40 protein-coding genes and 3 tRNA genes (1 of these 43 running past the window's edge) are annotated in these 57,671 nt (G+C 37.8%); 33 read left to right on the forward strand and 10 right to left on the reverse strand.

What is annotated here, in order from left to right; translation table 11 throughout:
• Window positions 1–272 precede the first annotated feature (272 nt).
• Window positions 273–1,655, forward strand: coding sequence for a glucosyltransferase domain-containing protein (locus tag H3T44_RS09165; protein ID WP_255552125.1), 1,383 nt, complete (start codon window positions 273–275; stop codon window positions 1,653–1,655).
• 72 nt (window positions 1,656–1,727) lie between these two features.
• Here H3T44_RS09165 and H3T44_RS08155 read toward each other — a convergent pair whose 3' ends face one another.
• Together H3T44_RS08155 and H3T44_RS08160 are read right to left on the reverse strand one after the other, a co-directional pair.
• Window positions 1,728–2,915, reverse strand: a complete 1,188-nt coding sequence (locus H3T44_RS08155) for an aldose 1-epimerase family protein (RefSeq protein WP_198196884.1) — start codon at window positions 2,913–2,915, stop codon at window positions 1,728–1,730.
• A 56-nt stretch (window positions 2,916–2,971) separates the two neighbouring features.
• Window positions 2,972–4,327 carry a hypothetical protein gene (locus H3T44_RS08160; protein WP_198196883.1) on the reverse strand — a complete coding sequence of 452 codons (1,356 nt, stop codon included), beginning with the start codon at window positions 4,325–4,327 and terminating at the stop codon, window positions 2,972–2,974.
• 513 nt (window positions 4,328–4,840) lie between these two features.
• On the opposite strand from H3T44_RS08160, the gene H3T44_RS08165 reads away from it, so the two are divergent.
• Together H3T44_RS08165 and H3T44_RS08170 are read left to right on the forward strand one after the other, a co-directional pair.
• Window positions 4,841–6,046, forward strand: coding sequence for a pyridoxal phosphate-dependent aminotransferase (locus tag H3T44_RS08165; RefSeq protein ID WP_198196882.1), 1,206 nt, complete (start codon window positions 4,841–4,843; stop codon window positions 6,044–6,046).
• A 15-nt stretch (window positions 6,047–6,061) separates the two neighbouring features.
• The gene (locus tag H3T44_RS08170) at window positions 6,062–7,288 is read left to right on the forward strand and encodes a pyridoxal phosphate-dependent aminotransferase (protein ID WP_155579952.1); all 1,227 of its coding nucleotides are present in this window, start codon (window positions 6,062–6,064) and stop codon (window positions 7,286–7,288) included.
• 52 nt (window positions 7,289–7,340) lie between these two features.
• Here the strand turns inward: H3T44_RS08170 and H3T44_RS08175 are convergent, their stop codons facing one another.
• The 3 genes from H3T44_RS08175 to H3T44_RS08185 are packed head-to-tail and all read right to left on the reverse strand — an operon-like array spanning window position 7,341 to window position 10,926.
• Window positions 7,341–9,224, reverse strand: coding sequence for a cobaltochelatase CobT-related protein (locus tag H3T44_RS08175; protein ID WP_198196881.1), 1,884 nt, complete (start codon window positions 9,222–9,224; stop codon window positions 7,341–7,343).
• Between the two features lie 37 nt (window positions 9,225–9,261).
• Entirely contained in the window at window positions 9,262–10,284 is a 1,023-nt protein-coding gene (locus H3T44_RS08180) for an AAA family ATPase (protein ID WP_122122887.1), read from the reverse strand.
• Window positions 10,285–10,332: 48 nt separating this feature from the next.
• A complete protein-coding gene (locus H3T44_RS08185; protein WP_198196880.1) occupies window positions 10,333–10,926 on the reverse strand; it encodes a J domain-containing protein in 594 nt (197 codons plus the stop codon).
• Between the two features lie 183 nt (window positions 10,927–11,109).
• Here H3T44_RS08185 and H3T44_RS08190 point away from each other — a divergent pair, with 183 nt between their 5' ends.
• Entirely contained in the window at window positions 11,110–11,736 is a 627-nt protein-coding gene (locus tag H3T44_RS08190; protein WP_198196879.1) for an outer membrane lipoprotein carrier protein LolA, read from the forward strand.
• Here H3T44_RS08190 and lipB read toward each other — a convergent pair.
• Entirely contained in the window at window positions 11,714–12,421 is a 708-nt protein-coding gene (gene lipB, locus H3T44_RS08195; RefSeq protein ID WP_198196878.1) for a lipoyl(octanoyl) transferase LipB, read from the reverse strand. The two genes, H3T44_RS08190 and lipB, sit on opposite strands and share 23 nt — an antisense overlap.
• A 66-nt stretch (window positions 12,422–12,487) precedes the next feature.
• Here lipB and H3T44_RS08200 point away from each other — a divergent pair.
• Window positions 12,488–12,574: transfer RNA gene (locus tag H3T44_RS08200), tRNA-Leu, on the forward strand.
• A gap of 121 nt (window positions 12,575–12,695) precedes the next feature.
• Window positions 12,696–14,978 carry an NADP-dependent malic enzyme gene (locus H3T44_RS08205; RefSeq protein WP_198196877.1) on the forward strand — a complete coding sequence of 761 codons (2,283 nt, stop codon included), beginning with the start codon at window positions 12,696–12,698 and terminating at the stop codon, window positions 14,976–14,978.
• Window positions 14,979–15,147: 169 nt separating this feature from the next.
• Here H3T44_RS08205 and H3T44_RS08210 read toward each other — a convergent pair whose 3' ends face one another.
• Window positions 15,148–15,966 (reverse strand): toll/interleukin-1 receptor domain-containing protein, encoded by an 819-nt coding sequence (locus H3T44_RS08210; protein ID WP_198196876.1) that lies wholly within the window; start codon window positions 15,964–15,966, stop codon window positions 15,148–15,150.
• A gap of 722 nt (window positions 15,967–16,688) precedes the next feature.
• Here H3T44_RS08210 and galU point away from each other — a divergent pair.
• The 16 genes from galU (at window position 16,689) to H3T44_RS08290 (ending at window position 43,036) form a co-directional block, all read left to right on the forward strand.
• Window positions 16,689–17,573, forward strand: a complete 885-nt coding sequence (gene galU / locus H3T44_RS08215) for a UTP--glucose-1-phosphate uridylyltransferase GalU (RefSeq protein WP_198185439.1) — start codon at window positions 16,689–16,691, stop codon at window positions 17,571–17,573.
• Window positions 17,573–18,961 (forward strand): phosphoglucomutase/phosphomannomutase PgmG, encoded by a 1,389-nt coding sequence (gene pgmG, locus H3T44_RS08220; RefSeq protein WP_110439517.1) that lies wholly within the window; start codon window positions 17,573–17,575, stop codon window positions 18,959–18,961. The genes galU and pgmG overlap by 1 nt, the downstream gene beginning before the upstream one ends.
• 96 nt (window positions 18,962–19,057) lie before the next feature.
• The gene (locus H3T44_RS08225; RefSeq protein WP_198196875.1) at window positions 19,058–19,906 is read left to right on the forward strand and encodes a methyltransferase domain-containing protein; all 849 of its coding nucleotides are present in this window, start codon (window positions 19,058–19,060) and stop codon (window positions 19,904–19,906) included.
• A 382-nt stretch (window positions 19,907–20,288) separates the two neighbouring features.
• Window positions 20,289–21,518, forward strand: coding sequence for an argininosuccinate synthase (locus tag H3T44_RS08230; RefSeq protein WP_155564874.1), 1,230 nt, complete (start codon window positions 20,289–20,291; stop codon window positions 21,516–21,518).
• 24 nt (window positions 21,519–21,542) lie between these two features.
• Entirely contained in the window at window positions 21,543–22,025 is a 483-nt protein-coding gene (locus H3T44_RS08235) for an FKBP-type peptidyl-prolyl cis-trans isomerase (protein ID WP_110439519.1), read from the forward strand.
• 23 nt (window positions 22,026–22,048) lie between these two features.
• Window positions 22,049–23,062 (forward strand): tryptophan--tRNA ligase, encoded by a 1,014-nt coding sequence (gene trpS / locus H3T44_RS08240; protein WP_198196874.1) that lies wholly within the window; start codon window positions 22,049–22,051, stop codon window positions 23,060–23,062.
• 3 nt (window positions 23,063–23,065) lie between these two features.
• The gene (locus H3T44_RS08245; protein WP_110439521.1) at window positions 23,066–23,482 is read left to right on the forward strand and encodes a secondary thiamine-phosphate synthase enzyme YjbQ; all 417 of its coding nucleotides are present in this window, start codon (window positions 23,066–23,068) and stop codon (window positions 23,480–23,482) included.
• A 20-nt stretch (window positions 23,483–23,502) separates the two neighbouring features.
• A complete protein-coding gene (locus H3T44_RS08250; protein WP_155567582.1) occupies window positions 23,503–24,234 on the forward strand; it encodes a ComF family protein in 732 nt (243 codons plus the stop codon).
• A 90-nt stretch (window positions 24,235–24,324) separates the two neighbouring features.
• On the forward strand, window positions 24,325–24,579 hold the full coding sequence (gene grxC, locus H3T44_RS08255) for a glutaredoxin 3 (protein WP_198196873.1): 255 nt from the start codon (window positions 24,325–24,327) through the stop codon (window positions 24,577–24,579).
• Window positions 24,580–24,627: 48 nt separating this feature from the next.
• The gene (locus H3T44_RS08260; protein WP_198196872.1) at window positions 24,628–25,110 is read left to right on the forward strand and encodes a DUF2147 domain-containing protein; all 483 of its coding nucleotides are present in this window, start codon (window positions 24,628–24,630) and stop codon (window positions 25,108–25,110) included.
• Window positions 25,111–25,465: 355 nt separating this feature from the next.
• The gene (locus H3T44_RS08265) at window positions 25,466–25,807 is read left to right on the forward strand and encodes a DUF6616 family protein (RefSeq protein WP_110439525.1); all 342 of its coding nucleotides are present in this window, start codon (window positions 25,466–25,468) and stop codon (window positions 25,805–25,807) included.
• Window positions 25,808–25,889: 82 nt separating this feature from the next.
• Window positions 25,890–31,223 carry a Hint domain-containing protein gene (locus tag H3T44_RS08270; protein ID WP_198196871.1) on the forward strand — a complete coding sequence of 1,778 codons (5,334 nt, stop codon included), beginning with the start codon at window positions 25,890–25,892 and terminating at the stop codon, window positions 31,221–31,223.
• A gap of 93 nt (window positions 31,224–31,316) precedes the next feature.
• A complete protein-coding gene (locus H3T44_RS09130; RefSeq protein WP_198196870.1) occupies window positions 31,317–32,789 on the forward strand; it encodes a class I adenylate-forming enzyme family protein in 1,473 nt (490 codons plus the stop codon).
• A 75-nt stretch (window positions 32,790–32,864) separates the two neighbouring features.
• Window positions 32,865–39,407, forward strand: coding sequence for a type I polyketide synthase (locus tag H3T44_RS08280; protein WP_198196869.1), 6,543 nt, complete (start codon window positions 32,865–32,867; stop codon window positions 39,405–39,407).
• 60 nt (window positions 39,408–39,467) lie between these two features.
• Window positions 39,468–41,513, forward strand: a complete 2,046-nt coding sequence (locus H3T44_RS08285) for an AMP-binding protein (RefSeq protein ID WP_198196868.1) — start codon at window positions 39,468–39,470, stop codon at window positions 41,511–41,513.
• Window positions 41,514–41,743: 230 nt separating this feature from the next.
• Window positions 41,744–43,036: an autotransporter strand-loop-strand O-heptosyltransferase gene (locus tag H3T44_RS08290; protein ID WP_370552745.1), complete on the forward strand. Its 1,293-nt coding sequence runs from the start codon at window positions 41,744–41,746 to the stop codon at window positions 43,034–43,036.
• Window positions 43,037–43,178: 142 nt separating this feature from the next.
• On the opposite strand, the gene ubiG is transcribed toward H3T44_RS08290, so the two are convergent.
• Window positions 43,179–43,931: a bifunctional 2-polyprenyl-6-hydroxyphenol methylase/3-demethylubiquinol 3-O-methyltransferase UbiG gene (gene ubiG / locus H3T44_RS08295; RefSeq protein ID WP_155567590.1), complete on the reverse strand. Its 753-nt coding sequence runs from the start codon at window positions 43,929–43,931 to the stop codon at window positions 43,179–43,181.
• A 158-nt stretch (window positions 43,932–44,089) separates the two neighbouring features.
• On the opposite strand from ubiG, the gene H3T44_RS08300 reads away from it, so the two are divergent.
• From H3T44_RS08300 to H3T44_RS08340, 9 genes are all read left to right on the forward strand, one after another.
• Complete coding sequence (locus tag H3T44_RS08300; RefSeq protein ID WP_198196866.1) at window positions 44,090–45,349, forward strand: aspartate kinase; 1,260 nt, start codon at window positions 44,090–44,092, stop codon at window positions 45,347–45,349.
• Complete coding sequence (locus H3T44_RS08305; RefSeq protein WP_155567591.1) at window positions 45,342–46,406, forward strand: nitronate monooxygenase family protein; 1,065 nt, start codon at window positions 45,342–45,344, stop codon at window positions 46,404–46,406. Before H3T44_RS08300 ends, H3T44_RS08305 begins: the two co-directional genes overlap by 8 nt.
• Window positions 46,407–46,433: 27 nt before the next feature.
• Window positions 46,434–47,633: a helix-turn-helix domain-containing protein gene (locus tag H3T44_RS08310; protein WP_198196865.1), complete on the forward strand. Its 1,200-nt coding sequence runs from the start codon at window positions 46,434–46,436 to the stop codon at window positions 47,631–47,633.
• A gap of 144 nt (window positions 47,634–47,777) precedes the next feature.
• Window positions 47,778–48,902: a flavodoxin-dependent (E)-4-hydroxy-3-methylbut-2-enyl-diphosphate synthase gene (gene ispG / locus H3T44_RS08315; RefSeq protein WP_110439535.1), complete on the forward strand. Its 1,125-nt coding sequence runs from the start codon at window positions 47,778–47,780 to the stop codon at window positions 48,900–48,902.
• A 36-nt stretch (window positions 48,903–48,938) separates the two neighbouring features.
• Window positions 48,939–50,189 (forward strand): histidine--tRNA ligase, encoded by a 1,251-nt coding sequence (gene hisS / locus H3T44_RS08320; protein ID WP_198196864.1) that lies wholly within the window; start codon window positions 48,939–48,941, stop codon window positions 50,187–50,189.
• Between the two features lie 3 nt (window positions 50,190–50,192).
• Window positions 50,193–51,275 carry a peptide chain release factor 1 gene (gene prfA / locus H3T44_RS08325; RefSeq protein ID WP_155564889.1) on the forward strand — a complete coding sequence of 361 codons (1,083 nt, stop codon included), beginning with the start codon at window positions 50,193–50,195 and terminating at the stop codon, window positions 51,273–51,275.
• A gap of 110 nt (window positions 51,276–51,385) precedes the next feature.
• On the forward strand, window positions 51,386–52,249 hold the full coding sequence (gene prmC / locus H3T44_RS08330) for a peptide chain release factor N(5)-glutamine methyltransferase (protein ID WP_198196863.1): 864 nt from the start codon (window positions 51,386–51,388) through the stop codon (window positions 52,247–52,249).
• Between the two features lie 205 nt (window positions 52,250–52,454).
• Window positions 52,455–52,973 (forward strand): DUF4167 domain-containing protein, encoded by a 519-nt coding sequence (locus H3T44_RS08335; RefSeq protein ID WP_198196862.1) that lies wholly within the window; start codon window positions 52,455–52,457, stop codon window positions 52,971–52,973.
• Window positions 52,974–53,055: 82 nt separating this feature from the next.
• Window positions 53,056–53,130, forward strand: a tRNA-Met gene (locus tag H3T44_RS08340).
• A 294-nt stretch (window positions 53,131–53,424) separates the two neighbouring features.
• Here H3T44_RS08340 and H3T44_RS08345 read toward each other — a convergent pair.
• Window positions 53,425–53,499, reverse strand: a tRNA-Thr gene (locus H3T44_RS08345).
• A 279-nt stretch (window positions 53,500–53,778) separates the two neighbouring features.
• On the opposite strand from H3T44_RS08345, the gene H3T44_RS08350 reads away from it, so the two are divergent.
• Together H3T44_RS08350 and H3T44_RS08355 are read left to right on the forward strand one after the other, a co-directional pair.
• Window positions 53,779–55,302 carry an efflux transporter outer membrane subunit gene (locus H3T44_RS08350; protein WP_198196861.1) on the forward strand — a complete coding sequence of 508 codons (1,524 nt, stop codon included), beginning with the start codon at window positions 53,779–53,781 and terminating at the stop codon, window positions 55,300–55,302.
• Window positions 55,303–55,395: 93 nt separating this feature from the next.
• Window positions 55,396–56,463, forward strand: coding sequence for an acyltransferase (locus tag H3T44_RS08355; RefSeq protein ID WP_162988515.1), 1,068 nt, complete (start codon window positions 55,396–55,398; stop codon window positions 56,461–56,463).
• Window positions 56,464–57,632: 1,169 nt separating this feature from the next.
• Here the strand turns inward: H3T44_RS08355 and H3T44_RS09135 are convergent.
• Window positions 57,633–57,671 carry part of the coding region annotated (locus H3T44_RS09135) for a hypothetical protein (protein WP_232347582.1) on the reverse strand (this coding region is incomplete at its 5' end). 221 nt of the annotated region lie beyond the right edge of the window, so 39 of the 260 annotated nt are shown.

The raw sequence follows: 57,671 nt of genomic DNA on the forward strand, positions 1-57,671 counted from the left end.
CCCACCTCTCATATACCGTAAAAAACCAAATAAATATCATAACTTAATAAATATAAAATTCTTATACAAAATAATTAATACTGGATTGGCTTGTTTTCAGATCAAGATTTATATTTTAACATTAAAATAATTTCAACATACGTAATTTAAAAAATAATATTAAACTGATGTCTATAACCATTCATAAAAAACATTATGTTTTATTAACATTTATTATTACTTTTATTTATTCTATTCCTTTTTTATTGTCTCCTTATGATTTTGTTGATGATATGTATCGGGCATCTAATGGTGACCTTTTTGTATGGTTCCTTAATGTAAGACCGTTTTCTGTTTGGTTGATTCGTTTATTGAACGGAAGTGCAATAGTTTCTGACCCTTATCCTTTTTCATTTATTATTGCTTTCTTAGCTTTGTATTTAATTTATCTTTATACAACAGATAAAATAATTCGATCAGAAAATTATTTATTAAAATTAACTATATTTATTTTTCTTTTATGTAATCCATTTTTTTTACAAAATTTATCATATAAATATGATTGTATAATCATGACATGCAGTGTTGCATTGGCATGTCTATTTGTATTTAAAGAAAATAATCAAAATGTGTGTATTGATTATATAATTCGTTCATGCCTAATATTTTCTTTATATTGTTTTTATCAATGTGCTTTGACATTAGTTATTGGACTATTGGCTGTAAAACTATTGAATGATAGTGATCAGGTAGCATTTTCCAGATTGTTCAGGGAACTATTTCTAAGACTATGCAATATATTAACTACATTTCTCATTTATAAAATATGCGTTGTAAATTTTTTGATTACCAACGATTATGGTCCATTAGGAAAGATTATTGTTTTAAATGAACATATATTCATTCATCTTATTGAGAATATCAAAATATATCTATTACTGTTTTTATTGTATATTCAGGAAAACTATATAATAGTATCTTTGATTATTTTATCTGTATTTTTTTTATATACAGTGATAAAAGATTTTTTAAAGAAAAATTATAAAAGAATTTATGTTTTATACCTGTGTTTTCCTTTATTGCTGGTTGCCTTAACGAGTTCAAATATTATATTAAATATACCCAGTGGTAATACACGTGAAATGATGGGTATATCAGCCTTTTTCATTTTTATATTTCTGTATGTTCAAAAGGCTGGTTGTCCTTCAAAAATAATGCTTTTGGTTCCAATTTGTTATTTATGGACATCTTTACTTTTGTCATCAGCATTATGTAACCTGAAAAGAATAGATCATCAGAAGAATGCATTAATAGTTCAGGAAATTTTACAATCTATTTATCATTTTGGTAATAAGAAAGTGGAGGGGATTACAATTATCCGCGATGATTTGAGGTTTTCTTCTCAACAAACCATTATGAAAACACATCCATTAACAAGGAAAATTTTTGATTTTGTTGGATTGTCAAACCCTTGGTATGTAAACGGTTTATTAAATGGAGAGTATTACATGCATAAAAATGTTATTGGCAGGGCCTCTCCAGATTTTCCAAAAGATGCTAAAGATATTTTTTCTGGCTGTTATATTCAATCGACTTTATATGGTGTTATTTTGTATGTTAAAACAGGCTCTTATTGCGATAGTATTACCAAAAACTATAATCCAGGAACTTTTTAATCCATATATCAAATATTGGATAAGGATTGATTGAACAAGGGATATGTCAATTAATCCCTTATTTTAATTCTGTTATTCTTGTGCGACTGGTTTTTGATTGATTTGGGTTTCTTGATTGCCCTGAATATTGGTAATTTCCTTTTTCATGATTTCAACAGCTTGCCGATCAAGTAAGGCGTTATATCTCAATTTAAATTCAACTGTTTTTTCGGCATGAAGTTTTTTAAGTCTACCTTGTTCACGTTCAATTGTCATAGGATAGGCAAAATTGGTTCCTGGTTCTATGCCTGTGACGTATCCCTGTTTTTCGGTATCTGTGTTCTTCCATAAAGTTAGAAAGGGAAGTTGCTTAGTATTGAATTCAATGGAAACTCCTTTATTTTCGCTTTTATTATGCAACGCGGCCATGGTGCTTCCATCTTTTTTGGTATAGGGAATGATATTAAATACCATTTCATCAAAATCTTTGGTAGGTTCACGATAAGTTTGCCAATTATCTAGTCCATTTTGAGCATAGTTGTTAAAAGGACTTATTTCTTTAACAGGGGCGATAAATTTTGCATCTTTTTCTAATAGAGGTTTACCGAAATTGCTATGGTAAATAATTTGATAGGGATGTGAGTAATCGGCATGATTGGTCAAGCGATCATGAAGGGTAAAACTGTGGGAGCCAGGAATATAGGATAGCTCTGTTAGAACACGTAAATCGGTTTTTTTGAAAGTGCTTTCTTTAATTAAGCCTTTTATCTTGATTTCGTATGGAAATAGAGTATCGATCTCAACAATAACTTCAGATGCTGGTGTATTTGCTGCTTTTCCATGAAGGCTATAAAGCTCACCATTGGTGTCGGTAAAAGGATGCCCAGACCATTCATAACCGCAACGCACCATCATTTCGTTAAAACCCTCCAACCATCCGGTGCCATTGCGACTTTGAAGATTTATGAAAGTGGGGTTGACTATCTCCTTTACAGGTGAATCCCAACCCAGGCGAATGCCAGGAGCTGTTGCTTCAATCACATTCATTCCTCGTGTTGGGCTCAGGGTGATGGTCAATCCATCAGGACATTTAATTATAATCAGTCTAGAACCTTCCTGTTTTCCTCCATGCAGACAAATTTGCTGAATAGAAAATAAAACATCCTCAATGCCAAGCTGGTGATTGTTAATCTCCCAATTGCCTAATTCAATGTTATGGGCTGCGCTGGTTAGTGTAAAAGATTTGGTCTGATTTTGAGATAATGAAAATTCTAGTGTCATTTTATTCTCCCGGATTTACAAACAGCACTCATGCATTATTTTGAAGATTTATATAATTAATGCAATAATAATTGAATTTGTTCCTTAAAATTATTTTCACTGATGTAGGGGGATTGATAATAAAAATCGTTTTTTGATTTAAAATAATTGGATAGATCAAATAAATTCTCTTGATCAATATCTCTTATTACCAAATTTTTCCAGGAAGGGCGTATAAATTGCTCGACAGCTTGTGACAAAGCACATTGATCAATACACCAATTGGTAAAATTATGGGGATCATAAGCCCATTTTATATAATGTCCGATAAAATGAAGAATTTTAGGGGTGATTTCTGAATGGTTTAGATATGTAATTCCGGCTCCCAAACACCAAGGTGCCCCCACGAGCTGATCACCATTTTTATCAAAAGCAAAAAGTCTCAAACCAAAATCATAATTGCCAAATAAAGGGAATTTTTTACTGAAAAAATCCTCTGTAACGGTGAGATCAATATCAAGAATAAAGGTTTTTGTAGGATAACGTTGATAAAGTTTTTCCGCAAAAAGAAAACGTAAACAGGTAAAATAGGCTGCATCCCGATAAAGTGAGGAACCATAACCATAGGTAATATGCATATTAGGAATGGTGTTATGAATAAATTCAGAGATCTCCTTTAGAAATTCTTTTTGTTGAGATGATGGATTTTCCAATGCAAGAGCAAGAACGATTTTACTTTGAAAATCTATCCTTTTATGTGCTTTTACAAGAGTAAAGAGAAATTTGGGTAAATATTTTAAATACCGGGAATCACAACCCAGAATGAATAGTAAATCGGCTTGTTGACCTTTTAGATCAGCATATGACCATTGCCATTTTTCCAGATGAAATGGATCATCATGTTTATTAGCCTGTTCAAAATTTTGGTATCTCTTTTCTGTTAACCAACTATATACACCACTATCTTCATTGTCGAAATAAACGGAAGTTTCAGGAGCCAGTTCTTTGGATTTTTGAAAGTGATAATCTGCCAAGGGTCTATTATGGAGAAGCCACTGCAATTTTCCTGCATTTAGATGATACCAGGTTGTATCTCCATTTAATTCATATTCCTCGTTCAGTAACCCTTTTAACAGATCTCTAAAATGTTCTTGAAGTCTGTCACAATAATAGCCCAGATAAATTGCATAACGCTGTTGAATTGTTTGATTTGCGCCGTGCATTGAATAAGGAAAAAGATAAAGGTTAAATTCGGAGGTTGGAATTGGCAATTTATATCTTTGTAAGATATTGGGTAAAAAAAACATATAATAATTGGTAATTTCACCTTTTTCCAATTCGGACATGATATCCCTTGTTAAGAGGTCAGAAGAACAAATGAAATTGAGATATTTTTCCAGTTTTTCTAAAGAAGCGTTTATATCTTTTTTCAAGAAAAGGATAGTTGCCTTAAAAAAATAGTAGTCCTTATTGTTTGAATCTATCTCTATAAGAAAATTTATTAACGCTTCAGCCAACATATAATTTTTAAAAGTAAGGCAATATTGGCAGAGCTCTTTTAATATTGTTTGGTTAGCCAGGTTATTTTTAAAATTTTCAGTAATTTGCGTTATATTTTTCAATCCGGGATATATTTTTGTTGGAATCGGTTTTGCTTGATTTTTTTTTATGAAATCTAGAACATGATATTTAAGAATAGCCATTTCCATTGGTTTTATAATCTTTCTTGTTTTAATAAATTTATTTAAATGAGTTTATTTGATATAGATTTTTCAAAAGAGAAAAATTAAATTCAATGATCGTTTAAAAGTTAAATGGTCTTATAAAAAATAAAATTATTATAATTAATTAAAACATGATCTATATTATATAAAGTTTTTTATAAATATTTTATATAATGATAAGCTTTATATGAATGAATTGTTTACGTAACTGGAATGGTAATAATGGATATTCTATCTGCTCGATTGAAAAAAATACAGCCTAGTCAGACACTGGTGATTAGTGCAAAGGCGCGTGCCATGAAAAGTAAGGGTCAGGATGTGATCAGCCTTTCTGCTGGTGAACCTGACTTTGATACGCCGATCAATATTAAGAACGCAGGCATAGCAGCCATTCAGTCCGGACAGACAAAATATACAGATGTTGGAGGGACCCCAGCTGTCCGCCAGGCAGTTGCCCAACGTTTGAAAGCCGATTATAATATTGACTACCAACCTGAAGAAATCATGGTTTCCAGTGGTGGAAAACAGGTTATATTCAATGCGATGATGGCCAGTCTTAATCCAGGAGATGAGGTCATTATCCCTTCACCTTGTTGGGTTTCTTATCCCGATATTGTAACATTGGCTGGTGGAACACCAGTTATCATTCCTTGTAAGGAGGAGCATGCAGGTTTCAAGTTGCAGCCCGAACAACTGAGTGCAGCAATTACGTCTAAAACGAAATGGCTGATTTTGAATTCCCCTTGTAATCCCACAGGTGCTGTATATAGTAAAGAAGAATTGCAGGCTTTATGTGATGTCTTGATGCAATATCCAAATGTATGGGTTTTGACGGATGATATTTATTCCAAGCTGGTTTACGATGGGGTGGTTGCTCCAACAGTAGTCCAGGTTGAACCACGCCTTAAAGAACGCACAATTACAATGAACGGTGTTTCAAAAGCCTATTCGATGACGGGATGGCGTATTGGATATGCTGCCGCCCCTGTAGAATTTGTCAAGGCAATGATAAAGTTGCAGGGACAGTCCACAACCAATCCCTGTTCCATTAGTCAGGCGGCAACTGTTGAGGCTTTGACTGGTTCACAGGATTCAGTTGCCGATATGGTGGCTACTTATCAAAAAAGGCGAAATCTGGTTTTGGATAACCTAAATGGCGCACCAGGTCTATCCTGTTTAAAACCCATGGGGGCCTTTTACCTGTTTGTTTCAATGAAAAATTGTTTGGGTAAAACAACCAGTAAGGGGACAAAAATTAATAGTGATCAGGATTTCGTAACGGCCTTACTGGAAGAAGAGGGTGTAGCCACAGTTCATGGAGCAGCTTTTATGATGGCTGGATATTTCCGTATTTCCTATGCGACAAATACAGAGTTGCTTAAGGAAGCCTGCTTACGGATTAAACATTTCTGCATGAATTTGAGCTAGGGCTAGATATTGGTTATGAATAATGAGGAAATTGCAATTGAACCCGCTCTTGCCTCAAGAATGAGCGGGTTTGAGGCTCCTGCAACCATCGCGATGTCAATGCGGGCAAGGGTTCTGAAAGCAGAAGGAAAAAATGTTATTTCCCTAGCCCTGGGACAGCCTGATTTTTTAACACCCAAAATAGCTATTGAGGGAGGTTATCAGGCGGCTTTGGAAGGAAAAACGAAGTATCCTCCTATCGACGGTTTTTTATCGTTGAAAAAGGCCATACAAAAAAAATTCAAGGAAGAAAATGGTGTCGATTATGCATTGGACGAGATTATGGTTGCAAATGGGGTTAAACAGATTTTGTTCAATGCCTTGATGGCGACTTTAGATCCGGAAGATGAGGTCATTATTCCGGCACCCTATTGGACTAGTTATCCAATTATGGTACGATTTCTGGGAGGGAATCCGGTTCATGTTGTTTGTCCTGAAAAAGATAATTTTGTCTTAAAGGCAAGGCAATTAAAAGCCGCTATTACGCCTAGGACCAAATGGCTGATTTTGAATTCCCCCAGCAATCCAACTGGTGCTGTCTGGACAAAAGAAGACTTGCTGGCATTGGTTGAGGTATTGAGGATTAATCCTCAGATATGGATTTTTGCTGATGAAATTTACGAACATCTGATTTTTGACGGGCAACGCCATCATTCATTGGCGGCTTTGGCACCAGAATTAAAAGATCGTATTTTAACGGCGAATGGGGTTTCTAAAACTTTTGCAATGCCAGGTTGGCGTATAGGCTATGCCGGTGGGGTAAAGCGTTTGATTAGAGCGATGCTTAAAATTCAAAGCAATTCAACCTCTGGTGCCTGCAGTGTCAGTCAGGCAGCTGCTACTGCGGCTTTGCAATATGCGCAAAAAGAAGTTGAATCAATGAAACTGGCTTATGATCGACGTCGTAAAAAAATGACGGCCGCCTTTTCAGCAATGAATGGTATAAGCTGTAATATTCCACAGGGGGCCTTTTATATATATCCAGGTATTGCCGGCTGTATTGGAAAAAAAACAGCTCAGGGAAGGTTGATTGCCAATGATCAGGATTTTGCTGAAGCATTATTGGAAGAGACTTATGTTGCGGTTGTTCCCGGATCAGCGTTTGGTTTAAGTCCCTACTTGCGTATAGCTTATGCCGCTGATGATGTCGTTCTTGAAGAGGCCTGTCAAAGAATTTCCCAGTTTGTGCAAGGGTTATCCTGATCGTATTCATTAATACTCCGGTTTTCTTGAGTATTAATGAAGGGGTTGAAAATTATTTAGATTGAATTTTGTCTTTTTCATCAAATAGTTTGGTGAGTTCGTGAATCATTGTTCCCCCCAATTCTTCTGCCTTGGTGATTGTCACGGCATGTTTGTAGTAACGTGTTACATCATGCCCAATTCCAATGGCTACAAGCTCGATTTCAGCACGATTTTCGATTTTGCGAATCATGCGTTTAAGATGATTTTCAAGATATTCTGATCCATTCGTCGATAAAGTGCTATCATCAACTGGCGCTCCATCAGAAATAACCATTAAAATTTTACGTTTTTCTACACGGGTTTTAAGTCTTTGCCATGCCCAAAAAAGTGCCTCTCCATCAATATTCTCTTTTAACAAGCCATCCTTGAGCATAAGGCCTAAATTACGTTTGGCTCGTCGCCATGGCTGGTCGGCAGCTTTATAAATAATATGGCGTAAATCATTTAACCGTCCTGGATTCTGGGGACGTTTGTCAGCCAACCATTTTTCACGACTGCGTCCACCTTTCCAGGTCTGGGTTGTAAAACCGAGGATTTCTACCTTAACGGAACAACGTTCAAGAGTTCTGGCCAGAATATCTCCACACATTGCCGCAATGGAAATAGGGCGCCCTCGCATGGATCCAGAATTATCGATTAACAGTGTTACAATCGTGTCCTTAAAACCGGTTGATTTTTCTTGTTTAAAGCTCAGAGAATTGGTTGGGTTGGTGATTATTCTTGTTAATTTGCTGGCATCGAGAAGTCCTTCCTCCTGATCAAAATTCCAGCTTCTGATTTGTTGCGACATCAATTTGCGTTGTAAACGATTGGCCAGCTTGGATATGATATTTTGTATTTCCTGTAATTGTTGATCAAGCCGGTTTCTTAGGAAGTCTAGCTCGTTTACGTCGCAAATCTGTTCAGCGGTAACTACCTCATCAAATAATTTTGTGTAAATGTGATAGGATGCATCTTCAACATCAGCTAAAGTATCCGGAGGTTGTTGTGAGGGGCCACCAGCTTTTTCAGATTTATCACTTCCCATAGCTGAATCCGGTTTTTCTTGATCCTCCATATTCAGGGGAATTTGTGAAAATTGCTGTTCAAGTTCGCTTTCTTGCTGTTCTTGTTTTTCTTCAGGGTAATCTGGATTGCTATCTTTGTTTTGATCCGCGGTATCTTGAGAGGATTCTTCCTTGCCATTATCGGATTTTTCCTCTTCTCCTTCTAGTAAACGATAGGCTTGAAGCAATTGTTTGGTAGCTTGTGCATAATGATCTTGGTCAGTCAAAGCCTCTTTCATGGCCTTGAGAGCTTTTTCACCTTGGGGTGTTAATTGATTGCGCCATAATTGCAGAATTTTACGAGATGCTTTTGGTACTGTTTTTCCAGTCAATGTTTCATAAACAAGTAAAGAAAGGGCTTTTGCAGGAGATAATTGTTCCGCCTTGTCCATCCTTGCATGCCCTTCTATATGACTGTTATGTTCCATAACTGCCTGTAGATTGGCGGCAACCCCTGCCATCTTCTTGCTTCCTAATGCTTCCACACGGACTTGTTCCAGGGCATTGAAACTATTTTGTGCGTCCCCTGATGTTAAGTCTGGTGGTGAAGGAAGATCATTATCATGATATTTTAGATATAGGGCCAGTGCATCAGCTTGTCCCCTAATGAATTGCAGGGTTTTTGCATCTTGTATTTCTGGTGGTTGTGGAAGATGGACGTTTTCCTTGTTGTTTTTGGATTGATATTGACGATTGTTGACCGTGCTTGAACAGAAATTGATATTGGTTGCCGTATAACCACTTAAAGTATGTATGGTACCAATCAGGGCTTGTTTGAAACGTTCAGGATTATAAGCGGTTTGAAAATTGAGTAAATCAGTCTGTCTGTTCTTCTGATTTTTAGGCATTATAATCCTCTTGTTAAATCGGATAATTCAATATTGTTTAAACTGTTTTGGGATCGGTTGTTAAAAGGTCAACATTAAAACAGCGTTGGTAATATTCTGCTACAATTCCGTGTTCTGATAGGTCACATTTATTTAGGAAGGTTAGGCGGAAAGATAATGCAAGATCATGAAAGATTGTATAGTTTTCAGCCCAGCTGATGACAGTGCGAGGAGACATTACAGTAGACAGTTCCCCTTCGGCAAATCCAATTCGGGTTAAATTGGCCAATGCTACCATTGATTCAATCTGTTTTTTTGTTTCTGCGTCCTGAGGCTGTACATTCATTTTTGCCATGATTATTTTAATTTCTTGTGGAGGGGGTAAATAATTCAGTGCGGCAACAATATTCCAGCGATCCATTTGCCCCTGATTGATTTGTTGAGTACCATGATACAGCCCGGTCGTATCTCCCAATCCAATGGTGTTTGCGGTTGCAAAAAGACGAAAGGATGGATCAGGGCGAATAACTCGATTTTGATCCAGCAAGGTCAGTTTGCCTTCTGTTTCAAGCACACGTTGAATGACAAACATAACATCAGGACGGCCAGCATCATATTCATCAAAAATAAGTGCACATGGATGCTCTAAAGCCCATGGAAGTAAACCCTCTTGAAATTGTGTAACTTGTTTTCCGTCCTTTAGGATGATGGCATCCTTTCCAATCAAGTCAATACGGGAAATATGGCTATCGAGATTGATGCGAATACATGGCCAGTTCAGACGGGCAGCGATTTGTTCGATATGGGAGGATTTTCCCGTTCCATGAAATCCCTGTATCATGACCCGTCGATTATATTGAAATCCTGCAAGAATGGCATGAGTGGTATCTAGATCAAAAAAATAGTTTGGATCCAGATCGGGAACCAGTGAGGTTTTTTTTGAAAATCCCTTGACCTCCATATCAAGATCAATATCAAATGTTTTTCTTACGTTAAACAATTTATCTGGTTTTGATAACATAGAAATGTCAGGTAAATCGGTTTTATCGGGATTAGTTAGGTTTGAAGTTGATCTAGACATAGAAATTATCCTGTGTAGAAGAGTTATTTTAATGATCTAAATGATTTTTTATTTTGCTTCAATCATATTTGTCAAATATGTTCGGAGTAGGGAATAAGCTGCATTAATCTTTTTAAATTTTTCTTCCAAATCCGCGTCACCACCATTTGTATCAGGATGATATTTACGGGCAAGCTTGGTATATCTTTTTTTTAAACTGGCCAACGAAAGTGGCCAGCTAATTTCCAGTAATTGCAAAGCTTTTTGTAATTCTTGGGGGATATTGGGTTTCTGTCCGGTATCATGATGTGTTTTTGTTCTTGTTTTTTGAAAAAGCCGTAGCGGATCATGGAATGATTGCTCATTTAAAAGATTTTTTTTTCCTAATCTACCAAGCTTCCATGAAGGTTTATCCCATACAGCGGCGGAACGCATGTGTTCCTCTATTTGCGCAGTATTCATTCCCCTGAAATAATCCCAGTTTTTGTTATATTCCCGAATATGGCTAAAACAGAACCAATAATAGTCATATAACTGGTGACGGGATTTTGGTGCCCGATATTTTGCTGGTTCTCTGCATCCTGGCATGTCACAATAACGGTGCGGTGTTGTTTTTGCATTGTTGGGATCAAACATTGTTGCCCATTTCTTTTTAAACATCATAAGTATTTTGATTTCATAAGAAATAGAATAGAAAAGTAAGGAACATTGTTCTTGGAAGAATATCACAAGAATTGGGGAAAAATGAATTATATTCTAAAAAACGGTTATAATTCAAAGGGCATATTAAAGATATTTTATAATTCTGATATAGAATTAATCATCTTGATATAAAGAGGTAAGGCAATGAGAATAGATAAAATCATGAATGGGATATGCAAAAAAATAATATTGCTTTTTCCGTTTATATTAATGGCATGTCAGGCTAATCAGAAAACAAGACCTACTTGCGAGCTCGTTTCAATTTCAAGGGTTGAAAGTGCCCTGAACGATCCAAGGGGATTTGAGGGACAATTCACGCAAATTTGGTCAAATGGTAATCAATCTGAAGGACGTATCGTATATATACCTGGAAAATTACGTTTAAATTATGAAACCCCTTCCACAATGATTGTTGTTGCAAAGGGTAAAAAAATGGTGGCAAAAAATTTTGACGATCATTCTGTTACACATATTGGATTGGCAAGAAACCCTTTGGGATTAATGCTAAATAGCCCTGTTCATTTATCATCACCCATTCTTGTAACGGCAATACAAAAGGGAACACAGGCTTTGCAAATTTCATTGGCAAGCGGGGATAATCCATCCCAAGGTTTGTTAACTCTACGGTTTCAAGATGTAAATGGTCAGTTAACCCTTGATCAGATGCAAGCTATAGATGTGCGTAAACGGCAAACGATCATGAATATTTCAAATGTTCATATGGGTTTAAGTGTTAAAAATAATTATTTTAACTATCCTGATCAACCATAAGGTCAGAAGGTGGTGACCGCAATTTTAAAGAATAGACAAACACTTGCTGCCAGGCTTGACAGAGGACTTGGTCTATCATATCAAATGAAGTATTAATTCCTAGTTCATGCATGCTCGTAATTCCATATTCCTTCAATCCACAGGGGACTATTCCGGAATAATTTTCCAGTTTGGGATTAATATTCAACGCAATTCCATGCCAGCTGATCCAATGGGATAGCTTAATTCCAATTGCGGCAATTTTTTTCTCTTTTTTTGTAACAGGATCGGTAACCCATAATCCGACACGCCCTTCTTTTTTTTCTGCTGCGATATTGAATTGTTGAAGGGTGAGAATGATCCAGTCTTCAAGTTTGTGAATGAATGCGCGAATATCATGATCGGGAAAAGTGGGATGGGGTTTACGTAAATCCATCATTACATAGATGATTCGCATTCCTGGACCATGGTAAGTCCATTGTCCACCCCGATTAGAATGAAAAACAGGAAAATTCTGTGGATTGAACAAATCGCTCTCTTTTGCCGATGTTCCCGCAGTGTAAAGCGGAGGATGCTCCAAAAACCATAGGCATTCTGCCGCTTTCCCATCAAATATTTTTTGAACGTAATTTTTCATCCATTGAATTGCGGTGGGATAGGGAACAACTTTTTTGCTTTTTTGCAAAAATATTGGTGTGATAGCCATTGCTAGAAACTCTTTCATCGGTTATAGAGAAAGCATATTGGATTGAATTATGAAAATCAATCCCGTGCGACCGTGGCGGAATGGTAGACGCGCAAGCTTGAGGTGCTTGTGGGGAAATACCCCGTGGAAGTTCGAGTCTTCTCGGTCGCACCATATTCTTGTTGCGACTTGAATATAGAACTTATTTTCTTTTCATTTGCCTTTGATATATAATTTTACCAATTTTACAAAGATTTATTTGTAAAAATGTCATGATTGCAATGAAGAGGAAATTATGGATCATAAATTTAAGCAAGATGCGTTGGATTATCATGAATATCCAACACCAGGGAAATTAACAATAACACCAACAAAAAGAATGGCGACTCAAACTGATTTGTCCTTAGCCTATTCCCCAGGGGTGGCGGCACCATGTTTGGAAATTAAAAGGGATCCTAGTTTGGCTAGCAAATACACGGCCAAAAGTAACCTGGTTGGGGTTATTTCCAATGGTACGGCTGTTTTGGGGTTGGGAAACATCGGGCCCTTGGCGGGAAAACCCGTTATGGAGGGCAAGGCGGTTTTATTCAAGAAATTTGCTGGTATTGATGTTTTTGATATCGAAGTTGATGCCAATGATCCGGAACATTTCTGTAATGTTGTCGCGGCGCTTGAGCCAACTTTTGGCGGAATTAATTTGGAGGATATCAAGGCGCCTGAATGTTTTATTATTGAACAGAATCTAAAATCCAGAATGAATATTCCGGTTTTTCATGATGATCAACATGGAACGGCGATTGTCGTAAGTGCGGCTACCATTAATGCCTTGCGAATTCAGAATAAGAAAATTGAAGACGTTAAATTGGTCACTTCTGGGGCTGGGGCGGCAGCTATTGCATGTGTAAATTTATTGGTAACTCTGGGATTAAAACCTGAAAATGTCATTTTAACGGATATTGATGGAGTGGTGTGGCAAGGCCGCGATCCAAATATGCCAGAAAATATGGCACGTTATGCCAAAGACACGCAGGCTCGCCGTTTGGAGGATGTTATAGCGGGTGCAGATATTTTTCTTGGTGTTTCTGTGGCTGGAGTTCTGAAAAAAGAATGGGTGGCAAAAATGGCATCCAATCCTTTGATTCTGGCATTGGCAAATCCGGAACCTGAAATCACTCCAGAAGAGGTTGGCAGTATTCGATCAGATGCGATTATGGCAACAGGTCGTTCTGATCATCCAAATCAGGTTAATAATGTTTTATGTTTTCCTTTTATATTTCGCGGAGCCCTAGATGTTGGGGCAATCGAAATAAACGAGGAGATGAAAAAAGCCGCCGCTTATGCATTAGCAAATCTGGCGACACAAGAAGCCAATGAGGTTGTCGTGGCCGCTTATGGCGGTCAGGCACCTGCCTTTGGTCCTGAATATATTTTGCCAAAACCTTTTGATCCGCGATTAATTTTGGAAATTGCGCCAGCGGTTGCAAAAGCGGCCATGCAAACAGGGGTTGCCTTACGTCCGATTGATGATTTTAATGGATATCTGGAGCATCTGATGCAATTTGTGTTCAGAACCAGTCAGGTTATGCAACCTGTATTTGCAGCTGTTCATCAACATAAAGGACTGCAAAAGGTTGTCTTTTCTGAAGGCGAAAATGATAGGGTTTTACGTGCTATTCAAACTATGGTTAATGAACAGATGGTTTTACCTTATGTTATTGGAGATCAGAAAAGGATTCATGAAAAAATTACTCAATTGGGGTTAAGCTTAAAAATTGGTAAGGATTTAACAGTTTATGACCCCCAAAAGGATAACTCATTTTTACAAACACTGGAAAAACCTTATCAGAGATTGGTTGAAAGAACGGGTGTTCCTCCGTCTTTGGCGTATGAACAGCTCTATAGAAGAAAATCAATTCTAGCAGCGATGCTTTTAAGGGAGGGTCATGTTGATGCAGCACTTGTTGGTGGATTTGGTGAATGGTATCGTCATTTTAAGACATTGAAAAATATTATCCCCAAACAGGATGGAGTAAAGGAATTCCATACTATTTCTGCTATGATTCAGTCAAATGTAGCGCTTTTTATGGGGGATACTTATTTACATCTGGACCCTACGGCTGAGGAAATTGCTGAATTAACTTTATTGGCTTCTGAAATGGTATCTATGTTTGGTATGGTACCAAGAGCCGCTTTATTATCTTATTCTTCTTTTGGAACGGGAAAATCTGAATCAGCATTAAAAATGAAAAAAGCCCTGGCCATAATACGTGAAAAGAATCCTTCATTAGAAATTGACGGGGAAATGCAGGGTGATGCTGCGTTAAGTGAAACCTTGCGTTCGAGATTAATTGATGATTCACCCTTGAGAGGAAATGCTAATTTGTTAATTATGCCCAGTCTTGATGCGGCAAATATTGGATTTTCCTTGAGTCGTGTGGTTGGAAATGGACTGCAGATTGGTCCTATAACGCTTGGCACAACAAAGCCGCTTCATGTTCTTACGGAAAATACAACGGCACGAGGTATCGTGAATCTGACAGCTATTGCCATTCGCCAATCATTAAGAAAAAAACAATAAATTTGATTGCAATATTAGGAAAATATTGTAATCTTGTTCAAGATTACTGAATTTACTGTGTATAAAAGAGTGAGAAATCCATTTTTTCACTCTTTATTTTTTCATTAAAAAATGCATATTCGCGATTGCTTGTAAAACACGCATTAAAATTTTGGATAAAATATAAAAATTATAATTCTACAATTAATTGTTTAACTTCAGGGGAAACAGTTAAAATTAGATTTCCGTAAGGGTTAAATGTGCTTGAATGAGATGGTACATTATAATTGAAATGAAAGTTATTGTCGTGTTTGCGTAATTCGTACAAGTGGCATTTTAAAGATTTGTAGCTATAATAAATTAAAGGAACAGGGGGAAGCGTTAATCCCATTTTTGGATCTTTATACATTGTTTTGAGTCTTTCAAAAAAACCGGGATTTATTTTTTTGATTTCCAATAATATTTTTGAAATTATAGAAGACAACGGACTTCGTTGAGGTAGATCTATCGTATTTTTATTATTTGCTGGAAGATATTTATTTTCAAATTCATTTATTTTTTTAAATAATGAATCGAAGTCTATGATAGGTAAACGGTTAAAACCGATTTCATTTTTAATGATCTCAAATATATCTGTTATCTTATTCTTATCTGAAATGTTGCCGCCCTCAAGCAAATTTAATGGGCTCGGTAAGGTGTCAACGGTTAATCCAGAGTGACAAAGTGGAATAACATTGATATTTTTTTGCCATCCTGCCCCACATTCAAAACTGATCCAAGGACGTTGAATACTTTTGGGACTGCAAAATACAATCATGATGGCACTATTTTTTAAATTTTCTTCAATTTCATCAAACCATCTTTGACCCGGTTTTATGGAGAAACTGGACGTGAAAACATGGACTTGTCCAAAAAAACTGTCTTCGATTAATTGTTGAAATATACTTGTAAGTTCTTTTTCTTCTGTAATATGACTTAGGAAAATCGTTTTTTTGATTAATTCTGGCATTTATAAAGTGACCTTGTTATAAACCCTTTTTTAACATTATGAATAATAATGACAAATTTAGGAAAGTATACATTAATATTAACAAAATGAAATAAAATAAATTGATCAAGTGGAAGCTGATAAATTGTGTAATAAAATTATACACATGAACTAATATAAATTTTATAAAATATGATTTTCTTCATATGACCAAAAAATTGGCAAAATATATCCAAGATTTTATTCCATATATTGTTTTCACGATAGATTAGCTGTAAAAAGAAAGTATATTTAAATTATTTAAGCTTTTTTAAATAAATATTATTTAAAAATAATTTAAGTTATTTAAATAGTAATGGTTTTTTAATTAAGTATAATCTTCCAAAGATGTGTATTTTATTCATCTTTGGTTTTTTTTGATTCACATTATATTTAAATATTATCAAGATAAATTTAATTCGATATATTTGTAATAGCAATCATTTCTGGGAAGTTTGAAAAAACAAATTTTTCTGTTAAAATTTAGTTTTATTATGGTAGCATTATTACCCGTAATTATTAGACATAATTTGATTAAGATTCACATATAGGTATTTAATTAAAAGGGAATTCCGCGTTTAGAATGTGGCCTTCTTGTCATAATTTTTACATATTCTTATCAAATTGTGAAATAATATTTGTTTTGTTCTAAATTAGACATTAACATATTTGTTTTTTATTATTAAATTTCAAGGTAGAGTTCTGTGATTAAACCTTTAAAAAAAGCTGTATTACCTGTCGCTGGCTTAGGAACACGTTTCTTGCCCGCAACCAAATCAATGCCAAAAGAAATGTTGCCTGTTGTTGATCGTCCATTGATTCAATATGCACTGGATGAGGCGCGTGCGGCAGGAATTGAACAGTTTTGTCTGATTACAGGTCGAGGAAAAGATTCTCTAATTGATTATTTTGATGTTGCTTATGAACTTGAGGATACACTGCGACAAAGAGGTAAAAAAGAGTCTCTAGAGGCTCTCCATCCATCTAGTATTGAGGCAGGTTCTTTAACCGCTTTGCGTCAGCAGTCTCCATTAGGGTTGGGGCATGCAATATGGTGTGCTCGTACATTTGTTGGCGATGATCCATTTGCCATTTTATTACCGGATGATTTGATTATGGCAGCGCCAGGATGTTTGGCACAAATGGTTGAAGTTTATAATGAATATGGTGGAAACGTTGTCGCTGTTACCGAGGTTCCTCGTGAAAAGACATCCAGTTACGGTATTGTGGATATTGAAAAGGATGATGGAAAACTGGTCACGATTTCCGGGGTTGTAGAAAAGCCGGAGCCTGAACAGGCTCCCTCTAATCTTTCAATTATTGGACGTTATATTTTGTCACCTGAAATTATGAAATATCTTTCTAAAATGGAAAAAGGTGCAGGAAATGAAGTTCAATTGACAGATTCTATGGAAAAATTGATTGGACAAATGCCTTTTCATGGGTTGAGATATAATGGGGTTCGGTATGATTGTGGAAGCAAATCTGGATTTCTAGAAGCTCAGGTTGCCTTTGCTTTGAAACGTCCCGATCTAGCTCCGGCCATGCGTAAGATAATACAGAAATATGCCCATGAAGAGGTTAAATAATGGAACATCAACGTGTAATTAATTCGACAATCCTGCGAGAATATGATATTCGCGGCATTTATGAACAGACTTTTTTTGTCGAGGATGCCTATGCGATCGGACGGTCCTTTGGCAGTTTGGTCGCAAGGAAAAATGGAAAAAAAGTTGTTGTTGGTTATGATGGTCGGGTTAGTTCGCCTGATTTAGAGGCTGCTCTGGTAAATGGATTAAAGAAAAGCGGTTTGGAAGTTGTCCGTATCGGTCGTGGTCCGACCCCAATGCTCTATTTTGCTTCAACAGTTATGCAGGCTGATGGTGCTGTTATGGTTACGGCCAGTCATAATCCCAAAGAATATAATGGGATGAAATTCATGCTGGGTGGCAAACCGTTTTTTGGTAAGCAGATTCAGGATTTAGGGGCACAGGTTGCGGCTGGTGATGTGGTTCCAGAGGGTAATGGTACGGTTCGTAAGGTTGATGTTTCAGAAGATTATATTAATCGGCTTTTGGAAGATTTTGGGGGAACTGAACGGAAATTGCGTGTTGTCTGGGATAACAGTAATGGGGCTGCTGGTGATATTCTAACCCGTTTGGTTCAGAAGTTGCCCGGTGAACATATTGTTCTGAATGGAACGATAGACGGCGATTTTCCCGCTCATAGTCCAGACCCTACTGTTCCCAAAAACCTTGTTCAGCTTCAGAAAGAGGTGGCCAATCGCAAGGCTGATATTGGTATTGCGTTTGATGGTGATGCCGATCGTATTGGCGTGATTGATGACAAAGGTAATATCCTTTGGGGTGATCAGCTTATGGTTATTTTTAGTCGTGATATTCTTGCAAGTAATCAAGGGGCAACGATTGTTGCTGATGTTAAAGCAAGCAAAATTCTTTTTGATGAAATTCAAAAAGCGGGTGGAAATCCTTTGATGTGGTGTACTGGACATTCCTTGATCAAGGCCAAAATGGCTGAATCAAAGGCTGTTCTCGGTGGGGAAATGTCTGGTCATATTTTCTTTGCAGATAAATGGTACGGGTTTGACGACGCATTATACGTTGCAGTCAGAACGCTTGATATTGTCGCCCGGTTAAAGGGTCCTTTATCAGAAGTAACAGAGTCTTTACCCAAAGCAATTTCTACTCCTGAAATTCGTTTTGATTGTTCCGATGAGCGTAAATTCACCGTTGTCCGTGAAGTGGCTGAACGGTTAAAGGAAGAGAAGGCCAATGTCGTGACGATTGATGGTGTAAGGGTGAATACAGAAGATGGATGGTGGCTTTTAAGGGCTTCCAACACTCAAGCTGCTTTAGTGGCACGAGCGGAGAGTACATCTGATGAGGGATTGGAGCGATTGAAAAATGCTTTAAAAGCCCAGTTGAAGGCTTCTGGTGTGGAATTTCCAGAAGAATAAATTGAGATTAGAATTTTAACTGGTTTCTATTTTTTTATAAAAAGGATACAGTCTAGCGATTGTATCCTTTTTGTTATCTATCAAATGATATATGCCATGAATGTTCCATTATTATTTAACCGTTCTCTTCTGAAATTGCATCGAGATAGATCTGTTTTATATCATTTTGAAATACAGGATATCTTTCAACAATGTACGGATCGGTTACTGGAACGACTTGACGATATAAATCGTTCCTTTGAATTTGCCTTGGAAATCGGAGGGCGAGGGTATGTTTCTTCCTATTTAAAAAATAGAAAAATAAAGGTGATATCGGCTGATTTGTCGGCAGGTCTGGTTTCAATGAATGTAAATTCGAAAATCTGTATGGATGAAGAATTCTTGCCTTTTAAATCAGGATGCTTTGATCTGGTTATTGCGAATTTTAACTTGCATTGGGTTAATGATTTGCCTGGTACTTTATTACAAATTCGAAGAATTTTGAAGTCTGATGGTCTTTTCCTGGCGGCAATTCCTATACTTCCGACTCTTTCTTTATTACGAACCGTAATGGCTGAAGTTGAAATGGAATATTGTGGTGCTGTTTTGCCGCATATTTCTCCATTACCTGATTTAAGATCATGTGCAAGTTTGATGCAACGGGCTGGTTTTGCCTTACCCACTATTGATAAGGAGGCGATTGAAATTGTTTATCGCTCTTCATTGGCTTTATTTCGGGATCTGCGTTGGGCAGGGGAAACAAATTCCTTGCAAATGCATCAGGCTTATTTTGCAAAAAAAACTTTATTTGCCGAATTTATTGCACGTTTGGAAACTTTTAAACCTATTAAAGTTGATATAAATTTTGCCATTTTAACAGGTTGGTCTCCCGACGCGTCACAACCTCAACCTTTAAAACCTGGTCAATTCAAAATGTCTTTGGAAGAAGCGTTGCGGAATAAATAGAATCAGTTTTAATTTACGAATAATATAAAATTGTAAAATTTTGAAAAACTTGGGAAAGATTGTTTAATTTAATTGAAAATAAAATTTTTATTTTGGAATTTAATTTTTAGATTATATGAAAAAAATCTGATTGTTAATTTTTTTAGAATAAGAAAAAGTTCTGCATAATTTTAAATTTATTGATCTATTTATTATTGAACAATAGTTGTAATAATTTAAGTTATATAAATCAAATAGTTATTAAATATACATTTTTATTCATAATATATTTTTTTTAAAATTTTAATTTTAGGGTTCTTGCAAAGAATGATGATTTAAAAAGCTTTATATTGATGATATAACCGATCGTAATTGTAGAATTTTGATATGAAAAGTAAGCGGTATGGCACATAAGAATGTAAAAAAAGTTGTTCTGGCCTATTCGGGAGGGTTGGATACTTCTGTTATTTTACGGTGGTTACAAAAAACATATGAATGTGAGGTTGTAACCTTTACGGCTGATTTGGGACAAGGGGAAGAATTGGGTCCAGCCCGTAAAAAAGCGGAAATGTTCGGTGTTAAAGAAATTTTTGTCGAGGATTTGCGTGAAGAATTCGTAAGGGATTATGTCTTTCCAATGTTTCGTGCCAACACGCTTTACGAAGGACAATATTTATTGGGAACCTCAATCGCGCGTCCACTTATTTCTAAAAGACAAATTGAAATTGCCGAACAGGTGGGGGCTGATGCCGTTGCGCATGGGGCAACGGGTAAAGGGAATGACCAGGTTCGATTTGAGCTGGCCTATTATGCATTAAAACCCGATGTCACTGTTATTTCCCCTTGGCGTGAATGGGATCTCACTTCTCGTACCCGTTTATTGCAGTTTGCTGAAGAAAATCAGATTCCGGTTACGCATGACAAACGTGGGGAAGCTCCCTTTTCGGTCGATGCCAATCTTTTACATTCATCTTCGGAAGGGAAAATTTTGGAAGATCCTTCCCTTCCTCCTGATGAAGCTGTTTTTCAGCGAACAATTTCACCGGAAGATGCTCCAGATAAGGCGACTGAAATCAGTATTGATTTCAAAGCTGGTGATCCTGTAGCGATTAATGGAATTGTAATGTCCCCGGCAACTATACTGGCCCGTTTGAACGAGTTGGGTAAGGCCAATGGTATCGGGCGTCTTGATCTGGTTGAAAATCGTTTTGTTGGCATGAAATCCCGTGGAATTTATGAAACACCGGGTGGAACGATCTTATTATTTGCCCATAGAAATATGGAATCGATCACTCTTGATCGTGAGGCCGGGCATTTAAAGGATAGTATCATGCCTCGTTATGCGGAATTAATTTATAATGGTTTCTGGTTCTCACCAGAGCGCCGAATGCTGCAGGCCCTGATTGATGAAAGTCAGCATTCTGTTACCGGTCGTGTAAAATTGAAGCTGTATAAAGGTAATATTATCTTGATGGGACGTGAAAGTCCGAATAGTCTCTACGATATGCGTGTTGTAACATTTGAAGATGATGAAGGTGCATATAATCAAATGGATGCACAGGGCTTCATTAAATTAAATGCGTTACGACTACGTTTGGGCGCACAGGCAGGTCGACGTGGCGGTGCCTTGTAAAATTTGAATAATCAGGAGTTGAAAATGAAAAAGATGCTTTCTTGGATAGTTCCTGCGGTTTTGGCAATTCCCTTGGTTGCTTGCGCTGGTAGTAAAAAGGAGCAATTAACCCCCGAACAGTTTATGCAAAAGGTTGAGGCTGAACCGGGAGTGAAAACATTACCTAGTGGATTGGCTTACCGTATTATCCAGTCTGGAAACCCTAAGGAAGCCTCTCCTGCTCCAGGGGATCTAATTTTGGCGGAATATGAAGGGCGTTTGCCAGACGGTGTCATATTTGATTCATCAGATCGGCATGGTGGTGGTTTAATGCAAATGCCTGTTGAGGGATTAATACCTGGCTGGATGGAAGCCCTGCCTAAAATGCATCCTGGCGATGTTTGGCAGCTTTATGTTCCGCCTAAATTAGGGTATGGAGAAAAATCTATGGGGATTATTCCTTCAAATAGCCCATTAATTTTTAAGATTCATCTTGTTGGGGTAACCAAAAACCAACCGGATAACTAATAAATAAAGGATTAAGGTGATTTATGAGTGTCAAGCCGTCAGGTAAGCGCGTATTTTCAGGAATTCAACCAACTGGTATCCCGCATTTGGGAAATTATCTGGGGGCCATTCAGTACTGGGTTGATATTCAACAGGATAATGAATGTATCTATTGCCTGGTTGATATGCATGCCTTGACGGTTTGGCAGGAACCCGTATCCCTACGAAAACAGACTTTGGAACAGACGGCTGTTTTATTGGCTGCTGGTATTGATCCCAACAAGCATATCTTATTTAATCAATCAGCTGTATCCGCTCATGCGCGTTTGGCGTGGATTTTCAATTGTGTTGCGCGAATTGGCTGGATGAACCGGATGACACAGTTTAAAGATAAGGCGGGCAAAAACAGGGAAGCCAATTCTGTAGGATTGTATGTTTATCCTAATTTAATGGCCGCTGATATTTTGGCATATAGGGCAACGTGTGTACCTGTTGGTGAGGATCAGCGTCAACATCTGGAATTAACAAATGATATTGCCCAGAAATTCAATCATGACTACAAAACCGATTTCTTTCCTGTTGTCGAGGGATTTATTCCAAAAACAAGCGCCCGTGTAATGAATTTAAGGGATGGTAGTAAAAAAATGTCCAAATCGGATCCTTCCGAACAGGGGAGGATTGAGTTACTGGATGAGGATGATGCAATTACGAATAAAATTAAACGGGCAAAAAGTGATTCTGAACCCTTACCGTCTGAACAGGAAGGGTTGTCACATCGTTTAGAGGCGTTAAATTTAGTGTCAATTTATTCGGTTTTAGCCAAGCAATCGATTGAACAGGTGCTCCAGGATTTTGGCGGAAAAGGATTTAGTCCTTTTAAATCCGCATTGTCGGATCTTTTAATTCAAAAAATTGCACCAATCAGAGAGGAAACAAAGAAATTGTTGGCAGATAAACAATATCTACAGACAATTTTGAAACAGGGTGCCGAGAAGGCATCAGCAATTGCTGATCCTATTGTGTCTGAAGCGGAATATATCGTGGGGTTTTTAAAATAAAGAATGAAACAGCAGGTTGGTAAATTGAGTGTTAAAACGCAAGGTCAGGGATTAACCATGATTACGGCTGACCTGTCCAGTTGGATTTTGCGATCAGCCATCAATACTGGCCTGTTAACGATATGGTGTAAACATACTTCAGCTTCTTTAACTGTTCAGGAAAATACGGATATTTCGGTAAGAAGCGATATTCTAAATTATTTTAATGATCTCGTTCCAGAAAATCGCTCCTATCAGCATACTGATGAGGGGAGTGACGATATGCCCGCCCATTTAAAAACGATGTTGACCGAAACCTCCTTGTCTATTCCTGTCATTGATCGGAAATTAAGTTTAGGGCCATGGCAGGCCGTTTATTTGTTTGAACATAGAAAAAGGCCACATATTCGAGAACTGGTTTTACATGTAATGGGGAACTAGAGAATAATGATATTAAGAAAATGCTATCGAAAGCTTATCTTGATATAATTGATTTTTTATTTCCGCCACGCTGTATTTTATGCGGTGTTCATATTCAACGATCTGGATATTTATGCTCTGACTGTTTCAAACAGCTTGAATTTATTGTGGAGCCCTGTTGTGAACAATGTGGAACGCCTTTTCTTTCTGATTCAGAGGCGGGAGAGGATCATCTTTGTTTGAGTTGTCGGGAAGAGCCATGTTTATGGGAGAAGGGGCGGGCAGCTTTTGTATATAACGAAGGGATTAAAAAGTTAATTTTACCCTTAAAATATGCAGATCGGTTGAATGGCTTGAACTTTTTAGCAGGTTCTATTTGGAATATTGCCAATCCCTTTTTTGATAATGCTTCATATATAATTCCTGTTCCGTTATACAAGAAACGTTTGCGACATAGAAAATACAATCAATCGGCCCTGCTGGGAAAAAAATTGGCCAAAAGATCAAATATTCCCCTTTTATTATTGGCCTTGAAAAGAATTAGGGATACACAGTCCTTGGGACATTTGAATAAACAGGAACGACAAGATTTACTGGAAAATGCATTTCAGGTTAATCCAGCCTATTCAAAAATTCTTCAGGGTAAGACAATTATATTGGTGGATGATGTTATGACCACTGGCAGTACCCTGATGGCTTGTAGCAGAATATTACTGGAAGCGGGTGTAAAACGAATATTTGTGGTTGTTATTGCAAAAGTAAGTTATTTCTGAAAATAAAATTATTCATTTATAGTTTATAAATTATAGATTATCATAAATAAGATATATTATTTGTAATTAAATGTTTTTGGGAGAAAAACTATGGCAAAAGTTGAAATATATACACAACCAGGATGTCCTTTTTGTCAAAAAGCTCTGACGCTCTTAAATTCAAAAGGCGTGAAATTCAATCAGATTAATGCTCCTAAAGGTACGGCAGAACGAGAAGAGGCAATAAAACGTTCGGGGGGTAAGATTACTGTTCCGCAAATTTTTATAAATGGTCAGTCAGTGGGTGGATGTGATGATTTGTTAAGGATGGAAAAGACCGGGAAGCTTGATGCATTATTGAAATAAATCAATAAATACTGATTTATTTATTAATAAATGGAGATAATTAAGTAAGTGTTAAATAAAAATAAAGTTATAACCAAGATTTTAGGTGCTGTAATAAGCGGAATGTTCTTATGTTGTCCCTTTTATGAAAATTACGCGCAAAATCTGAATGAAACTAGATCCATGCCAGAAATTGGATTATGGACAACCAAGGCAGAAGACGGTGTTTTTCAGATATATAAATGTGGTGAGGGTCTTTGTGGCAAATTTGTAGGGATGCAATATAAAGGACCTGTTGCTCCCGTGAGTTCTAAAGGAACTTCCCAGTGCAATTTTTTAATGTTGCGTAATTTTATGCGTAAGGAAAAAAGTAAATATTGGGTAGGAAAAATTATCGATCCCCGGAATGAAAAAATTTATGATGCCAAAATCTGGATTGACGATCATGATCAATTAAAAATCCGGGGTTTTATGGGGATCAGCCTATTTGGTGAAACACATGTTTGGCATCGGTATAATCATGTGATCGATAAAGGTTGTAGAATTAAATAATGTTATTTTATTTCTACAAATAATTATTTTTTATTATTTCAATTGTTATCAAGAGCGTAATTAATAAATCGTAATGATTTATAATGGTTACGCTCTTAATTATTATTATATTTTATATTTCGAATAAATTATTATTAAATTAAAGAATAGATTTTATAAATATTCGTTAAATTATATCAATAATAAATAAATCGTATTAAATTAATGATTTATTCTTTGTATTTTTATTGATATTATTAAAGATAAATTTTATTTGTTGAATCAATTACATATTTTTTATCTTATTTAAAAATCTTTTTATATAAAGATTAGGAAACTGATTTTATATAAAAATGGCGAATTAAAAGGAAATATTATGGCCTATGTATTTACCCAGGTTTTTACCGGTAGGGAAAAATGGATAAAGCTTACAAAGGCAATCAAAGAACAAGTTTTGCAACGCATGATTTCAAGTCTATCAACCTTGGCAGGTGAAAATCGGGTCCAGTTAATCGCTATTGGTCAAATAGACGGAAAAGTTCCTCGTGCAGTGGATGCGGAATATTATGTAACCTGGTCTGTACCAATTAATGAGTTGACTTCATATATAGTTAGACATTTTCAAGAAAGTGAATGGAATGAATATTTTGAATTGGTCAATATTGGGGGGAAAGCTTTGACTATCCCTCAATTTGCGGAAGTTATTTTAAGAGAATAATGCCAGATATATTTAACTAGATCATATTAATCAATTGAACAATATTTAAAAATATCATTGACTTTAATTAAGGATGAAATTAATGCAGCCTACACGTGTACAAGATGCAGCCACATTGAGAAGTGGTGAAGATTCAGTTCCCGTATCTGACGATTCTTCAGTAACTTCCTCCTTAATTTCTTCCTCAAGTTTTGATCATACGTCAACGTTTGCCATGCTTCAGCCAATTCCCGGTGCTACAAGCAACTCTATTGAATATGATCCATCTCAGGCGCATCCTGAATGGGGATCGGGTTATGAACCTGATCCTAATGGGTTTAATGATAATACATTTGCCTTTAATTTTACATCTTTGACATTTTCCATGACAGATCCTACCGACATGATGAGCACGATTGCAGCGGCGGCTGGACAAGGCTGGGATTTGTTTGCAAACGCACTTGATCCTGATTCCTCCAGGATTGTTATCAATGATCCGGGTCAAGGTAATGACCTGTTGATAGGTGATGGATTGCAACTTGTTGTTGGAGCCACGCTTAGGGATCTATTAAAAAAGAATGGGGTAGATATCACTAATCCCATCGTTAGAAAACTTATAAAAGAACAGGATTGGGGGCAAAAATTTCTAAGCCAGATTGATAATTTGATCAGTGCCCAGAATGGTCCAGGACACATGATTATCTGGAATAAAACCGGCGTTATGGTTAGTGCGGGTGACAACAAGGCAACCATGGAAGTGAGGGCTGGCAACAAACTTTATGTGGGAGACACAAACAGTTCAGGATATGATGCCTTTGGAACGGGAAATTTACAATTAGGTTATAATGAAAAAAGTGCAACGGGTTCCGCATCGCTGATCCTGGATGAAGGGTCATATCTAAGTGTTAATGGATTTTTGGGTGGAGCGGCGGATAAATCCTATGCAGGTCAATCCATTGGTTCAGGTATGGAAAACCAGAGAACAGGTGCTGTTTCAACCCAAAATCATGTAAAAATGGATGTTGATGGAAATTGGGGGCTTGTTGGTGATATTCGACCCGATAAACCAGCCAATTGGACACGTGTAGGCAATAATAACAAGATTAATGTCGGAGGTACATTGGGGGTTTATATGTTGGCCTCCATGACAATTGGAAGTGATACAGAGATAAGTGTTGGATCCAATGGTTGGGCCCATACAGGAAGTGGTGTGTTTGTCGGTTCAGGTGGGTATATGTCCACTGGCTTGGGAAACAGGTTTACCATTGCTGGTGGTATGGGTGCCGGTTATATGGATCTGTCCGCTTCGGGGAAGGCGGCGCAGCTGATAATTGGTGATGATAATGTCATTCATCTTACCAACAGAAATGCCGGCATATTTGCAGCTGAGGCAGGGGCATCCGTTACAGTGGGGGATAATTTGACCCTAACAGGGGCTGAAATATCAGTCGGTTATGGTCAAAATAGTATGGACCGAATTATTGATGAGGATTCCAAGTACCGCACTGCCTATATGTCTATCGGTAACGATGCCAATATTTCTCTAGGTTATGAAAATTTGTATCCGATGGCCAATGCTCCATCCTTTGCAGAGGATGGTGTGATAAGATTAGATGCCAGTAATTCACTTTTACAGTTTGGAACAGGACTTGCGCTTGAAGCGAATATAATTTCTCTGGGACATTATTTAAAAGATACTTCCAATTCAAATTTTATAGACAGTGATGGTAATGCCCTGGCTGAATTCAAGGTCGGTTCAAATAATAGCGTTGTCATTGGCTCAGGGGCAAATATCAGTTTGGGTTCTGGTATTGTTATTAATGAAAACCAGGGATATGTCGATTTGCAGGGAGGTGTTCTGAATGCTGGGTACATTCGTATGGGTCGATATTACATTGAAAATCTGGAAGTTCCCATAAACGGATCCAGTTATATATACCAGAATAATTCAAGTGCGTCGATTCATATTGGGGATGGTTATCAAGTCAGCTTGACCCAAGATATTACCATTGATGGCAGCTTTGATCGGTTAAATATTGGTGATAATGTCGGCATTCAAGGAAACGGGATGTATCTTGGTGATTTTAGAGGGATTGGTTCAGAGACCAATCATCCTACATCAAGATCATTGATTTCTGCCGGCAATCTAACCTCAATGACAATAAGTGGTGACATCAATCTGAATGGTAATGCAAATTCAGTGATGTTGGGTAGCCAATCTTTATTGGAAACTACCGATGGCAATTTAAATATAGATGGAATAAACCAGCTGTTGACTATAGGAAATGGGGGAGTTTTATCCGCTGCAAAAACGCTGCTTCAGAATGGTAGTAAAAGCATTATTTCTGTTGGCAATGAAGGTAGGATTGTCGCGAGTGCTATCCAGCTAATAGGTAATGGTGAAACGTTCACTATCGGTGATAATGCTGGTATTTCTGCAGACCGAATTATTATCGGTTATCGCGGAGGTTCTTTAACGATAGGAAAAAATGTTGATTTTGATGTTCATAATTTTGATGTTAATGTATCCCGAACGGTAACATTAGGGGATGGAGCTACAGGATATATAGGTGATACAACCACGGTTGATAAAACGGTTTTCAATACGGGTAATGCGAATAATCTTGAGTTTGGCAATATATCCCTTGGCGATAATAACAAATTTAATGTTTCAGGATCAATCAAGGGAGCTGGTATAAGCCTGGGTAGCAATACATCGTTTACAGCTGCAACAAATGCATCGGTTAATTTTGGTAGTGGTAATGTCACGTTATCGAATAAAAATAATAGTTTTAAATTAAATGATAATGTTACTTTTACGGCTGGAACAGTCACTGCTGATTTGAATACGAACAATTTTATCCTAGGCTCGAATGATTTTTATGATCTAAGAGGTTGGAATTTATCAAATACGTCAGGTCCTGCCAAAACATTCACTGTCGGGAATGGAGCTACCGGCAATTTTGGTAATGTAAATTTATTGGGTAAAAATGTCACCTTCAATACGGGTAATGCGAATAATCTTGAGTTTGGCAATATATCCCTTGGCGATAATAACAAATTTAATGTTTCAGGATCAATTACAGGAACTGGGATAAGTCTGGGTAGCAATACATCATTTACAGCTGTAACGAATGCATCGGTTAACTTAGGTGGTGGCAATGTCACGTTATCAGGTACCGGTAATAATTTTATACTAAATAATAATGTTGCTTTTACGGTTGGAACAGTCACTGCTGATTTGAATACGAACGACTTCACTCTGGGTTCGAATGATATCTATGATGTGAAAGGATGGAATCTATCGAATTCATCAAGTCTTGCAAAAAGCTTTTCCATTAAGGATGATGCGGCTGGTAATTTTGGTGACGTGAATTTATTGGGAAATATCGCGTTCAATACAGGTAATATGAGTAATCTGACCTTTGGCAATGTCACGTTATCAGGTACCGGTAATAATTTTATACTAAATAATAATGTTGCTTTTACGGCCGGAACGGTTACTGCTGATTTGAATACGAACAATTTCACTTTGGGCTTGAATGATATCTATGATGTGAAAGGATGGAATCTATCGAATTCATCAAGTCTAGCCAAAACATTTGCTGTCGCGGATGGTGCTACCGGTAATTTTGGTGACGTGAATTTAACGGGTATGGTTAACTTTTCTACTGGTTTGGCAAACAATCTTATCTTAGATACAGTGATGTTGAACAAGAATGCATCCATTAATCTGGATGGGACGTATGTCACTGTTCATAACCTGGACATGAGTAATGGTGGTGTCGCAAATCTGAATTATAACAGTGCAGAGTCCAATGTTGTTTCTTTATCCAATGTAATATTGAGCGGTAATGGTCGGATAAAAATCGCACAAAATTCTGAAGTTGATATTGGTTCTCTAACAATGGACGGTGTAAATCCGGGTGTTATAGAATTGGATAATGATGCAGTTTTGAATATTCGTTCAATCAATGCCACCAATGTTGGTACAGATATGCCGACAATCATTATTCATAATGGTGCCCGTGTTATCGTTAATGGTCAACAAATAACAAGGTCAAGTTCTTCAAATGATTTGATTGCTGATTTTAATAATGAAGCCAATGGCGTTTACGAATATCATGGTAGCATTGAAGATGTCGATGGTCATTTGGTGATCAAGAATTTTAAACTCGATGATCATCTGTTATTTGAAAATGATACTGGGTCATCGGATGTTAACACTTTTTATACATGTTATAAGGACGGTATTTTATCCATTATTCACAATGATGGAAAAACATCCAAAACTATTGCCTCTTTTCGTTATGATGCAGGGGACAGCAATCAGGCATTGCCTAATGTAAATATTGTTCGGGGTTCTGATGGTAATTCCTATTTTGATATAACAAAATGCTTTCTATTGGGAACAAACATTCTTACATCTAAAGGTGAAAAACCGGTTGAATCTCTTTCCGTTGGTGATGAGGTTGTGGCTATTTGTAATAATGGAAGGATAAACCGTAAAATTGTTTGGATTGGTAAAACGGATATTTCCGTGGATCAAGGTAAAAATAGAAACGATTTGTATCCAGTTTGTATCAAAGCACACGCATTTGGTCTGAATAAACCGCATCGTGATTTATATTTAACCCCTGAACATACCGTGTATATTGATGGTGGCTTGATTCCTGTCCGTATGTTGGTTAATGGCCGTTCGATTGTTATTGATAAATCCCGGGACAAATTCCAGATTTATCATGTTGAAACAGAACAACACTCGATTTTGCTATCAGAAAATCTGATGACTGAATCTTATTTAAATACAGATGATAAGTATCTATTTGATAACGATATTGTTAATTTCGGTCTGGAGTTTAATGAACATGCAGGTCATAAAAGCTGGGAAAATGACGCAGCTGCACCATTGACTGTTTCCAGAAGCAAGGTTGAACCGATTTGGAATCGTTTGGATCGCAGGGCAACTCAGCTGGGGTATAAACCTGTCATAAAAAGAGCGATAACCCGTAATCCTGATTTATGCCTTATTACTGATAAGGGGAAAAAGATTAAGCCTGTTCATTTCAAGGATAATATTTACAGTTTCTTTATTCCTGATGGTACTTATGTTGTAGCCATGAATTCAAAAACATCTTTACCTTCAGATGTTATTGGACCCTTTATAGATGATAGACGGACACTAGGTGTTTTGGTTTCGAAAATTAGCGTGATTTCTAATAGAACCCTGATCATGTTCCCGACTGATATTTCGGAACTTTCAGGTTGGCATAGCATTGAGCCTGATAGAACAGATCGTTGGACAATGGGATTGGCGCAATTGCCAATTGAGATAACAAGATTTGGCACTGGGAAAAAATTGATCCGGGTTGAGCTGACAGATACAGCTTCTTATTTTGTTGAAGATGATATTAATGAAATGATGAAACTGGCATAAAGCAATTTGTTGATTATCCAGTTAAATAGGGTTAATAGAGCTTTCCTTTTATTATAGCTAAAAGGGAAGCTTTTATTTAAGGGAAAAACAGACGTGTTTGATCGCTTCATAGATTATGTTGCAAAAGTTGCACCGGATAAAATTGCTATCCGTTCATTCGAAGGCTCAATTACTTTTGCGGCAATGAATAGAGACATAAATCGGCTTGCACATGCTTTATTGGACGTTATTGATAATAGTTCCGAAATTGTGGCTGTTAATTATAAGCAAGTACATATTCACTGGATGCTTTTAATGGCGCTAAGCCGAATTGGTGTCGCTTCAGCGTCAGTGTCCAGTAATAGCGAGATTGCTGAAAAGGAGATTGCTATATTGCAGCCTGATGCAATTATTAGCGATACGCTTTTTGATATTGATACGGCAGCTAAAATACACGTGCTTGATTTGAATTGGTATGATCAGGCCATGAAGCGTTTCAAACCTGATCCCATTTATACGCTCTATGAACCGGATCGTATTGTACGTGTTTCAATTGCGGCTGGAACGTCTTTCATGCGGCATAGAATTGATTATACAGCCTCAATGATTGAATCATCTGTCATAAGGATGATTACCCAGGAAAAAATCAGCTGGTCTCTTATGTCGGAAATTCCGAGATATCCAACATTGCTACCCACATTAGCTTTTGGCAGTTTGCATGGATTTTTATGCTATCTAAGCATCTGGTCAATCGGCGGGACAATTATTATGGCTGATCGCGAGCAGTATTTTGCCGCTATTGCCATGTTGTCACCTGATTTGATGGTTATTTCGCCTGCACAGCTTCAATTGATTGCAGAAAATTTGCCAGAAGATATACCCAGACAGGATCATTTAAGATTAATTGTCGTTGCTGGTAATTTTCCTAATGGTTTACGTCATTTTGTTCAGCAACGTCTGACAAAAAATCTGAATGTTACCTATGCGACAAGTGAGGCAGGGGTTATCGCTTCGATCAATATTGATCAAATCAACCATGATGACACAGCGGGGTGGATCATGCCATGGATTGATGTGCAGGTTGTTGATGATCAAGACCATCCACTAACATATGGTGAGATAGGTAATATCCGAATTAAAAGTCCAAATATCGTACAGAAATTTTTCCAAAATGTTCTGGATACTCATAAACAGTTTAAAAATGGTTGGTTCTATCCCGGCGATTTAGGAATATTGAATGAGGAAGGTCTTTTAAGGCTGATTGGTCGTGTAGATGAACTTTACAATTTTGGAGGTGATAAATTTTACGCTAATAAAATTGACGCAGTCATTTGCAGTATAGAAGGTATAAAAGATGCGGCTCTGTTTTCCATGCCTGATAACGATGGAATTCAGCAACCCTGGTTAGCTATTGTTCGCGGAGATAATTTTGATATTGATCAAATTGCCAGGATATTGGAAAAAGAATTTTATAACCTGCCCGATGTAAGTGTCTTATGGGTTAATTCCATTCCGAGGGATGAAGAGGGACATGTGTTGCGCAATCATCTAGAAAAGCTGGCAATGCAATATATTGAAACCATTTAATAAAAATTCGAGATAGAATATTTTATTAATGAGAAAATATAATAAATAATTATAGAAAAAAGAAAGTGTTATTTTATGGGAAGACTAATAAACAAATATAGTAACGAAGAAATTGCAATCGTTGGTATAGGCTGTAGATTCCCAGGAGATATTTTCAATCTTTCAAGTTTTTGGGAGGCTATTTGTCAGAAAAAAGAAACGGTTAGCCGTATTTTGCCTGATCGTTGGAACTGGCGGACGGCCTATGATCAGGATAATTCAGTTATTGCCAAAAGCTTTTTTCTAAATGCCAGTTTTCTGACACAGCCTATAGTTGAATTTGATCCCTTGTTTTTTGGTATGTCTCCTAAAGAGGCTGTACAATGTGATCCACAACAAAGAATATTACTTGAAGTCGCGTGGGAGGCGCTAGAAGAGGGGGGTCTTGTTCCATCATCCTATGCTGGACAAAAAGTGGGCGTATTTATAGGTGTCTTTGCGACGGACTGGTTAACGAAACACTCTGTTAGCGAAGCGAAAGAAGGGGAAATAGAAAGAAATTTTCTTCCTACAACTTTGCCGATTACTATGCTTTCTGCCAGACTTTCTTATTTTTTTGATTTTTGTGGTCCCTCGCTTGTTCTTGATACAGCCTGCTCATCTTCTTTAACCGCAATTCATCTGGCGTGTCAAAGTCTGAGAAATGGCGATAGTGATATGGTCTTGGCCGGCGGCGTTAATTTGATGATCACGGATCAATCCGGTGCTATTGTCGCCAAGGCCAATTTCATGGCCGAAGATGGAAAAAGTAAAAGCTTTGATGCTTCTGCTGACGGATATGGCAGGGGAGAGGGTTGTGGTATTGTTGTTCTTAAACGGCTGAAAGATGCTGTGCGTGATGGAGATAAAATTCATGCAGTCATTAGCGGGGTTGGAATTAACCAGGATGGACATAATGAAGGATTAACCGTTCCAAATGCGCGTGCACAGGAAAAACTAATTCATCAAGTTGCTCAACAGGCCAATGTACAATTGGGAGATATCGTTTATGTTGAGGCGCATGGAACAGGGACACCTGTGGGAGATCCTTTGGAAGCTCAGGCAATCTCCAATACAATTGGCAAAAGCCGACCGAACGGACAACCTGTTATCATAGGATCTGTAAAGGCAAATATCGGGCATTTAGAAGCGGCGGCAGGTGTGGCCGGATTGATTAAGGCTTGTTTGTGTGTCAAGCATAGAGCCGTGCCACCACAGGCAAATTTAAAAGAGCCAAATCCTAATATCCCTTTTGCTAAGATGAATTTACGCCTGATTCAGGATAAAGTTGTTTCATTAAAATCCTTGTCAGATGATTTATATGTTGCGGTTAATTCCTTTGGTTATGGTGGATCAAACGCAAATGTTATTTTACGGGCTCCTCGTCAAAATGAACAATCATCAGATATCTGTGGCAAAACTGCTTGTTTACCTTCAAATCGGTATATTTTATCGTTATCAACGAAACAATTGCCGTCCTTAAAATTGATGGCACAAAGTTATTGTGAGTATTTCGAGCAGGGAACCGATATATCCCTTGCGGATATCTGTTATTCAGTGGGAAAGCATCGTTCATTTTTTCAGAAACATCTGGTTGTTGTTGCAAAAAACAAAGATGAATTTATTCAAAACCTTCAGGATTTTATACAGGATAAGGTAAATTCGGATGTAATAATTGGTAATCAGCAGGTTAAAACACAAAGCAGGCCTGTTTTTGTTTTTTCTGGCATGGGTCCACAATGGTGGGGAATGGGAAAGTGGCTCTTATCGAGGGGGCCTGCTGAATGTATAACAATCGCTGGGAAATGTGATTCTTATTTTAAGAAATTGTCAGGTTGGTCAATTCTTGAAGAGATGCAGAAAATGGAAACTGAATCTCGTATTCATGAAACGGCGGTGGCTCAACCCGCCATTTTTGTAATTCAAGTTTGTATAGCGACAGCCCTGAAAATTTATGGAATTGAACCATCTGCGATTGTAGGACACAGTGTTGGTGAAATTGCTGCCGCCTATATTTCAGGTGCTTTAAGTTTGAAGGATGCCGTTACCGTCATTTACCATCGTAGTCGATTACAACAAAAATTTTCTGGTCAGGGGGCAATGCTGGCCGTCGGTCTGCCACCTTCATCGGCGGTCAATTTAATCGAAAAATATGCCGGAGATGTTACGGTCGCCGCGATTAACAGTACGCGTTCTTTTACTCTATCTGGATCAAAAGAAAATCTAGAAAAAATTGCACTTGAACTTGATAGGCATTCAGAATTCAATCGTTTTCTTAGGGTGGAACTTGCCTATCATAATCCCATCATGGATCAGATCCGGGAAGAATTTGAGGCGTCAGTGCAAGATATTTGTCCACAAATGCCTGTAATCCCCTTGTATTCGACGGTTACGGGGCGTATTTGTGATGACACCTTCTTTCATGATGAGAATTATTGGTATCGTAATTTACGTCAAACAGTTTTGTTTGCCGAGGCGGTATCCTCTCTTATTCATGATGGACACAATCTATTTTTGGAAATAGGTCCTCATCCAGTTTTATCTTCTTCTATCAAAGAATGCGCTGCAACATTAAACAGTTCGATTGCTGTTACTTATAGTTTGCACCGTTCTGAACCTGAAGAAAAAGCCATTATAAAAACGCTTGCCAATCTTTCCGCAATAGGTCTTGATCTTGACTGGGAAAAAATCACGGGTGGAAAACGGGTCGATTTACCTTTTTATCGTTGGGCACGAGAAAGTTACCTTTTTGAGAGTAAACATTCTAAAGCGACACGGTTGGCGGAACGCGTAAATCCAGTTCTAGGCAATGTTGATTGGGCCGCATCACGGGGCTGGTTGTCCGAGATGAATATCAATTTTATGCCATGGTTGCCCGACCATAAGGTTGAAGGGATGATTGTCTTGCCTGGGGCGGCGTATGTTGAGGCCGCGTTGGCAGCTCATGCTCAACTGGCAATTGATGCACCTAAAGAAATGCAGGAGCCTGCCATTATCGAGGATCTGCAATTAAAAAAGGCAATGATTATTGACCAGCATTTTTATCCGTATATGACTTGGTGCCTTGATGATTTAACAGGGCGATTACTTGCTTTTGGGCGAGTCAAAAATGATTCGCATGAATGGGAATTATATGCAACGGTTGCTCTGCGACGTACTATGCCATGGTCGGAAGATAAGGGAATTGATCTCCAGATATTAAAAGGGAAAATGTCTGAAGATATTCAGATTGAGTTCTTTTACCAGAAATTACGTGAGCATGGATTGGAATATGGCCGGACTTTCCAAACAATTAAGAGGTTATATCATAATTCTGATGCTGTATTGGCCTATCTTGAAATTGCTGATACTGAACAGAATAGTATCAAGGATTATTGTATTCATCCAACCTTGTTGGATGGGGCTTTTCAATTGTTTGGAATTTTGTGTGCAAAACAACAGGTAAAAGATACCACTTTCCTTCCTGTCGCTATTGAGCGGGTTATGTATTATGGTCGACATGAGGGCAAGTTATATGCTTATGCCAATAATCCGGTAAGAGATGAAGACTTATTCACTGGTGATATTGATCTTTATACTGAAAAGGGAGAATTGATTGCTTCTATCAAGGGGTTGACTGTTAAAGAAATAGCCAGTCAAAAGCAGAAAGAAGCCAGACAGATGGGATTGCTTTATCATCGTGAATGGCAAAAATCAAAACCTTTATCTCTTCTAGGAGAAATTGCCAAGATTGCGATATTGACAGATAGTGATCAATTTTTGGAACTCCTGAAAAAAGAACTTGAGATGCAGGGGATAACTGTTCTTGTTGGAAAGATTGGTCAGCAGTTTGGAAAAGAGACTGAAGACCTATTTCATATTCGGGAAGGTCAGGTAAAAGATTATCAGGATTTTTTTTCTTTTGTTAATATTCATCAATGTCGTGCGGTTGTTTATTTTTATACCAGAAACAACGAATTTGAAGATAGAATTGGATTGTCTCTGGTACAAGAAGCTCTGGTGCTGTCACATGGATTACCGGTAATTGAAGAAAAGAAAATTTCAGAGAATTTTCGTTTCGTGATAATTACTAATGGATCAGAACAAATTCATGAAAATAAAAAATCAATTAATTTGGATCAGTCATCATTAAGGGGATTTGCGAGGGCTTTTTCCTTTGAACGTCCTGAACTGAAATTAAAATTGATTGATATTGATGTGGATCTTAAGATAGATTCAGCTATCCTTGCAGCCGAAATCCTGGATGAGGAGATGGAGGATGATGTTGTCTTGCGTGGTCAGGATCGCTACCTATCCCGTCTAACACCAATGACAAGGCGTGAGGAAGTGCAATGTGTTCCTTATGAACAATTTGATTCTCAAAAAATTGGATTTCGGCTTGTTTCTGGTTTTCCGGGTATTTTGGATAAAATCCGTTATGATGCATTTGTGCGTCAACCACCGCCTCCAGGTCATGTAGAACTTGAAATTATTGATGCTTCTTTGAATTTTAAGGATGTATTGAAAGTTATGGGCCTGTTACCGCGTTCTGTCATGAAGGATACATTTCACGGTGATGGACTGGGAATGGAAGCCTCTGCAAAGGTTGTCGCCGTTGGTAAAGGGGCGGAGGAGGCTGGTTTTTATGTTGGAGATCGCCTTGTCATTACGTTTAAGGGATGTTTAACTTCACATGTTACCCTGGCATTGAAGGATATTTACGCGGTCCATTATTCCACGCATTCCTTGTTAAGGGAATCAAAACGATATCAGTTGACCTCTGATGAAATTGATAAAATCAAGGAATATGATCAACATAAAATCCCTGATGCAGAAGCGGCTACTGTGCCCATAGTGTTCTCTACAGCTTATCATACACTGATCAATTTGGCGAATTTACAACAGGGTCAAATAGTTCTTATTCATGCTGCGGCAGGAGGTTTGGGACTGGCAGCAATTCAAATTGCAAAAATGCGGGGAGCCAGAATTTTTGCAACGGCTGGAAATGAGAAAAAACGTCAGTATTTGCGGGATTTGGGATGTGAACAGGTTTGGAATTCGCGTAATCTTGAATTTGTCGATGGGGTTAAACAGGTAACTTGTGGAAGGGGAGTGGACGTTATCCTGAATTCCCTATCAGGAGAAGCATTACATCACAGTTTGGAACTGCTTGCCCCATTCGGCAGTTTTTGTGAGGTGGGAAAGAAAGATATTGCCGAAGAACGTTGGATGCCAATGAAGGCATTCAATAAAAATATTAATTTCTTTTCTATGGATTTGGATCGGATGGGAGCTGTTTGTCCAGAAAAAGTTCTGGATATTGTGACAAAAATTGTGCGGGATATAATGAATGACAAAATTATTCTGCCACCCTGTAAGGTCTATCCTGCTGCCAAAGCGGTTGAAGCGTTCAGAACATTAGCTTCTGCCCAGCATATCGGTAAAATTGTAATCAATTTTACCGATACAAAAGATGTAATGGTTAATCCTCTTCAAAAAGAAGTTGCCTCGATTGAAGCCAATGCGCTTTATCTGGTGACAGGCGCTTATGGCGGTATGGGGCTTGAATTGGTGCAATGGCTGGCTGAAAAAGGAGCCAAACATCTTGTCTTGATAGGGCGCTCACTTAAGAAAAATGATTCATCAATTCAGAAAATTCTAAGCATCTTACAAGAGAATGAAATCAGTTTGTATCAAATGCAGTGCGACCTCACGGATCTTCATGCCCTACAACAAACAATTGGAAAAGTGCAACAGTTGCCATATCCCCTAAAGGGAATATTTCATTGTGCTGCAATTATTGATGATGGAGTGGTTGAAAATCTTGATAGGGAACGGGTTGCAAAAGTTATGTTACCCAAGGCGCAGGGTGCCTGGTATCTGCATGAGCTGACCAGGGATATTGCGTTGGATCATTTTGTTTTATTTTCATCTGCGACTCATTTGTTTGGCAATATCGGTCAGGCAGCCTATATTTCCGCAAATGCCTTTCTGGATGCTTTGGCGCAATATCGTCAAAGGATTGGTTTGCCTGCTCTATCTATTGAGTGGGGCGCTATTGATGGTGGCAATATGCTGAAAAAGGATAGTCATGTTGTCAAAACATTTCAGAATTTTGGAGTGAATCCTCTACCTGTCAAAAAGGCACTCGATGTAATGCCATTATTATGGAAACTTCACAAACCCTTTTTGGCCGTCCTTGATATTGATTGGTCAAAATGGTTCAGCGCGTTTCCTGTTACGCGAACTTATGGTCGTTTTCAGCCTTTGACCGCATTAGGGGTTTCAACAGGTGAACAGACTGAAGTTATGAAACAGTTAAATACCTTGCCTTTAGAGGGGCGTTTACCTTTTGTCATCGAGAATTTAATTCATATTTTGGAAAAAACGTTGCAATTGCCAGCAGATACAATTGATGGAAACACTCGGTTAACCGAGCTCGGAATTGATTCTTTGATTGGAGTGGAACTGCAGATTGCGATCAGTAATCAGTTGGGATGTGAAATTTCGTTGCTACAGCTTATGAAAGAGGAAAATCTTCAGGATGTTGGACGGGTATTGCTTAGAAAGTTAAAAGTTCCTTTTGAAAGTAATGAAATTTTAACACTGGAAAATGTCTGAGAATAATTCAAGTAAAAATTTGAACGTGTAGATACGAGTGATGGTATTGGTAAAGAAAAGATGGTTTTGATTATCCCGAAAGACCAGACGGAAGACCGAACATGTAAGCAACATAACGTTGTTGATTGGCGAAACGATACCCTTGTTGATATGGTGCGGCATCGTGCATGCTCATCACCCTCAATGGTTATTTATACGCTGTTGAATGACCAATGTGATCCTGTTGACACTCTGACGGCCATTCAACTTGATCATCAGGCTTCGGTTATTGCGGCAGGACTGCATCATTTTGGCAAGGAAAAAAACAGGGTTTTGATCTTATGTGAAAATGATTTGAATTATGTTTTGGCATTTTTTGGCTGTATATATGCCAATATGATCCCTGTTTCAGGAATTCATGTTGATGTTATTCGCAGTGATGAACGATTTGCAACGGTTTTAAATGATGCGCAACCAGATTTTGTTATTGGTCCACGTCATTTATTGATCGAATATAAAGATTATTTTCGGAAACTGGATTGTAATCCTGTCTGGATTCCCCTGGAGGTTTTATTAAATGTCAGGGATAAATTAATTAAAAAAAGTGATAATAAGGATGTTGCTCTAATTCAGTACAGTTCAGGGACGACACGGAATACGAAAGGGATTTTGATTACGCATCGTAACTTGATGTATAATGTGCGACATCAGCCAGCAAGTGAAAAAATTCTTGAAAGTGAATGCAACGGATTGAGTTGGTTACCTTTCGCTCATGATATGGGATTAATCGGGGGGATTATAGTTCCAGTAGGTTTGGGACGAAAAATTTTTCTGTTGCCTCCAAAATATTTTATTGAAAAACCGGTAAGATGGTTACAGGCGATTACCAGATATAAAATACAGGTTTCTGGTGGACCAACATTTGCCTATAATCTTTGTTTAAGGGAAATCACGGAAAATGAGATCAGGAAATTAGATCTATCGTCATGGCAAATAGCAGTGAATGGGGCAGATAATTCTCAGGCTGAAACAATAGAAAAATTTTGCAAGAGATTTTCCTCGGCAGGGTTCAGGGCCAGGCATTTCATTTTTGGATATGGTCTTGCCGAGGCAACGTTAACCGTTACCAACAGCAAGGCAAATGTTTCCCCTAAAATCAGGAATTTTTCACGAAAAGCCCTGATGACAGGTTTCGTTAGGCAGGCTTCTGATGTTAATGATCAACGTATTTTGGTTTCATGTGGTTATTCTTTGGAGGATCAAAAGATTGTTATTGTGAATCCGGAAAACGACCAAATCCTACGAGATGGACGGGTCGGAGAAATTTGCGTTTCTGGACCCAGTGTTGCGAGAGGATATTTCAATCGTCCAGAAGAAACAGAGGATGTATTTCATGCAAAATTATCTGGTTCCAAGGAATTTTATTTACGGACCGGTGATTTGGGGTTCATTTATGAAAATGAATTGTACTTTGCTGGAAGGATCAGCAACGTCATAACATTAGGCAACAAGAAATATGATCCTGGCGATATTAGTGGCACATTGGAAAATTCCTGTCCTGATATCCGCATTAATGGAACAACCTTCTTTCTTGAAAATTTAAAGGATCCAACATCAATAACCATTCTTGCGGAAACCATACGAAATCCCGTCAAGTCATATGAAGAAATTGTTGGATATATTTATGAAAAGGTAACCAAGCTTTATATGATTTGGCCTCGGACAATTGTATTGACACGTCCGGGAGGTGTCTTAAAAACACCCAGTGGCAAAATTCAGATTGCGCGTACGCGAGAGGCTTTTTGCGAGAAGAAACTTCCTGTCATTAAGGAATTTCGATATCAGGTTCCGATCATTACAGCATTTTTGTCTTTTAAAGAGGCATATAATCAAGTAGAAGAATGGATTGGAAATGTAACGAAAGATTGGAAGGGGAATGTAAAGCAATTAACACGCAACAAATTGTTGAACAAAGAGGTTAATTATGACCTTTTGTTAGACTTACGTTATAAATTTGAAGAAAAATTTCACGTTGAGATTGACCCATCTGATTTTATGACCGCATGTCAAACATATACGGATTTATGTCATTTATTAGCAAAGCAAATTTGTAATTCTGAATTATAAAAATAATTTTAATTCTACATTGAAAGGGAACTATCTTGACCCAGAATGATAAGGTGAGAGTAGAAGGGTTTGAAAGAGTTAAATTAAAAGTTAAAGGTGAAGACAATTTATCAAGTTCTCTGGAAAACAAGCAGACTCAGGAAAGTGAATTAATTAACAAAATAAATAATTTATCACAAAACAGGCAGGTCCAAGACGCCATTCAAGCATTGGATAAACGATTTTCACCTATGATTGGTGGTGAAGAGGTGAACAATCAAACAGAACAAAAGCCGGCAAATAGCACCAAAAATCTGGTAAATCAATTTATACAGGCTTCTCCTAAGCCTACCCAAAAAGGACCCATGGGTATTTTATACGATTTTAATTTTGGAATACGCGTATATGTTCCAAAACCAGCTGCAGGGGAGGGATGGCGCGTTTGTTTAATGGATCTTGATACAGAGGTTGTCTTGCTGGATCAAACCTGCCAGGATCAGGGATATGCAACCACTGCCAAACATCATTATATGAATGGAAAAATCATTGTTTCAAAGATTCATAGGGATGGAAAGCAAGAAGAGGTTCTTGTTCATGAATATAATGCTCGGGGCAAGGAAGTTTTAATTGCCTTTCCGGTCGGATCCTTGGGGGATTCACTGGGTTGGGTGCCCTATGCAGAAAAATTTAGGAAGAAACATGACTGTAAACTGACATTGGCTTTGGGAAAAAATCTTATTGATTTGTTTGAAAAAGCCTATCCGGAAATCAGATTTGTTGACGCTTCTGTTTATGCTCAACAGAAAATTGAAAACAAATTTTATGCAGGATATTATATAGGCCTGTTTTTTGAGGATGAACAAAATAATTGGCAACCTCGTGATTTCAGGTTGGTAGGATTACATCGAACGGCAGGATATATTTTGGGTGTGGATCCTGAAGAGGTTCCCCCTCGTTTGGTTGCAAGTGAAGATACAAGACCTATTCCAGAACCTTATGTAGTCATTGCTACACAGGCCTCGACACAATGTAAATACTGGAACAATCCTTTTGGATGGCATTATGTTATTGATTTTTTGAAAAGCCTTGGATATCGTGTAATTTGTATTGATAGGGACAGGGTTTTCGGAAAGGATCTTGTTTGGAACCATATTCCAAACGGTGCGGAAGATCAAACAGGTCCGCGTCCTTTGACGGAAAGAGTACGCTGGTTGAAACATGCCGAATTTTTTGTCGGATTATCTTCTGGCCTTGCCTGGCTTGCATGGGGTGCTGGCATTCCAGTCGTTGTTATTTCAGGATTTACCAATCCATTAACTGAATTCAATACGCCTTATCGTGTGTTCAATACGCATGTTTGTAATGGATGTTGGAATGATATTCGATATTTATTTGATCATAATAATTTCCTATATTGTCCGAAACATAGCAACACTTCCCGACAGTTCGAATGCACCAAGGCAATTTCGCATCAGCATGTTATCAAAACCATTTTGTCCATTCCAGGTTGTTGTCAGAAACCAGTAAATGAAAAAGGCAAGTAAGGTTTAATAACAGTTGGATGTAAGGGCAACGGGCAAAATTCTTTAAGGGATATGATTAAGTCAATCCAATAATGGTGGAGTGAGAGAAAAAGCTTCTAGTTTTTTCTAAAAGCTTTTTTTAATTTATTTTGTAGTTAACAAATTATGAGTTTGTTAAGCAGGCAATATAATTGATTTTTACATTCTGGGTCAGTTTCCATCCATTTGGATAGAAAGTCATTCCGGCAATAGATTTTATGCGTAATCCGGCAGAATGTGCCATTTTGCCCAATTCAGAAGGTGTGATGAATTGTCTCCAGTTATGTGTACCGACAGGCAACTTGCGTGTAATATATTCAGCTGCTACCTTGGCAAATAGAAAGGCTGGTAACGTACGGTTGATTGTTGATACAAAAATCATGCCATTGGTTTGTAACAACCGGGAGATATTATGGATAAAGTTCTGAGGATCATTAACGTGCTCAAGTAGCTCTAGGGCCGTAATGACAGAAAAATGTTGATTTTCGTGAACAAGTTCCTCAATGCTCCCCACCTTGTAGGTTAATGAGCCGCCTTTAGGGAGCAAGGGTGTTGTATCTAGATGATATTGTGCGGCTTTGATAACTTTTTCTCCGGCATCTATTCCCAACACATTGTATCCCATATTTGCCAGGGCTTCACTGGCCAAACCGGCTCCACATCCGATATCCAGAATATTGCCGGATTTGTAATATTGGTTATTGTGTCTCAGGTTGCGGTTGATCCATTCAATACGAAGATCATTCATGTCATGAAGGGAGCTCATGGGCCCTTTTCGATCCCACCACTGATCTGCGAGCTGATTAAAATGATCAATTTCATTCGTGATAATTGAATTATTTTGCTTATTGGCATTATCTGTAGTATCGATAGGCATTTATTTCACCCTCGGTGGAAGAAAAGTAATAGAAAAGTCAATTATTTGCTTATAAATGATAATTGGGTTAATTATTGAATGATATTAGAAAAATGAGATTTATGCTTCATTATATCATATTTAAATGCTGAAAATAATAGTTGTGGAGTTTATTTTTTATGTCTTGTGATATTCCCCGGATCGTAATGAAGTTTGGTGGGACGTCGGTTGCTGATTTGGACAGGATTCGTAAGGTCGCTCAAACAGTCAAAAAACAAGTTGGCGCAGGATGTGAAGTAGCCGTGGTTGTGTCAGCTATGTCAGGGGTCACAAATCAGCTGGTTGAATATTGTCAAACCCTCAATCCCCTATATGATCCCTGCGAATATGATTCAATTGTGGCGACAGGTGAACAGGTAACCAGCGGGCTTTTGGCTATTGCTTTGCAAACAATGGGGATTAAAGCACGTTCATGGTCAGGTTGGCAAATTCCCATAATTACAGATGATGCGCATGGTAGGGCCAGAATTAAACAGATTGAATCAGCAGCCCTGATAGAATGCATGCAGGCTGGAGTTGTGCCTGTTATTGCCGGATTTCAGGGAATAGATGAAAATAAGCGTATATCAACTTTGGGACGGGGTGGATCCGATACTTCGGCGGTTGCGTTGGCTGCAAGCTTGAATGCTACAAGATGTGATATTTACACGGATGTAGATGGAATTTACACAACTGATCCCAGAATAGTAAAAAAGGCAAAACGAATAAAGGCAATCGCATATGAAGAGATGTTGGAATTAGCCTCTGTCGGTGCAAAGGTCTTGCAAACCAGAAGTGTAGAATTGGCCATGAAGGAACAGGTGCGTGTTCAGGTTCTTTCAAGTTTTGAAGATTATGACCCGTCAAAGGAGGGGTCTTTGCCAGGTTCTTTAGTTGTTAGTGAGGATGAAATTGTGGAAAAAGAACAAGTAACAGGAATCGCTTATTCCTTGAATGAAGCAAAGGTGGTTGTAAAAGGTATTCCCGACTTTCCTGGAGTGGCATCTTCTATTTTCAGGCCCTTGGCAGAGGCCAATATCAATGTTGATATGATCGTGCAGAGTAGCGGGACAAATCAAACCACAGATATGACATTTACAGTGCCTAAAACGGATTTGTTACAGGTTCAACAGCTTTTGGAACAGGCAAAAGATACAATTAAATTCTCACAATTGCTGACCGATGAGGATGTTGTAAAAATCAGTGTGGTTGGAATTGGGATGCGTTCTCATACTGGTGTCGCAAATATTATGTTTAAAACATTGGCGGAACGTTCTATAAATGTTCAAGTGATTTCCACAAGTGAAATTAAGGTTTCTGTTATTGTTGCTGCGGAGTATGTGGAATTGGCTGTACGTGCTTTACATACAGCTTATGGATTGGATCAAATGAATGACTGATAAAATGAATATGGATTTAGTTTCATATGATCAAGCAAAAAGGGAATTGAAGCGTCTGTGGAAACGTGGCACTGATTTTTTGGGAAGTGAGGTTGCCATTCTTGGCGGAGCTATGTCCTGGGTCAGTGAGCATCATCTGGTTTCAGCCATTTCCAATGCCGGGGGTTTTGGCGTGATTGCATGTGGAGCAATGGAACCCGAAATGCTAGCTGTCGAAATCGAGGCCACTCAGGCACTGACAAAAAAGCCTTTTGGGGTAAATCTGATTACGATGCATCCCAAATTGTCTGAATTGATTGATGTCTGTCTGCGTCTAAAGGTTCATTATATTGTGTTGGCAGGGGGTATTCCTTCGAGTACAGCAATCAGGCAAATTAAAGATGGGGGAGCTAGGGTTATTGCGTTTGCTCCAGCCTTGATTTTGGCAAAACGCTTGTTTAAAATGGGTGTTGATGCACTGGTGATAGAAGGGGCAGAAGCAGGGGGACATATAGGTCCTGTTTCTTTGACTGTACTTGCTCAAGAAATTTTACCTGTTATCCGTGAAATACCTGTTTTTGTTGCAGGTGGACTGGGTCGTGGCGATGCCATTGTTTCATTTCTTGAATTGGGTGCCTCTGGCGCACAGTTGGGCACGATGTTTGCTGCAGCGGTAGAAAGTCAAGCCCACGAGAGGTTTAAAAAAGCGTTTATTCACGCGTCGGCACGGGATGCCGTCGCTTCAGTACAGTTGGATGATAGTTTTCCAGTTATTCCCGTGCGTGGTCTTTCCAATCCAGGAACAAAAGCGTTCATGAAGCATCAAGCCGCCGTAATTCAAAAATATCGTAATGGTGAATTAAGTAAAGAAGATGCCCAACTGGACATTGAACATTTTTGGGCGGGGGCTTTGCGTCGTGCGGTAAAGGAAGGTGATGTGGAATATGGCTCGGTTATGGCTGGTCAATCCGTGGGAATGGTAAAGGAAATTTTACCTGTTGCCGATATCTTTCATACACTTATGCAACAGGCAATTGAGGCTTTGGTAAGACGACAACAACGTATATCAGATATGTGAACATTCTATATAATGGGTTTTAAGCAAATGAGTAATGGACCTGAACAATATGCGAATAAACAATCTATTGGCGAAATGCTTCGTTCAAGAAGAGAAGAATTGCACTTGAGTTTGGAGGATATTTCTCAGAGGCTGAGAATCCGGTTGGTTTTTTTAAAGGCTCTGGAGGATGGGCAGATCGATCAGTTGCCCGGTATAGCCTATGCAGCCGGTTTTTTGCGTTCTTATGCAGAGTTTCTGGGACTGAATGTTGACGAGGTAATCAAGCGCTTTCGTTTTGAGCATCAGGGAACAGAATATAAACAGAAATTACTGTTTCCTGCTCCTGTCCCTCAATCTGGCGTTCCTGCCGCTGTAATTATTTTTGCAGGTTTACTGATTATTGCCGGGGGATATGTTGGCTGGTACAAAATGACTGATCATCGAAAGGTTCCTGCCGAAACTATTCCATCCATTATGGATAAAAATGGTAAAGATCAGGCGCAGGAAAAAATTTCACCACAGATTGCATCTGTTATGCCCTCTCTAAACGTAAATAATGCAAAACCGGATCAAAATGTTTCCAATGCTATCCATAAACTTGAATCACAGGTAGCCCAGTCTCAAAAAACAAATGAACCGGCTTCGGAACCGGCAAATTATTCGCAGGGTGATAAAAACAATTTTTTACAAGAAAATAAGTTGTCTCCACAAAATTCATCTATAGACAATCAACAGAAACCACAGGAACCCTCTTCTATTCAAACCAGTAAAGCATCTGACTCATCAGGTAAGGTTGATCAACAACATCCTGATTCGGTAAAAAATATTGAAAGCAAAGATAATGAGACAACAGAAAAAGTTGATAACAATATTATTATCAGGACATCCGGAGCCAGTTGGTTAAAAGTTCAGGATCAACAGGGTCGTATTTTATTGCAAAAAACATTGCAAAAAGGTGAAAGCTGGACTGTTCCATCAGATCATGCAAGGGTTGTTATGACCATTGGCAATGCCGGGGCTGTCATTATTGAAAATAATGGGAAGCAGTCAAGGCCTCTGGGTGAAAGGGGAAAGGTTTTACGGCATTTTGTTATAACGCCTGAGTTATTGGAAAAGATTGTTACAGAACCTGTAGATAATAATTCGGATGCAATGCCTGAAAAAAATAAGAAGAAAATGGTCAATGAGAATGGCTTGAATTTAAATAATGATCAGGAAAAGACTGAAGGATCTGATAATCGTTAGGACAAATATTTTATGTTTAAGCGGTTATATATTGCATATTTTAATGGGGTTGGTTAGTTAAAAGAAGATGGTGTAAAATTGATCTTTTAAGATTGTTTCTTTTAAGGTTAAAGGCATTACCATAATTAACTTGGAGAAAAATTAATGAGTTTACGCCCATATCAGCAAATTATTCGTCGCAAAAGTCGACAAATTAATGTGGGGTCTGTTCCTGTTGGCGGGGATGCACCGATTAGTGTTCAAACAATGACAAATACGCTGACCAGTGATGCACAGGCAACGGTTGCACAAATTAAAAAAGCTGAAAAGGTGGGGGTTGATATTGTTCGGGTTTCCTGTCCTGATGAGGATAGTACCAGGGCGCTGAAAGAGATTGTCCGTAATGTGGAAGTTCCAATTGTTGCGGATATTCATTTTCATTATAAGAGGGCGATTGAAGCTGCACAGGCAGGCGCTGCTTGTTTAAGGATTAATCCAGGAAATATTGGTAATGCGGATCGTGTTCGGGATGTAATTAAGGCGGCAAAAGATTATAACTGTTCAATTCGTATCGGGGTTAATGCGGGTTCTCTTGAAAAACATCTTTTGGAAAAATACGGAGAGCCTAATCCGGAGGCTTTATTGGAAAGTGCGATGGAGCACGCGAAAATCCTAGAAGATAATGATTTTCGCGAATTCAAAATTAGTGTTAAGGCTTCAGATGTTTTTTTGGCGGTTGAAGCTTATCGTTTATTATCTGAAGCTTGTGACTATCCATTGCATATCGGTATTACTGAAGCGGGCGGGAAAAGAGCGGGAACTGTAAAATCCTCCATTGGATTAGGTTCACTTTTATGGGCAGGTATTGGGGATACAATGCGCGTTTCCTTATCGGCTGAACCTGAAGAGGAAGTCGTTGTAGGTTGGGATATATTGAAAACGCTTGGTTTGCGTCATCGGGGGGTAAGGGTTGTTTCTTGTCCTTCCTGTGCGCGTCAAGGTTTTAAGGTCATTCCAACGGTTGCAACATTGGAAGAACGTTTGGCTCATATTGAAACGCCAATTACGCTTTCTGTCATTGGTTGCGTTGTTAATGGTCCAGGCGAAGCCACCATGACGGATGTGGGTGTTACCGGGGGTGGATCAGGACGTCATATGGTCTATGTTGGTGGAAAGCAGGATCATACGATTCCGGCTGAAGAAATGATTAACCATATTGTGCAATTGGTTGAACAAAAAGCCGCACAGATTGAAGCGGAAAAAACTGCTCAAAAAAAAGAAAAGAATTAATTTTAAAATATAATTTCAAACATAGGATAGTTTAAAGTGAGTGTGGTTAAACCCGTTCGTGGAACCCATGATTTGATTGGTGACGAGGCAAAAAATCATCAATATGTTATGCAAACCGCAAAAAATATTACTTCATTATATGGGTTTGAAGAATGGATAACACCGGTTTTTGAAGAAACAGGTGTTTTTGCGCGCTCTTTAGGGGATACGTCGGATATTGTTTCCAAGGAAATGTATACATTCCAGGATCGTGGTGGGGATTCTCTCACCCTGCGTCCCGAAGGAACAGCTGGAATTTGCCGTGCTTTGGTTACAAATGCTTTGACCCAAACCCTTCCTCAAAAGGTTTTTTATGCCGGCCCAATGTTTCGTTATGAGCGTCCTCAAAAAGGCCGTTATCGGCAGTTTCATCAGATTGGTGCAGAATTGCTGGGTACGACAACCCCTTTTGCAGATGCGGAAATGATTGCAATGGGGCAGCATATTCTTAATGCCCTGGGTATTTCAGATAATGTTGTTCTTGAATTGAACACGCTGGGGGATCTGGCCAGCCGTCAAGCATGGCGAGAAGCTTTAATTGCCTATTTCAAAACTGTTAAATCTGAATTATCAGAAGATAGTCAAAATCGGTTGGAGAAAAATCCCTTGCGTATTTTGGACAGTAAGGCTGCACAGGATAGAGCGTTATTGGATCATGCTCCGTTAATAAAAGATTATATGACTCCAATAGCACTGGAATTCTGGGATAGGTTACGAAAAGCACTGGATCAGTTTAAAATTCCATTTAGAGAAAATCATTATATTGTTCGTGGATTGGATTATTATAGTCATACGGTTTTTGAATTTGTAACGACAAAGCTTGGATCACAGGGTACCGTTCTGGCGGGCGGACGATATGAGGGGCTGGTTGCAGAAATGGGTGGACCTTCTGTTCCTGCTATTGGATGGGCAGCTGGGGTTGAAAGATTGGCTCTTTTATTGAATTCGATACCCGTCCAACCTAAATCTGTAGCAATCATTGTATTTTCTGATGCGGTTCATGAAATGGCATTTACGGTTTTACAGCTATTGAGAACGCATAAAATTGCTGCTGAAATGACCTATAAAGGGAATTTCCGTAAACAAATGGAGTGGGCTAATAAAAGGAAAGCGTCTATTGCATTGCTTATTGGTGAGGATGAGGCGACCAAAAAAGTTGTTCAGTTGAAAGATTTGAATTCTGGTGAACAAGTCGAGGTTGCCTTGCGTGATTTGGTTTCTCAGCTTATTTTGAAATTGGCGAAATAATTTATGTCTTCTGAAGAATTTTCTGCAAGTTTTAATGATCGTCTGGATAAAATCATAGCTCGGTCAGAAGAATTACAACACTTGTTATCCACTGAGATATCCGGGGATGAATTTATTGAGGCTTCACGTGAATATGCTGAATTGAATCCGCTTGTAGCCTTGATTGAATCTTTAAGGACGGCAGAAAAGGATTATCAGGCTGTTCAGGAAATGCTTGATGATCCTGAAATGAAAGATTTGGCGCAGGCCGAGTTACAGGGGTTGCATGAAAAACTTCCGGAAATAAGACATAAGATTCGTTTGGCAATGTTACCAAAGGACAAGGCTGATGAACGAAGTGCAATTTTAGAGCTACGTCCAGCGGCTGGGGGTGATGAGGCGGGTCTGTTTGCGGCAGAACTTTTCTCCGCTTATCAACGTTACGCGGAATCTCGAGGCTGGCGCTTTGAAATTCTGGAATATGGTGATACTGGATTGGGCGGTCTTAAAGAAGGGATTGCTTCAATCACGGGCACGGGAGTTTTTGCACGTTTGAAATATGAATCGGGTGTTCATCGCGTGCAACGTGTTCCAGCTACCGAAAGTCAGGGGCGTGTTCATACTTCAACAGTAACCGTTGCAGTATTGCCTGAGGCAGAGGAAGTGGATGTCACAATTGATGAAAGTGATCTGCGGATTGATGTCTATCGTGCTTCTGGGGCTGGTGGACAGCATGTTAACAAAACGGAAAGTGCGGTGCGGATCACTCATATTCCGACAGGTGTGGTCGTGGCGATGCAGGAGGAAAAAAGTCAGCATAAAAATAAGGCGAAAGCCATGAAGATCCTGCGTGCACGTTTATATGAACAACAACGGTTGGCCGCTCATGAAAATCGTGCGGCAGACCGTCGTTCTCAGGTGGGAACAGGAGATCGTTCTGAACGTATTCGTACATATAACTTTCCACAAGGACGTGTTACCGATCATCGGGTAAATTTGACGTTGCATAAGATTGATCGTGTTATGTTGGGGGAATTTGATGAGATTATCGATTATTTAATCCAGGAAGAACAATCCCGACTATTGGCTTCTGAAGAGAATACCTAGGAAAAAAATTCTGGTTTTGCCTTTTATTTCTGTCTAATGCCTTAGTTATATTATCGTTTAAAAGCATTAGTTGTTTTTATATTTGGATAAATTGATTTTTACTGGATTACATGGATAATAGTGTACAAATACCGTTGGCTTCATTAATTCAGGAAGGCGAGATGCTTTTTCAAAAGGCAGGAATTGAAGCACCGCGACGAGAGGCAATGTTATTAATAGCTGCGACGTTAAAAAAAAGCAGAACCGAATTATTCTTGATGGATAAAACAGAATTGATCGATCCTGTCCTAATTCGTTCATATTTTTATAGACGAAGTCAGCATGAACCTTTCGCTTATATTGTGAGGGAAAAAGGATTCTGGTCGTTAAATTTGGAAGTGTCAGAAGCCACTTTAATTCCTCGCGCTGATAGCGAGACTTTGATCGAGGTTTTGTTGAAATTGTTTCCGAAACGCCAAACTCGTTATAATTTTCTGGATCTGGGAACCGGCACAGGTTGCCTGTTGCTTGCTGCCTTGTCTGAATATACGAAAAGTTTTGGAATTGGGGTCGATTATAAAGAACAGGCTGTTAGATTGGCGAGGAAAAATGCGGAAAAATGCAAATTGGCGGACCGATCTATATTTTATACAGGTTATTGGGGTAATGCCTTAAAGGGGGAATTTGATATTATTTTATCCAATCCACCTTACATTCGTGAACATGAATTATTAAATTTAATGCCAGAGGTCAAAAACTATGAACCCATGTCAGCTTTGGCTGGAGGAAGGGACGGCCTTGATGCATATCGTTTAATCTGTTATCAAGCCGCGGATTTATTAACGGAACAGGGAGTTTTGATTTTAGAACTAGGAATTGAACAGGAAGAGCATGTTACAGAGATTGGAAGGGATGTAGGGCTGCATGTTGTGCAAAAACAACAGGATTTAAATGGTTATACAAGAGCCCTTGTTTTTTCTAATATAAAATTGTAAAAGCTTATCATATAATTTTATTTTAATTATAGTAAGAGAAGCTACTAACTCAATATAATGATTAATAGCTGTATAAATTATAGTATTAAATTGCAATTTATTTATTTCATTTAGTTTACTTGTTTCATATTAATCATTATCTATCAACCAATCAAAATGTAACCTTAGTTTCATATTTACTAATAGGAAAGTATAACAATAACTTATGAATACAAAACGTATGCGAGGTCGTTATTACCGGTCAGGCAATAACGGGGGGGCACGGCATCAAAACGGACAGGTTTCTTTTAATCGAAATCATGTGTTTGAAAGTAACGGTCCTAATGGACGTATTCGTGGAACTGCTCAACAATTACATGAAAAATATCTTCAACAGGGACGGGATGCCATAAGTTCAGGGGATCGGGTCAATGCTGAAAGTTTTTTTCAGTATGCAGAACATTATTCTCGTATTGTTAATATGATTAACCAGTCTAATCAACAAAGACATCGTCCCAATAATTTTCAGGAAACGGCAAATAATACAGAGCCTGCAAAAATGATAGAGGATGAACCGGAAACAACCGAGGCTGTCGAAATTAAGATTGATGAAACTGCAAATGAAACTCCTGTTGTTCAGGAGATAGAGGCTGAACAGCCTGCACCGGTTCGTGTGCCGCGTAGAGGAAGGCCTCCTAGAGCGCTGTCAGCAGGAAAAAAAAAGTTTTCGGAAGAAAATAGTTAAAATATTATAGAAGATGAGTGAAAAATACTTGACTTTGTCATTTAAATAAGGGTAATTAAACTCGTCTTTCAATGATTGATAAGGCGGCGTAGCTCAGTGGTAGAGCAGGGGAATCATAATCCCTTGGTCGGTGGTTCAAATCCGCCCGTCGCTACCATCTTTAAAATTTGGTTTAAATCTACAGATGGTTGTTAAAATTCAAAATCCTTAAAATCGAATAATTCTTAACAACTTATTTTTAATTTTGTCTTTAAGTTGGTATTTTGTGATTTGATTGTAATTTTATTATGATCAGACTGATGGTATGATTATTGTTGAAGTGATCAGAGTCATTGAATATGAAAATACATTTTGTTGGGAATGGAAAAACAGAACGATCTTGTAAAAAAATTTTTTTAATAATTTAACGAGATTAGATGTGATATATTAAATTGTCATACATAATCAGAAATGGTGCTGCTGGCGAGGATTGAACTCGCGACCTCTCCCTTACCAAGGGAGTGCTCTACCACTGAGCTACAGCAGCTTCGATTTGCTTTATTTAGTAGCTTTTCATTCAAAATGATGCAACAAAAAAATTTATCTTTTTGCATATTTTTTATATGGCTTGCAAATCAAGGATAAATTGTTCAAAAGTTAGATGAAACATTTATACCAAATCCAAAATTCAGTTCGATTAATATTATTTTTGTCTTCTATGTAAATTCATCAAAGCGTATCTTAAATAGTATTAAAGAACCATCATGGTTCGAAATGAAAACGCCCGTTTATGCTGTATATTAAAATAGGATATCAGGTTGCAACTATGAAATATAGCTTTTGTTTTTTATCACTTTCCTTTTTGAGTATTGCATTGACCAGTTGTGCGGTTGGACCTGATTTTAAAAAACAGACACCTTGGTACCCTTCAAAATGGTATCCAAACCATAATTCAATCCACGGTAATGTTACAAGTCAAATCAGTATGAATAAACTGGATCCGAATTGGTGGGAATGTTTTCATGATCCGATATTATCTGATCTGGAACGTCGCACTATCGCAAATAACCTTGATATTCAAATGGCTACACAGCGAATGATTGCCAGTCGTGCCCAGTTAATCATAACAGGATCGGCACGCTTTCCCACCTTGAATGCAATGGGCAGTTACAGCCGAGCACAACATAGTAGTAAAATGGCACGTCGAATTATTAACCGTGTCGAGAATCAGAAACCTGAGTTAGGTAAAATCGTTGACCCCAAGGATATTGATATTCCCACTTTTAATGAATGGGCTGATGCTCTGGATTCAAGTTGGGAAGCTGATATTTGGGGACGTGTTCGTCGTCAGTACGAGGCTGGTAAGGCTTTATGGCAAGTTTCCGAAGAGGAGCGACGAGATATTTTAACCCTCCAGTTGGCTGAAGTTGCCAATGATTATATAACTCTACGTGGATTGCAGACACAACTGGATATTGTTCGAAAAAATGCGAAAATTGCTCAGGATTCACTTGATTTAGCTCAAAAACGTTATACGGGGGGATTGGTAACAGAACTGGATGTTCACGATGCCCGTGCTCAACTGGAACAGACAAATGCACAGATCCCACAATTGGAAGAGCAGGTCATTAATTATATGAATGCCCTTGCATTGTTAATGGGGGAACCACCCCGCGCCTTGGATCAAATTTTGTCACAACAAAAACCAATTCCTCCAGTTCCCCCGCAGATTCCTGTTGGTTTGCCCTCTGAATTGCTGCAACGTCGTCCAGATGTAAGAGAGGCTGAAGCCGCCTTACATGTTGCAACTGCAGAGGTTGGTGTGGCAGAAGGGGATTTTTATCCAAAAGTAACCGTGGATGCAAAAATGGGCTTTCAATCTTTATCGATCAAGGATTTGGGATTTTGGTCAGCACGAGCATGGAATGTTGGACCGACAATATCAATTCCCATTTTTGAAGGGGGGAAGTTAAAGGGTCAATTACAATTAAAAAAGGCGCAGCAGAAAGAAGCGGCTCTCGCTTATCGTAAAACTGTTTTGCGTGCTTGGCAGGAGGTTGATAACGCTCTGTCTGCTTATCAAGCCGAACAGTTAAGAAATGATAAATTAAGGGAAACTGTCAATTCAAACCAGCAATCTGTTTTTTTGGCACAGGAACAATATCGTGAGGGGTTGCAAACCTTTATCAATGTTCTGGATGCAGAACGTCGACTATTGCAATCTCAGGATGATTTGGTAAAAAGTACAACACGTATTTCAACCAATTTAGTACAACTGTATAAAGCACTTGGTGGAGGATGGGAAACAACCTTTCCCGAACATACTGAGTCGCTTCAAAAGAAAAGTTGATTATAAAATTTCTAGCACATAATCAGAATAGTTGATCATTACGGTCAAATTATTTATTTCCTTATAAATAATTTATATTTTGGAGCCGTATTATTGCCAAGGAAATTTTATACCCTTCAAATGTTAAGAGGGTTTGCCGCTTTATCAGTTTGTTGGGCGCATTTTTTATCGATTAAAATAGAAGTTAAACCCATATTCGCAACGATATATATGTTTTCTGGACCTTTTGTGCGATATGGGGTGGATCTATTTTTTGTAATAAGTGGTTTTGTCATTGCGTTGAACGTTCTTGAAAACCATGAAAAAGCATCATTTAAGGAAGGATTGAAATTTTTAATAAAAAGAATTTTCCGGATTTATCCGTTATTTTGGGTTACCATGATTTTCATTATCATTCTTTTTCACTGCAATGGTATTAAAACAGCTGGTTTGCATAAAATAGAAAATATTTCACATTTTTTCCTTTTAACTACTGATATGCCATTACAGAATGCTGCATGGACATTGCCCTTCGAACAGTATTTTTATCTTGTAATGTTCTGTTTTATTTGTTTGTTTCCTAGAAAATCATTGCTTCCTTTTTTTATAATCTGGGCAATTTTACATTTGGTCATTTTATATGTTTATGTGGAACATTGGATTCATCATGTTCCATTTTTTCTCGGAGATAACCAGATTTTCAACTTTTTTTTCGGGTTATGCGTTGCTTATATCTTTTTTAAAATAAAAAAACATACTGTAATGGATAAGTATATTGCTTTGTGTTTAGGTATATTGATCGGTGGTACAGGTTTTATATTAACTTATAAGAAATTATATGGATTACATTTTAATGAATGGGCCAATTTATTTTATAATGGACTATCACCAGCTCTGATTTTATATGGATGTATAGGTCTTGAAATGAGCAATCATATCCAAGTTGCGAATTTATTGAAAAAACTAGGTGATGTGTCATATTCCATTTATTTGTGGCATTGTCCTATCCTTTATATTTTTATCACATTTTATCAGTTACGATTTTTTTCTAACGCTACCCATCCTTTCTTGCAGATTGCTGTAGAATTAATACTTGTCTTAATTGTAAGCTTTTATAGTTATAACTGGATTGAACGTCCTTTTATTCATTTATCAAATCGAATTGTTAGAAAATGGTTATAAAATAGAATATTTGGGTATTATCATTTAACATGATACAAATTAATAAGGTTAAAAAAAAAGGATTAACATGGCAGAAGCATTAATCCTTTTAAACTGAAATTTAACTATTTTACTAATATAACAAAATAAAGTAAATTTAAAAAATGATTAATGTTGTTATACGGTCTCCTTAAAACAATAAAGTAAAAATAAAATATCTAACAAACTAACACTTTTACTTTTTCACATATAGAAAATGGAGAAAATTGGGGAAATTTCTGAATAGGGTTTTTATTCGTAATCATTAGTGTAAAAGTTAATATTATGATACGGGTTTACCTTAGTCATTTCAGAATTGTCCTAAAAAGTCTCAGTTTGTCAGACATATTGTTATTATATAGTCAAAATTACGTTTTGAAAATAAAATTTTAATAAAATTAACTATATTTTTATAAACTATATTTTATATTTCTTAACAAGAGGATGTTTTTTCTATTTATTTATTACTCTATTATATTTTTCAAATAAATTTGAAATTAGGTTATTAGACAGTAATTCCTTGAATATTATTTTTAATTTTTTGAAAATAAAATTGAGGAAACATTTTATGATCAGATGAATATACTTGGATGGCGGTTTGAAATTGTAATTGAGAGATATAGATCAATAAAATATCAGAATAAGTAATAATAATGTAAATAGACTAAAGTTCTTATTATAGGTAATAAAATTTCAGATTAATTTGATAGGAATTTCTTTGAAAGTAATAATAATTCTAATCTTAAATCAGTACAAAATATCAAGCTTAATTTAGATAAAACCAGATGCTATTGGAAACATTTTTTATTTTACTGTTGATGGGGTTGATATGGCGAATGATTAATTTTGGTTAAGTTATTGAAATTGTGCTGGTTGCCACCATATAAGGTTTGCATCGAGAAGGTGGGATGTTTCTTGTCTTTGAGTTGTGAATCGCTATTGATACCTTTCTTAGTTTTTTCTTTCTTGTTAAATTTTAATATTTTTTATTTAACTTAGCTTTGTGACACTTCTTTTCAGGGGTGAATCCGATATTTGGTAAGGTATCCTGTTCTGCTGATTATGGACGGGATACCTTTATTTATTGTGATTGTGATTCTGTTTTTTTGCGGAATCGGAGATTTGGATATATTGGGCTGGGTTATGGTTATTTAAGGTGTAAGGTCTTGATAACCTATTATTTTTGTTAT

The organism is Commensalibacter sp. M0355, from assembly GCF_016101365.1.
Taxonomy (GTDB): Bacteria; Pseudomonadota; Alphaproteobacteria; order Acetobacterales; family Acetobacteraceae; genus Commensalibacter; species Commensalibacter melissae.

Coding starts and splice junctions, on each gene's coding strand:
- H3T44_RS09165 (WP_255552125.1), top strand. CDS start 273: ATGTATCGGGCATCTAATGGTGACCTTTTTGTATGGTTCCTTAATGTA.
- H3T44_RS08155 (WP_198196884.1), bottom strand. CDS start 2,915: ATGACACTAGAATTTTCATTATCTCAAAATCAGACCAAATCTTTTACA.
- H3T44_RS08165 (WP_198196882.1), top strand. CDS start 4,841: ATGGATATTCTATCTGCTCGATTGAAAAAAATACAGCCTAGTCAGACA.
- H3T44_RS08170 (WP_155579952.1), top strand. CDS start 6,062: ATGAATAATGAGGAAATTGCAATTGAACCCGCTCTTGCCTCAAGAATG.
- H3T44_RS08175 (WP_198196881.1), bottom strand. CDS start 9,224: ATGCCTAAAAATCAGAAGAACAGACAGACTGATTTACTCAATTTTCAA.
- H3T44_RS08180 (WP_122122887.1), bottom strand. CDS start 10,284: ATGTCTAGATCAACTTCAAACCTAACTAATCCCGATAAAACCGATTTA.
- H3T44_RS08185 (WP_198196880.1), bottom strand. CDS start 10,926: ATGATGTTTAAAAAGAAATGGGCAACAATGTTTGATCCCAACAATGCA.
- H3T44_RS08190 (WP_198196879.1), top strand. CDS start 11,110: ATGAGAATAGATAAAATCATGAATGGGATATGCAAAAAAATAATATTG.
- lipB (WP_198196878.1), bottom strand. CDS start 12,421: ATGGCTATCACACCAATATTTTTGCAAAAAAGCAAAAAAGTTGTTCCC.
- H3T44_RS08205 (WP_198196877.1), top strand. CDS start 12,696: ATGGATCATAAATTTAAGCAAGATGCGTTGGATTATCATGAATATCCA.
- H3T44_RS08210 (WP_198196876.1), bottom strand. CDS start 15,966: ATGCCAGAATTAATCAAAAAAACGATTTTCCTAAGTCATATTACAGAA.
- pgmG (WP_110439517.1), top strand. CDS start 17,573: ATGGAACATCAACGTGTAATTAATTCGACAATCCTGCGAGAATATGAT.
- H3T44_RS08225 (WP_198196875.1), top strand. CDS start 19,058: ATGAATGTTCCATTATTATTTAACCGTTCTCTTCTGAAATTGCATCGA.
- H3T44_RS08230 (WP_155564874.1), top strand. CDS start 20,289: ATGGCACATAAGAATGTAAAAAAAGTTGTTCTGGCCTATTCGGGAGGG.
- H3T44_RS08235 (WP_110439519.1), top strand. CDS start 21,543: ATGAAAAAGATGCTTTCTTGGATAGTTCCTGCGGTTTTGGCAATTCCC.
- trpS (WP_198196874.1), top strand. CDS start 22,049: ATGAGTGTCAAGCCGTCAGGTAAGCGCGTATTTTCAGGAATTCAACCA.
- H3T44_RS08245 (WP_110439521.1), top strand. CDS start 23,066: ATGAAACAGCAGGTTGGTAAATTGAGTGTTAAAACGCAAGGTCAGGGA.
- H3T44_RS08250 (WP_155567582.1), top strand. CDS start 23,503: ATGCTATCGAAAGCTTATCTTGATATAATTGATTTTTTATTTCCGCCA.
- grxC (WP_198196873.1), top strand. CDS start 24,325: ATGGCAAAAGTTGAAATATATACACAACCAGGATGTCCTTTTTGTCAA.
- H3T44_RS08265 (WP_110439525.1), top strand. CDS start 25,466: ATGGCCTATGTATTTACCCAGGTTTTTACCGGTAGGGAAAAATGGATA.
- H3T44_RS08270 (WP_198196871.1), top strand. CDS start 25,890: ATGCAGCCTACACGTGTACAAGATGCAGCCACATTGAGAAGTGGTGAA.
- H3T44_RS08280 (WP_198196869.1), top strand. CDS start 32,865: ATGGGAAGACTAATAAACAAATATAGTAACGAAGAAATTGCAATCGTT.
- H3T44_RS08285 (WP_198196868.1), top strand. CDS start 39,468: ATGGTTTTGATTATCCCGAAAGACCAGACGGAAGACCGAACATGTAAG.
- H3T44_RS08290 (WP_370552745.1), top strand. CDS start 41,744: ATGATTGGTGGTGAAGAGGTGAACAATCAAACAGAACAAAAGCCGGCA.
- ubiG (WP_155567590.1), bottom strand. CDS start 43,931: ATGCCTATCGATACTACAGATAATGCCAATAAGCAAAATAATTCAATT.
- H3T44_RS08300 (WP_198196866.1), top strand. CDS start 44,090: ATGTCTTGTGATATTCCCCGGATCGTAATGAAGTTTGGTGGGACGTCG.
- H3T44_RS08305 (WP_155567591.1), top strand. CDS start 45,342: ATGACTGATAAAATGAATATGGATTTAGTTTCATATGATCAAGCAAAA.
- H3T44_RS08310 (WP_198196865.1), top strand. CDS start 46,434: ATGAGTAATGGACCTGAACAATATGCGAATAAACAATCTATTGGCGAA.
- ispG (WP_110439535.1), top strand. CDS start 47,778: ATGAGTTTACGCCCATATCAGCAAATTATTCGTCGCAAAAGTCGACAA.
- prfA (WP_155564889.1), top strand. CDS start 50,193: ATGTCTTCTGAAGAATTTTCTGCAAGTTTTAATGATCGTCTGGATAAA.
- prmC (WP_198196863.1), top strand. CDS start 51,386: ATGGATAATAGTGTACAAATACCGTTGGCTTCATTAATTCAGGAAGGC.
- H3T44_RS08335 (WP_198196862.1), top strand. CDS start 52,455: ATGAATACAAAACGTATGCGAGGTCGTTATTACCGGTCAGGCAATAAC.
- H3T44_RS08350 (WP_198196861.1), top strand. CDS start 53,779: ATGAAATATAGCTTTTGTTTTTTATCACTTTCCTTTTTGAGTATTGCA.